The 56149-nt window shown below is 68.6% G+C and carries 54 protein-coding genes (2 of these 54 cut by a window edge); 22 read left to right on the top strand and 32 right to left on the bottom strand.

The features are described 5' to 3' along the window. Window positions 1-521 carry the 3' portion of a thiamine phosphate synthase gene (thiE, locus tag QGN30_RS04960; RefSeq protein ID WP_233042267.1) on the top strand. It extends 151 nt beyond the left edge of the window, so the window shows 521 of its 672 coding nt (coding positions 152-672); its start codon lies off the left edge, out of view; its stop codon occupies window positions 519-521. Here the strand turns inward: thiE and QGN30_RS04955 are convergent. Continuing rightward, entirely contained in the window at window positions 493-1125 is a 633-nt protein-coding gene (locus QGN30_RS04955; RefSeq protein WP_009952604.1) for an NUDIX hydrolase, read from the bottom strand. The two genes, thiE and QGN30_RS04955, sit on opposite strands and share 29 nt — an antisense overlap. A 153-nt stretch (window positions 1126-1278) precedes the next feature. Here QGN30_RS04955 and glnX point away from each other — a divergent pair, with 153 nt between their 5' ends. From glnX to QGN30_RS04935, 4 genes are all read left to right on the top strand, one after another. Then, window positions 1279-2598, top strand: coding sequence for a protein kinase G-activating protein GlnX (gene glnX, locus QGN30_RS04950; RefSeq protein ID WP_008261439.1), 1320 nt, complete (start codon window positions 1279-1281; stop codon window positions 2596-2598). Beyond that, the gene (locus QGN30_RS04945; protein ID WP_009952605.1) at window positions 2598-3575 is read left to right on the top strand and encodes a glutamate ABC transporter substrate-binding protein; all 978 of its coding nucleotides are present in this window, start codon (window positions 2598-2600) and stop codon (window positions 3573-3575) included. The genes glnX and QGN30_RS04945 overlap by 1 nt, the downstream gene beginning before the upstream one ends. Further along, window positions 3575-5863, top strand: coding sequence for a serine/threonine-protein kinase PknG (locus tag QGN30_RS04940; protein WP_014943023.1), 2289 nt, complete (start codon window positions 3575-3577; stop codon window positions 5861-5863). Before QGN30_RS04945 ends, QGN30_RS04940 begins: the two co-directional genes overlap by 1 nt. Before the next feature lie 359 nt (window positions 5864-6222). Continuing rightward, window positions 6223-7086, top strand: a complete 864-nt coding sequence (locus QGN30_RS04935) for an endonuclease domain-containing protein (protein WP_038537820.1) — start codon at window positions 6223-6225, stop codon at window positions 7084-7086. Between the two features lie 75 nt (window positions 7087-7161). On the opposite strand, the gene QGN30_RS04930 is transcribed toward QGN30_RS04935, so the two are convergent. From QGN30_RS04930 to fgd, 3 genes are read right to left on the bottom strand one after another with little or no spacing between them, the layout of a single operon-like run. Further along, a complete protein-coding gene (locus tag QGN30_RS04930; protein ID WP_014383396.1) occupies window positions 7162-8325 on the bottom strand; it encodes an acetate kinase in 1164 nt (387 codons plus the stop codon). Beyond that, complete coding sequence (gene pta / locus QGN30_RS04925; RefSeq protein ID WP_014943024.1) at window positions 8315-10474, bottom strand: phosphate acetyltransferase; 2160 nt, start codon at window positions 10472-10474, stop codon at window positions 8315-8317. Before pta ends, QGN30_RS04930 begins: the two co-directional genes overlap by 11 nt. A gap of 11 nt (window positions 10475-10485) precedes the next feature. Next, window positions 10486-11496, bottom strand: coding sequence for a glucose-6-phosphate dehydrogenase (coenzyme-F420) (gene fgd, locus QGN30_RS04920; RefSeq protein ID WP_008261452.1), 1011 nt, complete (start codon window positions 11494-11496; stop codon window positions 10486-10488). 191 nt (window positions 11497-11687) lie between these two features. On the opposite strand from fgd, the gene QGN30_RS04915 reads away from it, so the two are divergent. Next, window positions 11688-12437: an MBL fold metallo-hydrolase gene (locus QGN30_RS04915; RefSeq protein WP_014381291.1), complete on the top strand. Its 750-nt coding sequence runs from the start codon at window positions 11688-11690 to the stop codon at window positions 12435-12437. Window positions 12438-12556: 119 nt separating this feature from the next. Here the strand turns inward: QGN30_RS04915 and QGN30_RS04910 are convergent, their stop codons facing one another. From QGN30_RS04910 to QGN30_RS04900, 3 genes are read right to left on the bottom strand one after another with little or no spacing between them, the layout of a single operon-like run. Continuing rightward, a complete protein-coding gene (locus QGN30_RS04910) occupies window positions 12557-13060 on the bottom strand; it encodes a GNAT family N-acetyltransferase (protein ID WP_029384028.1) in 504 nt (167 codons plus the stop codon). A gap of 7 nt (window positions 13061-13067) precedes the next feature. Further along, window positions 13068-13949 (bottom strand): SAM-dependent methyltransferase, encoded by an 882-nt coding sequence (locus QGN30_RS04905; protein ID WP_009952479.1) that lies wholly within the window; start codon window positions 13947-13949, stop codon window positions 13068-13070. A gap of 7 nt (window positions 13950-13956) precedes the next feature. After that, on the bottom strand, window positions 13957-14328 hold the full coding sequence (locus QGN30_RS04900) for a DUF3054 domain-containing protein (RefSeq protein WP_008261460.1): 372 nt from the start codon (window positions 14326-14328) through the stop codon (window positions 13957-13959). A gap of 70 nt (window positions 14329-14398) precedes the next feature. Between QGN30_RS04900 and QGN30_RS04895 the strand changes: the two genes are divergently transcribed. The 6 genes from QGN30_RS04895 to QGN30_RS04870 all read left to right on the top strand — a co-directional run bounded on the left by QGN30_RS04895 (window position 14399) and on the right by QGN30_RS04870 (window position 21008). Further along, window positions 14399-15145 carry an SDR family NAD(P)-dependent oxidoreductase gene (locus QGN30_RS04895; RefSeq protein WP_014381293.1) on the top strand — a complete coding sequence of 249 codons (747 nt, stop codon included), beginning with the start codon at window positions 14399-14401 and terminating at the stop codon, window positions 15143-15145. Between the two features lie 16 nt (window positions 15146-15161). Next, window positions 15162-16346 (top strand): acyl-CoA dehydrogenase, encoded by a 1185-nt coding sequence (locus QGN30_RS04890; RefSeq protein ID WP_009952483.1) that lies wholly within the window; start codon window positions 15162-15164, stop codon window positions 16344-16346. Further along, window positions 16346-17491, top strand: a complete 1146-nt coding sequence (locus QGN30_RS04885) for an acyl-CoA dehydrogenase family protein (RefSeq protein ID WP_009952484.1) — start codon at window positions 16346-16348, stop codon at window positions 17489-17491. The genes QGN30_RS04890 and QGN30_RS04885 overlap by 1 nt, the downstream gene beginning before the upstream one ends. A gap of 9 nt (window positions 17492-17500) precedes the next feature. Further along, on the top strand, window positions 17501-18172 hold the full coding sequence (locus QGN30_RS04880) for a TetR/AcrR family transcriptional regulator (RefSeq protein WP_009952485.1): 672 nt from the start codon (window positions 17501-17503) through the stop codon (window positions 18170-18172). Between the two features lie 5 nt (window positions 18173-18177). Continuing rightward, complete coding sequence (locus QGN30_RS04875) at window positions 18178-18804, top strand: hypothetical protein (RefSeq protein WP_014381294.1); 627 nt, start codon at window positions 18178-18180, stop codon at window positions 18802-18804. Between the two features lie 809 nt (window positions 18805-19613). Beyond that, window positions 19614-21008 carry an NAD(P)/FAD-dependent oxidoreductase gene (locus QGN30_RS04870; RefSeq protein ID WP_009952488.1) on the top strand — a complete coding sequence of 465 codons (1395 nt, stop codon included), beginning with the start codon at window positions 19614-19616 and terminating at the stop codon, window positions 21006-21008. Here the strand turns inward: QGN30_RS04870 and QGN30_RS04865 are convergent. From QGN30_RS04865 to QGN30_RS04840, 6 genes are all read right to left on the bottom strand, one after another. Next, window positions 21005-22231 carry an O-succinylhomoserine sulfhydrylase gene (locus QGN30_RS04865; protein WP_009952489.1) on the bottom strand — a complete coding sequence of 409 codons (1227 nt, stop codon included), beginning with the start codon at window positions 22229-22231 and terminating at the stop codon, window positions 21005-21007. The genes QGN30_RS04870 and QGN30_RS04865 overlap by 4 nt on opposite strands. Before the next feature lie 7 nt (window positions 22232-22238). Next, window positions 22239-22679, bottom strand: a complete 441-nt coding sequence (locus QGN30_RS04860; protein WP_136245697.1) for a rhodanese-like domain-containing protein — start codon at window positions 22677-22679, stop codon at window positions 22239-22241. Between the two features lie 116 nt (window positions 22680-22795). Next, the gene (purT, locus tag QGN30_RS04855; RefSeq protein WP_020188417.1) at window positions 22796-23992 is read right to left on the bottom strand and encodes a formate-dependent phosphoribosylglycinamide formyltransferase; all 1197 of its coding nucleotides are present in this window, start codon (window positions 23990-23992) and stop codon (window positions 22796-22798) included. Window positions 23993-24021: 29 nt separating this feature from the next. Continuing rightward, entirely contained in the window at window positions 24022-24669 is a 648-nt protein-coding gene (locus tag QGN30_RS04850; protein WP_095580664.1) for a PaaI family thioesterase, read from the bottom strand. Then, window positions 24666-25964 (bottom strand): adenylosuccinate synthase, encoded by a 1299-nt coding sequence (locus tag QGN30_RS04845; protein WP_009956036.1) that lies wholly within the window; start codon window positions 25962-25964, stop codon window positions 24666-24668. The genes QGN30_RS04850 and QGN30_RS04845 overlap by 4 nt, the downstream gene beginning before the upstream one ends. 208 nt (window positions 25965-26172) lie before the next feature. After that, complete coding sequence (locus QGN30_RS04840; RefSeq protein ID WP_026071157.1) at window positions 26173-27087, bottom strand: histidine phosphatase family protein; 915 nt, start codon at window positions 27085-27087, stop codon at window positions 26173-26175. Window positions 27088-27372: 285 nt separating this feature from the next. Here QGN30_RS04840 and QGN30_RS04835 point away from each other — a divergent pair, with 285 nt between their 5' ends. From QGN30_RS04835 to QGN30_RS04825, 3 genes are read left to right on the top strand one after another with little or no spacing between them, the layout of a single operon-like run. Continuing rightward, window positions 27373-28020 carry a hypothetical protein gene (locus QGN30_RS04835; protein ID WP_014383409.1) on the top strand — a complete coding sequence of 216 codons (648 nt, stop codon included), beginning with the start codon at window positions 27373-27375 and terminating at the stop codon, window positions 28018-28020. A gap of 9 nt (window positions 28021-28029) precedes the next feature. Next, window positions 28030-28812, top strand: a complete 783-nt coding sequence (locus tag QGN30_RS04830) for a site-2 protease family protein (RefSeq protein ID WP_009957199.1) — start codon at window positions 28030-28032, stop codon at window positions 28810-28812. 40 nt (window positions 28813-28852) lie between these two features. Next, window positions 28853-29749, top strand: a complete 897-nt coding sequence (locus QGN30_RS04825) for a cation diffusion facilitator family transporter (protein ID WP_248923256.1) — start codon at window positions 28853-28855, stop codon at window positions 29747-29749. A 4-nt stretch (window positions 29750-29753) separates the two neighbouring features. Here QGN30_RS04825 and QGN30_RS04820 read toward each other — a convergent pair whose 3' ends face one another. Beyond that, a complete protein-coding gene (locus tag QGN30_RS04820; RefSeq protein WP_014381301.1) occupies window positions 29754-30167 on the bottom strand; it encodes a DUF3151 domain-containing protein in 414 nt (137 codons plus the stop codon). A 123-nt stretch (window positions 30168-30290) separates the two neighbouring features. On the opposite strand from QGN30_RS04820, the gene QGN30_RS04815 reads away from it, so the two are divergent. Beyond that, entirely contained in the window at window positions 30291-31172 is an 882-nt protein-coding gene (locus QGN30_RS04815) for an Rv0361 family membrane protein (protein WP_009957195.1), read from the top strand. A gap of 85 nt (window positions 31173-31257) precedes the next feature. On the opposite strand, the gene fbaA is transcribed toward QGN30_RS04815, so the two are convergent. After that, complete coding sequence (gene fbaA / locus QGN30_RS04810; protein WP_248923257.1) at window positions 31258-32289, bottom strand: class II fructose-bisphosphate aldolase; 1032 nt, start codon at window positions 32287-32289, stop codon at window positions 31258-31260. 92 nt (window positions 32290-32381) lie between these two features. Between fbaA and QGN30_RS04805 the strand changes: the two genes are divergently transcribed. After that, complete coding sequence (locus tag QGN30_RS04805) at window positions 32382-33074, top strand: DedA family protein (protein WP_009957193.1); 693 nt, start codon at window positions 32382-32384, stop codon at window positions 33072-33074. Between the two features lie 15 nt (window positions 33075-33089). Here the strand turns inward: QGN30_RS04805 and QGN30_RS04800 are convergent, their stop codons facing one another. The 9 genes from QGN30_RS04800 to clpB form a co-directional block, all read right to left on the bottom strand. Further along, complete coding sequence (locus tag QGN30_RS04800; RefSeq protein WP_009957192.1) at window positions 33090-34439, bottom strand: 3-oxoacid CoA-transferase; 1350 nt, start codon at window positions 34437-34439, stop codon at window positions 33090-33092. Next, entirely contained in the window at window positions 34436-35575 is a 1140-nt protein-coding gene (locus QGN30_RS04795; RefSeq protein ID WP_009957191.1) for a glycoside hydrolase family 76 protein, read from the bottom strand. Before QGN30_RS04795 ends, QGN30_RS04800 begins: the two co-directional genes overlap by 4 nt. 152 nt (window positions 35576-35727) lie before the next feature. Beyond that, complete coding sequence (locus QGN30_RS04790; protein ID WP_014381302.1) at window positions 35728-36375, bottom strand: TrmH family RNA methyltransferase; 648 nt, start codon at window positions 36373-36375, stop codon at window positions 35728-35730. Next, complete coding sequence (locus tag QGN30_RS04785; RefSeq protein ID WP_014383411.1) at window positions 36372-37274, bottom strand: hypothetical protein; 903 nt, start codon at window positions 37272-37274, stop codon at window positions 36372-36374. Before QGN30_RS04785 ends, QGN30_RS04790 begins: the two co-directional genes overlap by 4 nt. A gap of 226 nt (window positions 37275-37500) precedes the next feature. Next, a complete protein-coding gene (pyrE, locus tag QGN30_RS04780) occupies window positions 37501-38040 on the bottom strand; it encodes an orotate phosphoribosyltransferase (RefSeq protein WP_008261506.1) in 540 nt (179 codons plus the stop codon). Beyond that, window positions 38027-38800, bottom strand: a complete 774-nt coding sequence (locus QGN30_RS04775) for an SDR family NAD(P)-dependent oxidoreductase (RefSeq protein WP_026071156.1) — start codon at window positions 38798-38800, stop codon at window positions 38027-38029. The genes pyrE and QGN30_RS04775 overlap by 14 nt, the downstream gene beginning before the upstream one ends. 50 nt (window positions 38801-38850) lie before the next feature. Next, a complete protein-coding gene (gene ttfA / locus QGN30_RS04770; protein WP_014385929.1) occupies window positions 38851-39729 on the bottom strand; it encodes a trehalose monomycolate transport factor TtfA in 879 nt (292 codons plus the stop codon). A gap of 89 nt (window positions 39730-39818) precedes the next feature. Further along, entirely contained in the window at window positions 39819-41102 is a 1284-nt protein-coding gene (locus tag QGN30_RS04765) for an acyl-CoA dehydrogenase family protein (RefSeq protein WP_009954035.1), read from the bottom strand. A gap of 117 nt (window positions 41103-41219) precedes the next feature. Continuing rightward, window positions 41220-43766, bottom strand: coding sequence for an ATP-dependent chaperone ClpB (clpB, locus tag QGN30_RS04760; RefSeq protein ID WP_008261516.1), 2547 nt, complete (start codon window positions 43764-43766; stop codon window positions 41220-41222). Window positions 43767-43899: 133 nt separating this feature from the next. Here clpB and QGN30_RS04755 point away from each other — a divergent pair, with 133 nt between their 5' ends. Genes QGN30_RS04755 through QGN30_RS04745 form a run of 3 tightly spaced genes read left to right on the top strand, consistent with a single transcriptional unit; the run spans window position 43900 to window position 46471 of the window. Continuing rightward, window positions 43900-44334, top strand: a complete 435-nt coding sequence (locus tag QGN30_RS04755) for a DUF3060 domain-containing protein (RefSeq protein WP_372456531.1) — start codon at window positions 43900-43902, stop codon at window positions 44332-44334. 32 nt (window positions 44335-44366) lie between these two features. Then, window positions 44367-45557, top strand: a complete 1191-nt coding sequence (locus QGN30_RS04750) for an FAD-binding oxidoreductase (RefSeq protein ID WP_008261520.1) — start codon at window positions 44367-44369, stop codon at window positions 45555-45557. Between the two features lie 2 nt (window positions 45558-45559). Then, window positions 45560-46471, top strand: a complete 912-nt coding sequence (locus tag QGN30_RS04745; protein WP_009954034.1) for an aldose 1-epimerase — start codon at window positions 45560-45562, stop codon at window positions 46469-46471. 219 nt (window positions 46472-46690) lie between these two features. Here QGN30_RS04745 and QGN30_RS04740 read toward each other — a convergent pair whose 3' ends face one another. The 8 genes from QGN30_RS04740 to QGN30_RS04705 form a co-directional block, all read right to left on the bottom strand. Beyond that, window positions 46691-48238 carry an IS1182 family transposase gene (locus tag QGN30_RS04740; protein WP_248923482.1) on the bottom strand — a complete coding sequence of 516 codons (1548 nt, stop codon included), beginning with the start codon at window positions 48236-48238 and terminating at the stop codon, window positions 46691-46693. A gap of 136 nt (window positions 48239-48374) precedes the next feature. After that, complete coding sequence (locus QGN30_RS04735) at window positions 48375-48770, bottom strand: heat shock protein transcriptional repressor HspR (protein ID WP_008261523.1); 396 nt, start codon at window positions 48768-48770, stop codon at window positions 48375-48377. Then, window positions 48770-49948, bottom strand: coding sequence for a molecular chaperone DnaJ (dnaJ, locus tag QGN30_RS04730; RefSeq protein WP_008261532.1), 1179 nt, complete (start codon window positions 49946-49948; stop codon window positions 48770-48772). The genes QGN30_RS04735 and dnaJ overlap by 1 nt, the downstream gene beginning before the upstream one ends. 49 nt (window positions 49949-49997) lie before the next feature. Next, entirely contained in the window at window positions 49998-50639 is a 642-nt protein-coding gene (gene grpE / locus QGN30_RS04725; protein ID WP_014943046.1) for a nucleotide exchange factor GrpE, read from the bottom strand. Beyond that, window positions 50636-52495, bottom strand: coding sequence for a molecular chaperone DnaK (dnaK, locus tag QGN30_RS04720; RefSeq protein WP_014385934.1), 1860 nt, complete (start codon window positions 52493-52495; stop codon window positions 50636-50638). The genes grpE and dnaK overlap by 4 nt, the downstream gene beginning before the upstream one ends. 281 nt (window positions 52496-52776) lie before the next feature. Further along, window positions 52777-53436, bottom strand: a complete 660-nt coding sequence (locus QGN30_RS04715) for a hypothetical protein (protein WP_201368065.1) — start codon at window positions 53434-53436, stop codon at window positions 52777-52779. Between the two features lie 2 nt (window positions 53437-53438). Then, window positions 53439-54092: a transcriptional regulator gene (locus tag QGN30_RS04710; RefSeq protein ID WP_201368064.1), complete on the bottom strand. Its 654-nt coding sequence runs from the start codon at window positions 54090-54092 to the stop codon at window positions 53439-53441. 1 nt (window position 54093) lies between these two features. Next, window positions 54094-54897: a TIGR04255 family protein gene (locus tag QGN30_RS04705; protein ID WP_201368063.1), complete on the bottom strand. Its 804-nt coding sequence runs from the start codon at window positions 54895-54897 to the stop codon at window positions 54094-54096. 283 nt (window positions 54898-55180) lie between these two features. Between QGN30_RS04705 and QGN30_RS04700 the strand changes: the two genes are divergently transcribed. Next, the gene (locus QGN30_RS04700; RefSeq protein WP_201368062.1) at window positions 55181-55774 is read left to right on the top strand and encodes a hypothetical protein; all 594 of its coding nucleotides are present in this window, start codon (window positions 55181-55183) and stop codon (window positions 55772-55774) included. Between the two features lie 114 nt (window positions 55775-55888). Continuing rightward, window positions 55889-56149, top strand: partial view of a putative alpha/beta hydrolase gene (locus tag QGN30_RS04695; RefSeq protein ID WP_201368061.1) — the 5' end (the start) only. It continues 945 nt past the right edge of the window; 261 of the gene's 1206 nt are visible here — the first part of the coding sequence; the start codon lies at window positions 55889-55891; its stop codon lies off the right edge, out of view.

The raw sequence follows: 56149 nt of genomic DNA, 5'->3' as shown, positions 1-56149 counted from the left end.
AGCAGCGGTTCGGGCCGCTGGAGGCGCGCGAGGAACTGGCCGCCTGCGCGATCCTGGCCGACGCCGCCCGCCGGCACGGCGCCCTGTTCGCGGTCAACGACCGCGCCGACATCGCCCGCGCGGCGGGCGCCGACGTGCTGCACCTCGGGCAGGGGGACCTGCCGCTGGACGTCGCGCGCGACATCGTCGGTCCGGACGTGCTGCTCGGGCTCTCCAGCCACAGCGCCGACCAGGCCGGCGCCGCGGCCGTCAGCGAAGCCGACTACTTCTGCGTCGGCCCCTGCTGGCCGACGCCCACCAAACCGGACCGCGCGGCGCCGGGCCTGGGACTCGTCCGCGCCGCCGCCGGGCTCGGGACCGACAAACCGTGGTTCGCGATCGGCGGCATCGACGCGCAGCGACTGCCCGAGGTGATTGACTCCGGCGCCCGCCGCGTGGTGGTGGTGCGAGCGATCACCGCCGCGTCCGACCCGCGGGCGGCCGCCCGGCGGCTCAGTTCGGCGCTGGCAGCAGCGAGCTGATCCGTCGGCTCAGCTGCGACGGAACCTCATCGGCGTCACCCGGCATGCACCACACGAAGACGCCGGCCTCGACCTCGATCGTGCGGGGCAGATACTGCCGGCGTTCGTCGCCGTGGCCCAGCGGCAACAGCGCCGGCGCGGTGCGCAGCCGTTGCCAGCTGGCCGCGAAGCCCGGATGCAGCGGCAGGTCGGCCACCTCGTCCTCGGCCACCCATCGCATTTCCGCGCTCTCCCGGTTCGGGACGGTGTGCAACAACTCGTCGGCGTCGGCGACGACGGTCGTGTAGCTCCACCGCGTGCCGCCGATCCCGGCGACCTCGGCGGTGACCAGCGTCGCGCGCACGGCGAGCCGGTCGACGAGCAGCCCGGCCTCCTCGTTCGCCTCGCGGACCGCCGTCTGCTCGGGCGTCTCGTGGCTGTCCCGGGCCCCGCCCGGCAGCCCCCAGGTCCCGCCCTGATGGCTCCACACCGCCCGATGTTGCAGCAGCACCGCAGGCGTGCCGTCGGCCTGCGGGGCGCGCAGCAAAAGACCGGCGGCGCCGTACCGACCCCAGTAATGGGCGCCGCGCTCCGAGATCACCCAACCGTCGCCGTCGCCCTGCACGGATCAAGGATAGGCAGACTTGGTTCTTGGCGGTCTTCGGCGCGTCGGCAATTGCGTCGGCCTCCACCCATCCACCCGAACATGCTCTTAGACTTCGCTTATAGAGGTCCGTGCAGCGAAATCCAGTGGCCAAGAGATGAGGGCTGATCAGACGTGACGGTTGAGCTGGCGCACCCGTCGACCGAGCCGCAGGGATCGCGGTCACCGGCCGAACCAGCCCATCCCCGCTGGTGGTTCATCTCCACGACGCCGGGCCGCATCCTGACCATCGGCATCGTGCTGGCGGCCCTCGGCGGGATCAGCGCCTTCGCCACCTCGACCACCATCAACCACCGGCAACAGGTGCTCACCACGGTGCTCAACCACACCGAGCCGCTGTCGTTCGCGGCCGGGCGGCTCTACACCACGCTGTCGGTGGCCGACGCCGCCGCGGCCACGGCGTTCATCGCCGAAGCCGAACCGCCGCCCGTGCGGCAGCGCTACGAACAGGCCATCACCGACGCGGCCGTGGCCGTGACCAGGGCCTCCAGCGGGCTCACCGACGAACCGCAGGTGCAGCTGCTGGGCCGGATCAATGCCCAGCTGGCCGTCTATACCGGCCTGATCGAGATCGCCCGAACCAACAACCGGGCGGGCAACCCGGTCGGTTCGTCGTACCTGTCAGAGGCATCGGGGCTGATGCAGTCGACGATCCTGCCCGACGCGGCGCGGCTGTACCGGGCCACCTCGGAGCGGGTGGACGTGGAAACCACGGCGTCGACCCAGATTCCGGCGCCGGTCATCATGGTCGTCGGCACCACCGTCGTCTTCGGCGCCTTCTCGCATCGCTGGCTGGCCCGGCGCACCCGGCGCCGGATCAACCCGGGCCTGGTCGTGGGCGCTCTCGCTATCCTCGTCATGGTGGTGTGGGTCGGGACTGCGCTAACCATCTCTACGACGGCAAGTCGTAGCGCGAAGGACACCGCCGCGGAGTCCCTCAAGACCGTCACCAACGTCGCGATCACCGCCCAGCAGGCGCGCGCCGACGAGACGCTGTCGCTGATCCGCCGCGGGGACGAGGAGAAGCGCAAGCAGTCGTTCTATCAGCGGATCGACTCGATGCACCGCCAGCTCGACCAGTACATGTCCCGCAGCGACGCCGTGGACAAACCGGACCTCGAGGGCGCCGACCAGCTGCTGCTGCGCTGGCGTCAGGCCAATGACCGGATCAGCTCGTACATCTCGGTGGGGAACTACCGCGCCGCCACCCAGGTCGCGCTGGGCAGCAGCGAGGAGGATTCCACGCCGGCGTTCGACAAGCTGGAAGACGAGCTGGTCAAGGCCATGGACCAGGGCCGCATCCACCTGCGCAACGACGTCATCAACGCGCGCAGCGGGCTCTCCGGCGCCCAGGTGGGCGGCGTGGTGCTCAGCCTCGGGGCGGCCATCGCGGTGGCTCTGGGCCTGTGGCCGCGGCTGAAAGAGTATCGATAATGATCCGCCTGCCCCTGCTGCGCCGGGCGTGCACCGTGGCCGCCACGGTTTGCGTGCTGGCGGGTTGCGGGCATACGGAATCGCTGCATGTGGCCAGCGTCCCGACGTTGCCGCCGCCCACCCCGGTCGGCATGGAACAGCTGCCGCCGCAGCCGCCGCTACCGCCCGACGGCCCCAATCAGGACTGCGACCTGACGGCCAGCCTGCGCCCCTTCCCCACCAAGGCCGAGGCCGACGCCGCGGTCGCCGACATCCGCGCGCGCGGCAGGCTGATCGTCGGGCTCGACATCGGCAGCAACCTGTTCAGCTTCCGCGACCCGATCACCGGCGAGATCACCGGATTCGACGTCGACCTGGCCGGCGAGATCGCCCGCGACATCTTCGGCGCGCCGTCCCACGTCGAGTACCGGATCCTGTCGTCGGACGAGCGGGTCACCGCGCTGCAACGCGGCGAGGTCGACATCGTGGTCAAGACCATGACCATCACCTGCGACCGGCGCAAGCTGGTGAACTTCTCCACCGTCTACCTCGACGCCAACCAGCGCATCCTCGCCCCGCGCGACTCGTCGATCGTCAAGGTGAGCGACCTGTCGGGCAAACGCGTCTGCGTGGCCAAGGGCACCACCTCGCTGCACCGCATCCGGCAGATCGACCCGCCCCCGGTCATCGTGTCGGTGGTCAACTGGGCCGACTGCCTGGTCGCGATGCAGCAGCGCGAGATCGACGCCGTGAGCACCGACGACTCGATCCTTGCCGGGCTGGTCGAAGAGGACCCCTACCTGCACATCGTCGGCCCCAACATGGCCACCCAGCCCTACGGCATCGGCATCAACCTGAACAACACTCCCCTGGTGCGGTTCGTCAACGGGACCCTGGAAAGGATCCGCCGCGACGGCACGTGGAACACGTTGTACCGCAAGTGGTTGACCGTGCTGGGCCCCGCGCCGGCCCCGCCCACACCGAGGTATCTGGACTGATGGCCGAGCCGGACAAGCAATCCGAGAAGCCGGAATCGGGCCCGGAAGCGGTGGAAGACGTGAATCCCGGCACCCAGCCGGCGGAGGTCCAGACCGGCGCCTCGACGGGGCGGCTGCAGGCCACGCAGGCGCTGTTTCGGCCCGACTTCGACGATGACGACGACGACTTTCCGCACATCGCGCTGGGCGCCCTGGACACCGACACCGGCGACCGCATGACGGTGGCGACGCGGGCGCTGCCCGCGGTCCGACAGCTCGGCGGTGGACTCGTCGAGATCCCGCGGGGACGCGACATCGACCCCCGCGAAGCGCTGATGACCAACCCGGTGGTCCCCGAGTCCAAGCGCTTCTGCTGGAACTGCGGGAAGCCGGTGGGCCGGTCCAGCAAGAAGAGCAAGGGCACGTCGGAGGGTTGGTGCCCGGCCTGCGGCAGCCCGTATTCGTTTCTGCCGCAACTCAATCCCGGCGACATCGTCGCCGGCCAGTACGAGGTCAAGGGGTGCATCGCGCACGGCGGGCTGGGCTGGGTGTATCTGGCCGTCGACAAAAACGTCAACGACCGGCCGGTCGTGCTCAAAGGTCTCGTCCACTCCGGCGACGCGGAGGCGCAGGCGATCGCGATGGCCGAACGGCAGTTCCTGGCCGAGGTGGTCCACCCGCAGATCGTGCAGATCTTCAACTTCGTCGAACACAAGGACCAGCACGGCAATCCGGTCGGCTACATCGTCATGGAGTACGTCGGCGGGCAGTCGCTCAAGCACGGGAAGGGCGAGAAACTTCCGGTCGCCGAGGCCATCGCCTACCTGCTGGAAATCCTGCCCGCGCTGAGCTATCTGCACTCCATCGGCCTGGTCTACAACGACCTGAAGCCGGAGAACATCATGCTCACCGAGGAGCAGCTCAAGCTCATCGACCTGGGCGCGGTGTCGCGGATCAATTCGTTCGGATACCTTTACGGCACACCGGGTTTCCAGGCGCCCGAGATCGTGCGCACCGGCCCGACGGTCGCCACCGACATCTACACGGTGGGCCGCACGCTGGCGGCGCTCACGCTCAACCTGCGCACCCGCAACGGCCGCTACGTCGACGGCCTGCCCGAGCACGACCCGGTGCTGGCCACCTACGACTCGTTCCACCGGTTGCTGCGTCGCGCCACCGATCCCGACCCACGTCGCCGGTTCGCCAGCACCGAGGAGATGTCGGCGCAGTTGATCGGCGTGCTGCGTGAGGTCGTCGCCCACGACACCGGGGTGCCGCGGCCCGGCCTGTCGACGATCTTCTCCCCCAGCCGCTCCACGTTCGGGGTGGATCTGCTGGTCGCGCACACCGACGTGTACCTGGACGGGCAGGTCCATTCGGAGAAGCTGACCGCCCGCGAAATCGTCACCGCACTGCAAGTGCCGCTGGTCAATCCGGCCGACGTCGCCGCGTCGGTGCTGCAGGCGACGGTGTTGTCGCAGCCGGTGCAGACCCTGGACTCGTTGCGCGCGGCCCGGCACGGGACGCTGGACGCCGACGGCGCCGAGCTGTCCGAGTCGGTCGAGCTACCGCTGATGGAGGTGCGCGCGCTGCTGGATCTCGGCGACGTCGCCAAGGCCACCCGCAAGCTCGAGGACCTGGCCGAGCGGGTGGGTTGGCAGTGGCGGCTGGTCTGGTACAAGGCGGTGGCCGACCTTCTCACCGGTGATTACGATTCGGCCACAACACATTTCACCGAGGTGCTGGACACGTTCCCGGGTGAGCTCGCACCGAAGCTGGCGCTGGCCGCCACCGCCGAGCTGGCCGGCGACGTCGACGAGCACAAGCATTACGAGACGGTGTGGAAGACCAACGACGGCGTGATCTCGGCGGCCTTCGGGTTGGCCAGATCGCTGTCCGCGGAAGGTGATCGGGCCGCCGCGGTGCGCACGCTGGACGAGGTGCCGGCCACCTCGCGGCACTTCACCACCGCGCGCCTGACGAGTGCGGTGACGCTGCTGTCCGGCCGGTCCAAGAGCGAGATCACCGAGGAGGACATCCGGGACGCGGCGCGGCGGGTGGAGGCGCTGCCGCCCACCGAACCACGCGTGTTGCAGATCCGTGCGCTGGTGCTGGGCTGCGCGATGGACTGGTTGGAGGACAACAAGGCCAGCACTAATCACATCCTGGGCTTCCCGTTCACCGAGCACGGGCTGCGGCTGGGCGTCGAGGCGGCGCTGCGCAATCTGGCCCGCGTCGCCCCCACGCAGCGGCATCGCTACGAGCTGGTGGACATGGCCAACCGGGTGCGGCCCACGAGCACGTTCTGAGGTATTTGCGGGTTTGCCGGTTTGCGCCGCCTGGCGGCTTTCCCGCGTCGGCAGGCCCTTCGCGCGCCGGCCTTTCCCGCGTCGGTCTTTCCCGCGTCGGCCTTTCCCGCGTCGGCCCTTCGCCGTCGAGTGTGAATCCTGGGCGTTCAGTGTGAACCCTGGGCGGCGACACGCCGACAAACCCCGACGTGGGTTCACACTGAAAGCCGTGAGTTCACACTCAAAGTCGGTGATTCACAGTCGATTTAGCCGGGGCCTCGCGGACCCGGCGTCAGCCCGTCCGGCGGCTTGCCGTCGCGTGGCCCGCCCTGTGCACAGACGCACTCGCCGACCGTGGTTGACGTGCAATCGTTCGCGGCATGAGACGAGTGCCGTTCATCGGTAGCGAGGAGTTGGCGTCGGGAAGTCTCAGCCGCCACCAGCTGCGGATGTCCTACCGAGCGGTGTTTCCGAACGTCTACGTGCCGACGCATGCCGAGGTGCCGCTCGAATTGCGCATTCGGGCGGCCTGGCTGTGGTCGGGGCGGAGGGCGGTCATCGGCGGAGCCGCCGCGGCCGCGCTGCATGGCGCCCAGTGGATCCCCGACAACGTCCCGGTCGAGCTGATACACACCAACACTCATCCTCCCCGCGGCGTGCTGACACGCCGGGAAACGCTGTGCGCCGGCGAGGCCCAGATCCGCGACGGGCTCGCCGTCACCACTCCGGAGCGGACCGCTTTCGACATCGGACGGCGCGGCGCGGTGCGCTCGGCCGTGGTGAGGCTGGACGCGCTCGCCCGGGCAACGGGTTTCAAGGTCGACGACGTGCTGGATGTTGCGGCGGCGCATCCTCGCGCACCCGGCGTGCGGCGATTGGAGGTCGCGCTCGACCTGGTCGACCCCGGCGCTCAGTCCCCCAGGGAGAGCTATCTGCGACTGCTCCTCATCGACGCCGGCCTGGCCCGGCCGCAGACGCAGATCCCGGTGCTGGGCGCCGACGGCCTACCGTTCGCCTACCTGGATCTGGGCTGGGAGGAATCGCTGGTGGCTGTCGAGTACGACGGCGATCACCACCGCACCGACCGGCGCCAATTCGTCAAAGACCTCCGGCGCATGGAGATGCTCGAGGAGATGGGCTGGACCATAGTCCGGGTGGTCGCCGAGGATCGCCCGGCCAGCATCCTGCGCCGGGTGCGCGAGGCGCTCGCGAAATCGAGTGTGAACCTGGGGCTTTCGGTGTGAACCTACGGCGTCGATTATCGGCGTGTCGCCGCCGACGGTTCACGATCAAAGCCCAGGATGCACACTCGACGCCCGCTAGGAGCCCGCCAGCACGTTTACGCAGTCGCGGGCGATGGCGAGCTCTTCGTTGGTCGGGATCACCAGGACGGCGATCGGCGAATCGTCGGCGGAGATCTGCCGCGCACCCTTGCCGCCACCGAGGTTGCGGCGCTCGTCGAGCACGATGCCCAGCTCCTCCATGCCCGCGACCGCGTCGCGGCGCACCGCCGCGTCGTTCTCGCCGATCCCCGCGGTAAAGCTGATGACGTCGGTGTGCCCCAGCACCGCCAGGTAGGCGCCGACGTACTTGCGCAGCCGATGCGTGAACACGCTATAGGCCAATTGCGCTGACTCGTCACCGGATTCGATCATCCTTCGCAGCCGGCGGAAGTCGCGCTCACCGGACAGGCCCAGCACCCCGGATCGCTTGTTGAGCATGGTCTCGACGTCGTCGACGCCCATCCCGGCGGTGTGGGACAGGTAGCTGACGACGCTGGGATCGATGTCCCCGCTGCGGGTGCCCATCACCAGCCCCTCCAGCGGTGTGAGGCCCATCGAGGTGTCGATCGGCCGGGTGCCGGCGATCGCCGAGGCCGAGCAGCCGTTACCCAGGTGCAGCACAATCTGTTTCAGGTCGCCGGGCGGCCTGTCCAGGAAGGCGGCGGCCTGCTCGCTGACGTAGCGGTGCGAGGTGCCGTGAAACCCGTACCGGCGGATCTGATGCCGCTGCGCCAGGTCGCGGTCGATGGCGTAGGTCGCGGCAGCGGGCGGCAGGTCGTGGAAGAACCCGGTGTCGAAGACCGCGATGTGCGGAATGTCGGGCAGCAGCCGCCGGGCGACCTCGATTCCCTTGAGCGAGGGAGGGTTGTGCAGCGGCGCCAGGTCCGACAGTTCGCCGAGCCGGGCGATCACCGCGTCGTCCAGCGGGGTGGGCTCGTAGAAGGCGTTGCCGCCGTGCACCACTCGATGGCCGACCGCGACGACGCCGCATGTCTTGAGGTCGATGCCGTCGTCGGCCAGCGTGTCGAACGCGCGGCGCAGCGCGGCGTCATGGTCGGGGACGGGAGACCCCTCCTCGCCGATGCGTTCCACGAGGCCGGTCGAGAGCGCCGTGCCCGAATCGGGATCGACCAGCTGAAACTTCACCGACGACGAGCCGGAGTTGATCACCAGCACCAGGCGCGCGCTGCTACTTCCCATCGGGGCCGCCTTGTGCCTGAATCGCGGTGATGGCAACGGTGTTCACGATGTCCTCGACCAGCGCGCCCCGCGACAGGTCGTTCACCGGCTTGCGCAGACCCTGCAGCACGGGTCCGATGGCGAGGGCTCCGGCGCTGCGCTGGACCGCCTTGTAGGTGTTGTTGCCGGTGTTGAGGTCGGGGAAGATCAGCACCGTGGCGCGCCCGGCCACCGGCGAGTCGCGCAGCTTGGTGGCCGCGACCGACGGTTCGATCGCCGCGTCGTACTGGATGGGGCCCTCCACCGGCAGGTCGGGGTTGCGCTCACGCACCAATTGCGTTGCCGTTCTGACCTTGTCGACGTCGGCACCGGAGCCGGAGTCGCCGGTCGAGTAGGACAGCATCGCGACCCGCGGTTCGATGCCGAATTGTGCGGCGGTGCGCGCCGAGGAGATTGCGATGTCGGCCAGCTGCTCCGGTGTCGGATTGGGGATGATCGCGCAATCGCCGTAGGCCAGGACACGATCGGGTAGGCACATCAGGAAGATGCTGGACACGGTGGACACGTCCGGGACGGTCTTGATGATCTCGAACGCGGGCCGCACGGTGTGCGCGGTGGTGTGGGCGGCGCCGGACACCATGCCGTCGACCATCCCGTTGTGCACCATCATGGTGCCGAAGTACGTTGTGTCGCGCATGATCTCGCGGGCCTGCTCGACGGTGACCCCCTTCGCCTTGCGCAACTGCGCATACTGGTCGGCGAACTCGTCGCGCAACCGGCTGGCGCGCGGATCGATCACCGTTACGTCGGCCAGGTCCACCCCGAGTTCGCCCGCGCGCTGGCGGATTTGGGCCTCGTCGCCCAGGATGGTCAGGTCGGCGACACGGCGTTGCAGCACCCGCCCGGCCGAGCGCAGGATGCGGTCGTCGTCGCCCTCGGGCAGCACGATGTGCCTGCGATCCGAACGCGCCTGCAGCGTCAGCTGATGGATGAACATCTGCGGCGTGGTCACGGTGGGGATCGGAATGGCAAGCTGCGCCAGCAGATCGGTGATGTCGACGTGGCCGTCCATCAGCTCGACCGCGGTGTCGATCTTGCGTTGCGACGCCGCCGTGACCCTGCCCCGGGCGGTGGCCGCCGCGCTGGCGGTGTCGTAGGTGCCCAGCGCGGTGGCGACGATCGGCAGCCGCAGCCGCAGCCCGGCGACCAGGGCCGCGATGGACGGGTGCAGCTCGAAGCCGCCGTTGAGGACGATGCACGACAGGGACGGAAACCCTTCCGCGGCATGGGCGCTCGCGACGGCGAGCACCACGTCCGAGCGGTCGCCGGGTGTGATGACCGCCATTCCGTCGCGCAGCCGTTCCAGGACGTGGTCGGCGGTCATCCCCGCCACCATCACACCGGTGACCTCGCGTTCGCGCAGCGACTCTTCGCCGCTGACCGGCGTCCCGCGCACCGCGCTCTGAAGCTCGGCCACCGTCGGCGCCGACAACAGCGGTTCGTCGGGCAGGACGTAGCTGCGCAGGGACGACGGCCGCAGCGCCTCGTCCAACTTCTTCCGGATGGCGTCCAGCTCGGCCGGTTCGCAGCGGTTGGCCACCACCGCCGCGGTGTGGGCATGCTGGGCGTCCAGCTCGGCCAGGCACACCTTGACGACGTCGGCCACCTCACCGGCGGTGCGGCCCTTGCCGCTGACCGTCAGCAGCAGCGGCGCGCCGAGGTTGACCGCGATGCGCGCGTTGGTGGAAAGCTCCGCGGGTCGAATCGCCTGTCCGAGTTCGGAATAGTCGCTGCCGACGATCACCACGACGTCGCACTTCTCGGCGACGGCGTGGTAGGCGTCGACGATGGCGGCGATCGCCGCGTCGCCGTCCGCGTGCAGCTGCTGGTAGGTGACGCCGACGCATTGCTCGTACGACAGGCCCGCCGTGGTGCGCGACAGCAGCAGTTCCAGGATGTAGTCGCGATTTTCCGGGTCCTGCGGCGACCCGCTGCGCCCGGCTTCGCCGCGTTGGCGATCGCCGCCATCTGAACGCGTAATGGGCCGGAACACACCGACTTTCGCCACCGTCGCGGTCAGCCGGTGCAGGAGGCCCAGCGCGATCGTCGACTTTCCGGTCTCCGGCTCGGGCGCGGCGATGTAGATTGCCGTTGCGGCGCCCGAGACCACTCGTCCGCCCCTCAGGCCAGCCGCCGCAGCCGCGGCGCCAGGTCCTTCTCGAAGAGGTCCAGGAACCGGCGCTGGTCGTGACCGGGCGCGTGGAACACCAGGTGGTTGAGGCCCCACTTCACGTACTGGCCGACCTTTTCGACCGCCTCGTCGGGATCGGATGCCACGATCCAGCGCTTGGCGACCTGCTCGATCGGCAGCGCGTCGGCGGCCTTCTCCATCTCGATCGGGTCGTCGATGCTGTGCTTCTGTTCGGCGGTCAGCGACAGGGGCGCCCAGAACCGGGTGTTCTCCAGCGCCAGTTTGGGATCGGGGTCATAGGAGATCTTGATCTCGATCATCTTGTCGATGTCGTCGACGTTGCGGTCGTTGATCGCGGCGCCCTCCTTGACGGCGGGGATCAGCTTGTCCTTGTAGAGCTCCTCGCCCTTGCCGGAGGTGCAGATGAAGCCGTCGCCGGCGCGCCCCGCGTACTTGGCGACCGCGGGGCCCCCGGCCGCGACGTAGATCGGGACCCCGCCCTCGGGCACGTCGTAGATCGAGGCGCCCTTGAGCCGGTAGTACTCGCCGTCGAAGTCGACGCGGTCGCCGCGCCACAGCTCGCGCATCAACCGCACCGACTCGCGCAGCCTGGCGAACCGCTCCTTGAACTCTGGCCAGTCGCCCTCGTATCCCGTGGCGATCTCGTTCAGCGCCTCGCCGGTGCCGACCCCGAGGAAGATGCGGTCCGGGTACAGGCAGGCCATGGTGGCGAAGGCCTGCGCGATGACGGCGGGGTTGTAGCGGAAGGTCGGGGTGAGCACGGAGGTGCCCAGCGTGATCCGCTTCGTGCGTTCGCCGACCGCGGTCATCCAGGCCAGCGAGAACGGCGCGTGCCCGCCCTCGTGCCGCCACGGCTGGAAATGGTCACTGACCGTTGCGCTGTCCATGCCGTGACCTTCGGCGGCGACGGCAAGCTCGACGAGCTCGCGCGGTGCAAATTGTTCGGCGGACGCTTTGTATCCGAGTTTCAGTTCAGCCACGAGTTCTTTCTACTCCTGTGCTGATGGTCGCGACCCGCCGCGCCCGGCGAAACGCCGCGCTTGCGATCGCTCCTGTGCTGATGGTCGCGACCCGCCGCGCCCGGCTACGCCGCGCTTGCGATCGCTCCTGTGCTGACGGTCGCGACCCGCCGCGCCCGGCTACGCCGCGCGTCAGACCTACACTCGCGGGCATGGGACCGGCGCCAACTCTTGTTCAAGTCACCGACACGGTGCACCTCGCCCGGGGCGACGCCGTCAACTGGACGATCGTTGCCGACGACACCGGCGTGATGCTGATCGACGCTGGGTATCCGGGGGACCGCCCCGACGTGCTGGCGTCGCTGCGCGAGCTGGGCTTCGACGCCGGAGACGTGCGTGCCATCCTGCTTACCCACGCCCACATCGACCACCTGGGCTCGGCGATCTGGTTCGCCAACGAATACGGCACCGACGTGTATTGCCACGCCGACGAGGTGGGGCACGCCAAGCGCGAATACCTGGAGCAGGCCTCGGTTTTCGATGTCGCCGTTCGCATTTGGCGGCCGCGCTGGGCGGCGTGGGGGTTGCACGTGGTGCGCAGCGGCGGCCTGATCCGCGACGGCATCCCGTCGACGCGACCGCTGACCGCTGACGTGGCCGCCGGCCTGCCCGGGCATCCGATGGCCGTTTTCACCCCGGGGCACACCAGCGGGCACTGCTCGTACGTGGTCGACGGGGTCCTGGTCAGCGGCGACGCCCTGATCACCGGCCACCCCCTGCTCAAGCACGACGGGCCGCAGCTGCTGCCGGAGGTGTTCAGCCGAAGCCAGCAGAATTCGCTGCGCAGCCTGGACGCGTTGGCCCTGCTCGACACCGAGGTGTTGCTGCCGGGGCACGGCGCCGTGTGGCGCGGCCCGATCCGCGAGGCGACGGCCCGGGCCATCTCGCTGGCCGGCGGTTGATGGCCTCGGGCCAGATCATCGCCACGGAAACCACACCGGCCCCGTGAAGATCCTGATTGCCCTGAGATCCGTTGTGACGGTTGTCAACTCGATCGCCCCGGTCTGGGCGTCGGCGCCGGCTATGCCAGCCACTTCTCGAAGGCGATCGGGATGAACGGCCCCCAGGACGGCAGCGGGTCCGGCGCCACCCGGGCATAGCCCGTCGCGTCGTAGAGCGCCTCGGCCTCGGGCTGCCGATTGCCGGTGATCAAGTAGAGCCGCCGGTACCCGCGCGCCAGGGTCTCGGCCTCCAGCGCGGCCAGCAACGCCCGCGCATAGCCGCGGCGCCGATGGGCGGCGTCGGTCCAGATCCGCTTGAGTTCGGCGGTGTGGGCGTCGTAGCGGCGAAACGCGCCGCCGGTCACCGGCACGCCGCGCAGGACGCCGATCAACAACCCGCCGTCCGGCGGCGCCAGCTCGGCCTCCGGCACGGGCAGCCAGGACAGATGCGTGCTCGGCGTGCCGCCGTAGCGCTCCGCATACTCGACGGCCAACTCGGCCAACAGCGGTTGGGCCAGCGGATCGTCGTGGGTCGCCGAGACGAACCGCAACCGGCCATCTGGCGGAATGGATTCCGGCATCATCGAAAACTCAAACGCGTGTCGCGGTGACATATTCCGGGATGAACTCCGCGTCGCCGCGCCCGGTGCGCCGCCGCTTGCCCAGCCCCATGGTGCGCAGCAAGTCGGCGATGTCACGCCCGCGCGTTTCCCAGCCGTGGTCCGCCAAATACTCAGGGACATAGTGGTATTCGCCCGGATAGGTCAGGCTGGCCAGATCGACGTCGAGCCCGCGCCGCCGCCAGCCGTCGACGAAGGCGCGTTCGGCCCCCAGCTGCAACGGATTCCAGGTGGGCATGTGATCGGCGGCCAACCGGCTGCCGAGGGCGCTCGCCGCGGTGACGCCGCGCAGCAACCGGCTCTGCTCCTGGGGCGGCAGATACCCGACGAGCAACTGCTCGGCGACCCACACCGTGGGCTGGGCGGCGTCAAAACCCACCCGCCGCAACGCCGCCGGCCAATCGTCGCGCAGGTCGATGCCGACCGCGCATCGGTTGGTGGCCAAAGTGGCGTCCAGCCCCCGAAGCACGTCGGACTTGAAGTCGAGCACCTGCGGCCGATCGATCTCGTAGACCGTCGTCCCCCGCGGCCACCACAGCCGGTAGGCCCGGCTGTCCAGGCCCGACGCCAGGATCACCACCTGGCGAATGCCCGCCCGGCCCGCGTCGGCCAAAAATTCGTCGACGAAGCGGGTGTGCGCCGCCAGCGCGTCCATCAGCGCCGTCATCGCCGCGTCGTCGCCGTCGTCGGCCGCGAACGCGTGGTCCTTGATCGCCCGGGTGAGGTAGTCGATCCCGACCGCGCACAACAACGGCTCGGCGAACGGGTCGTTCAGCAGGCCCTTGTCGGTGGCCACGGCCCGCGCGGCGGCCCCGAACGTCGCGGTCACCTCCACATCGGCCGTCGGTGCCATCGCGCGCTCAGACGTCGGAGCGGCGCCGCAGGGTAAGCCCCACGGCCACTCGCCAGCCCAGCAACAACAACGCGGTGACCGCCGTCGCCACCACGACGAAACTGGCGGCCACGCCCGCAGACGTCGCCTTGCGCAGCACCATGCCGACGACGACGGTGGACAACCAGACGACGACCCCGGTGGGCGCCACCGCGGTGGGCCGCCGCCAGCCGCGTGCGGCCAGCCAACCGACCGCGGTGCCGGTGAGAAACGGCCACGCCGTCGTGGCGATGCCGGTGAGGTTGAGCCCTTCGTCGTGACTGCGGCGCCCCAGGGCGCAGAACACCAGCACGCCGACGACGTCCACGGCCAGCCAGCCCAGCCACCGGAGCCTAAGCATGCAGCGAGACTACCGGGGCAGAGCCTCGATCCTTGACCCGGCGGCCGCGGTGAACCTAGATTCGTCAGCGATGAATACCCATTCACCTGATGGCCTCGCGGTGGTGACCGGCGCCGGTTCCGGCATCGGCAGGGCGATCGCGCTCGGATTCGCCGCCCGCGGCGACCGCGTGGTGGCCGCGGACCTCGACGAGGCGGCGGCCTCGGCCACCGCCGGGGAACACCCCGACAAGATCACCGCGCTGCCGGTGGACGTGGCCGACCCGGATCAAGTCAACGCGCTGCGGGATCGCATCAACGCCGACCTCGGGGTGCCCAACATCGTCGTCAACGCCGCCGGATGGGACCGCACTGACCAATTCCTCAATGCCACGGCGGAATTCGCGCAGAAGGTGGTCGCGATCAACTACCTGGGGCCGGTGCATGTCTGCTCGGCGTTCCTGCCGGGGATGATCGAGACGCACGGCGGCGGGCGCGTGGTCAACCTGGCCAGTGACGCCGGCCGGGTGGGCAGCGCGGGCGAGAGCATCTACGCCGGCGCCAAGGGCGGGGTGATCGCCCTGACCAAGTCGCTGGCCCGCGAGATGGCGCGTCACCAGATCACGGTGAACTGCGTGTGCCCCGGACCGACCGACACGCCGCTGTTTCACGCGCAGCCCGAGAAGCTGAAGGAGGCGCTGGTCAAGGCGATCCCGTTCCGCCGCCTGGCCCGGCCCGACGAGGTCGCCGCGCCGGTGTTGTTCTTCGCGTCGGAAGCCGCCTCGTTCATCACCGGACAGGTGATCAGCGTCAGCGGCGGCCTGACGATGGCCGGCTAGTGGCAGGCTGACTCCTATGAGCACCAAGACGCCGCCCGCCTTCGACCGCTACGACCCGCTCGGCCTGGACGCCTCCCTGTCCGACGACGAACGCGCCGTGCGCGAGACCGTCCGGGAATTCTGCGCCGAGCACGTCCTGCCCCACGTCGCGGAGTGGTTCGAGATCGGCGACCTCCCGGTCCGCGAACTCGCCAAGGGGTTCGGCCAGCTGGGGCTGCTGGGCATGCACCTGGACGGGTACGGCTGCGGCGGGGCCTCCGCCGTGCACTACGGGCTGGCCTGCGTCGAGCTCGAGGCCGCCGACTCCGGCATTCGGTCGATGGTCTCGGTGCAGGGCTCGCTGGCGATGTTCGCGATTTGGAATTTCGGGTCCGAGGAGCAGAAGCAGGAATGGTTGCCGGGCATGGCCACCGGCGAGCTGCTCGGCTGCTTCGGGCTGACCGAGCCCGACGTCGGATCCGACCCCGCCGCGATGAAAACCCGTGCGCGACGGGATGGTTCGGACTGGGTGCTCACCGGCCGCAAGTTGTGGATCACCAACGGCTCGGTGGCCGACGTCGCGGTCGTGTGGGCCAACACCGACAACGGGGTCCGCGGTTTCATCGTGCCCACCAAGACGGCGGGCTTCAGCGCCAACACCATTCACCACAAGCTGTCGTTGCGGGCCTCGATCACCAGCGAGCTGGTGCTCGACGACGTGCGGCTGCCCGCCGAGGCGATGCTGCCCGAGGCCAAGGGGCTGCGCGGGCCGCTGTCGTGCCTGTCCGAGGCCCGGTACGGAATCATCTGGGGCTCCATGGGAGCCGCGCGCTCGGCCTGGCAGGCGGCCCTCGACTACGCCACGCAGCGCACCCAGTTCGGCCGCCCGATCGCCGGATTCCAGTTGACCCAGGCCAAACTCGTCGACATGGCCGTCGAACTGCACAAGGGCCAGCTGCTGTCGCTGCACCTCGGCCGCCTCAAGGACAGCGTGGGCCTGCGTCCCGAGCAGGTGAGCTTCGGCAAGCTGAACAACACCCGGGAGGCGATCGAGATCTGCCGGACCGCCCGAACGATACTGGGCGGCAACGGGATATCGCTGGAGTATCCCGTGATCCGGCACATGGTCAACCTGGAATCGGTGCTGACCTACGAGGGCACACCGGAGATGCATCAGCTGGTCCTCGGCCAGGCGTTCACCGGCAGCGACGCCTTCCGCTGATGAGCCGGTTGACCTACACGCACGAGCATCACCAGTTCCGGGAACTGGTACGGGATTTCGTGCGACAGACGGTCGCGCCCAACCACGAGAGCTGGGAACGCGACGGCCAGTGGGACCGCTCGCTGTTCATCGAGGCGGGCAAGCTTGGGCTGCTGGGCTTTTCGGTGCCCGAGCATCTCGGCGGCCCGGGGGTGGACGACTTCCGCTACAACGCGATCGTGATCGACGAGTTGCAGCGGGCCGGGGCGGCCGCGGAGGCCATCGCCTTCACGCTGCAAAACGACGTGGTGCTGCCCTATCTCACCGACTTGACGACCCCGGAGCAACAACAGCGCTGGCTGCCCGGCGTGGTCACCGGCGAGACCGTGCTCGGCATCGGGATGACCGAGCCCGGCACCGGCAGCGATCTGGCCGGGATCCGCACGACCGCGGTGCGAGACGGCGACGACTACGTCGTCAACGGCGCCAAGACGTTCATCTCCAACGGTCAGGTCGGGGACCTGTTCGTCATCGCCGTGCGCACCTCGCCGGATCGCCATCAGGGACTGTCGCTTCTGGTGGTCGACGCCGACACCCCGGGCTTTTCCCGCGGCCGCAACCTGGAGAAGATCGGCCTGCACGCCCAGGACACCAGCGAGCTCACCTTCACCGATATGCGGGTGCCGAAGGACAACCTGCTCGAATCAGAGGGCCGCGGCTTCTATCAGTTGATGAAGAACCTGCCCCAGGAGCGGCTCGCGCTCGGTGTCGGGGCGGTGGCCGCCGCGGAAACGATCCTGGCCGCAACCCTCGACTACGTCCGCGATCGCACGGCCTTTGGATCACCGATCGCCAGCTTCCAGCACAGCCAATTCGTGCTCGCCGAGTTGGCCACCGAAATCGACGTCGCGCGAACGTATCTCGACGACTGCCTCGCCGAGCACCTCGAGGGCGAGCTGACGGCCGCCCGGGCCGCCCGGCTGAAATGGTGGACCACCGACCTGCAGGTGCGCACCGCCGACCGCTGCCTGCAGTTGCACGGCGGGTACGGCTACATGCGCGAGTACAGCGTGGCGCGCGCGTTCGTCGACGCCCGCATCCAAACCATCTACGGCGGCACCAACGAGATCATGAAGACGATCATCGCCAAGGACCTGGGCCTGTAGGGACAGCCGATGGCCACCGACGTCGCCGACTACAGCGCCCTTCCCGCCGAGGAGGCGGTGCGCGCCGCCCGCGTCAGCTCGCGGCGCCGCCAGGTGCTCGATGCCGCGGTCAAAGTCATGGGCAGGACCGGGTTTCACCAGATGTCCATGCAGGACCTGGCCACCGAGGCTGAGGTCAGCGTCGGCCTGCTCTACAAATACTTCGGCGGCAAGGAAGACCTGCTGCTCGCCACGATCGTGCGCATCCTCGACGCGTTCCGCGATCAGCTGGCGCCGGTCATCGCCGCCGCCGGCGACGACGTCGTGGACCAGCTGACCGTGGGGGTCCGACGCTACATCCAGATCGTCGACGAGAACCTCGACGGCGTGGTCCTGACCTACCGGGAGAGCCGAACCCTCGGGGCGCCCGGCCGCACCCAGATCAAGGACCTCGAAATCGCCACGGCCGCACCGCTGCGCGCGGTGATCGAGGCCGGCGTCGCCCAGGGCGTCTTCCGCGGGGTCGACGTCGACCTCACCGTGTTCGACATCATGCTGCTCGCCCATGGCTGGGCGCTCAAGCACTGGCACTTCGGGCCGACCTACACCCTCGACGAATACATCGCGTTGCAGATCGGCCACGTGCTGGGCGGATTGATCGCCGACGACCGCCGCGTCGACTACGCGCACGTGCTGGAATGAGGGGCATGGGAGTCACCGCACGCCGCGTCCGCGGCACGATCGCCTTGTTGGCCCTGGGAGCCGCCGCCGGCGTGCCCGCGGCGGGCGCCGATCCGGCCGCGGCGCTGCCCCCGATGGCGTCCAGCGGCAGCGGGCCGATCATCGGCGCGGGCTCCGCGGCGGCGCAGGGAATCGCCCAGCAGCTCTTCAGCTTTGGCAATCCTAACGTCGTGCAGGAGGTCGACGGCTCGGACGCGGCGCAGTTCATCACGTCCGCGGCGGGAGCCGCTAACCCGCAACTCGCGGGGCCCTTCTCGCTGCTGCGCCGGGCGTTGGCGTGCCAGACCGACAATTCGGGATTCGGGGCGCGCGCCTATCGGCGCAGCGACGGGCAGTGGGGCGGAGCGATGCTGGTTGCGGCCAAGAGCGCGACGCCGAGCCTCGACGGCCTGGTGGGCTGCGTGAAGACCAATTGGCGAAGGACCGCCGCGGGCGGCGAAACCGCCATGTGCAACAACGGCTGGACCACGCCGACGTCCTACGACAGCCGCCGCGGCGAGACCTATTACATCCTGCTCGCCGGCACCGCCGCCGACTTCTGCAGCGACCTCAACGCCAAGTACAAGAGCGACGCCAGCGCGTGGCCGTTCTGAGCGGCCGCGATGCCCTCCCACCCGTCGCTGAAACAAATTGCCATCCCGACGGTTTCGCCGCGCGTCGGGCGGCGCGAGCTCGGGACCTATTTGAATTCATATCCAATTTGCGCAGCCACGCCGGCGAGCGGCGGGTAAATAGCGATCCAATATAGCCGCGACATAGGCCCCGCGCAGGATAATTCCCATTCACCGGGCCACCGGATTTTGCTGAATTCCGTTCGCGGCCAGGCGGATGGATCCGAGCTGGGTTCGTCGGTCATCCGTTTGACGAATTCGTCGGAAATATTCGCGAAATCGCTTATCTGCGAGCGATTGACAACGTAAGCTCGCCGACATCGGGCCTTAGAATGTCGTCTCCCAGACGTAGGGGGTTCTAATGTCACGTCGTACTAGCAAAATCGTCGTCGCCGTGGTGCTGGCTTTCGCAGCGCCAATGACCTCGGCATGCACGATTCCGCTCGTTATCGACTGTGGACCCGGTTTGACCTGCACCGGATAGCGGTAACCGAACGGACCCCGAGCTCAATTGGGGCCCGTTCACTCACATCACGCTTCGCGTAGCGAAGAGCACAAGGTGATCGGCCGGGGCCACAGCATGCCCTGATGCGCGCCGCGGCCCCGGCCGGGATCCGTTACCACACACGCTATTTCGGGTTATGGCGTCCGTAGAGGCGTCGAGATCGGCTTGGCCGCACGCATTTTCGGCCTCTTCGACTTCTGCTGTTGGCCCGGTGGCTCCGACGCGCCGCGCATCCGCGCGCACGTCGGCCTCGCCTTTCGTGGGTGCGGCGTCGTACGGTGGAGGCATGTCGCGCCATCGTGTGGTCATCATCGGAAGCGGTTTCGGCGGGTTGACCGCGGCAAAGGCGCTCAAACGCGCCCCCAAGGGCACCGAAGTCGAGGTCACCGTGATCTCGAAGACGACAACGCACCTCTTCCAGCCGCTGCTGTATCAGGTGGCCACAGGCATCCTGTCCGAAGGCGACATCGCGCCGACCACCAGACTGATCCTGCGCCGGCAGCGCAACGTCCGGGTGCTGTGGGGCGAAGTCTCCGCCATCGACCTCACCGCCAAGACGGTCACATCGCACCTGATGGGCATGGAGACGGTGACGCCCTACGACAGCCTGATCGTGGCCGCCGGCGCACAGCAGTCCTACTTCGGCCACGACGAGTACGCCGCCTTCGCGCCCGGGATGAAGAGCATCGACGACGCCCTCGAGCTGCGCGGCCGCATCCTCGGCGCCTTCGAGGCCGCCGAGGTCGCCACCGACCCGGCCGAGCGCAAACGCCGCCTGACCTTCGTGGTGGTCGGCGCCGGGCCCACCGGCGTCGAGCTGGCCGGCGAGATCGTCCAGCTGGCCGAGCGCACCCTGGCCGGCGCGTTCCGGACGATCACCCCCAGCGAATGCCGCGTCATCCTGCTCGACGCGGCGCCCGCGGTGTTGCCGCCGATGGGCACCAAGCTGGGCCTCAAGGCCCAGCGGCGGCTGGAGAAGATGGACGTCGAGGTCCAGCTCAACGCGATGGTGACCGCGGTCGACTACATGGGCATCACGATCAAGGAGAAGGACGGCGGCGAGCGCCGCATCGAATGCGCGTGCAAGGTGTGGGCGGCCGGCGTGCAGGCCAGCTCGCTGGGCGCGATGCTCGCCGAACAGTCCGACGGAACCGAAACCGACCGCGCCGGAAGGGTGATCGTCGAACCCGACCTCACCGTCAAGGGGCACCCGTACGTGTTCGTCGTCGGCGACCTGATGTCGGTGCCCGGCGTGCCCGGGATGGCGCAGGGCGCGATCCAGGGCGCGAAATACGCCGCCACCGTCATCAAGCACGCGCTCAAGGGTGAGGACAATCCCGCCGACCGCAAGCCCTTCCGGTACGTGAACAAGGGCAGCATGGCGCTCATCTCCCGCTACAGTGCCGTCGCGCAGGTCGGCAAGGTGGAATTCGCCGGGTTCTTCGCCTGGCTGGCGTGGCTGGTGCTGCACCTGTACTACCTCATCGGCCACCGGAACCGACTGGCCGCCATGTTCGCCTGGGGGATCTCGTTCCTGGGCCGCACCCGCGGCCAGATGGCCATCACCAGCCAGATGATCTACGCCCGGCCGCTGGTGAACTGGGTGGAGCAGCAGGCCGCCGAAGGCACGCTCGCGGCCGCCGAGCGCGCCGAGACGGCCGAGCAGAAGGCGGCCGGCTAGCTCAGGGCCCGATCGATGTCGGCGATCAGGTCGTCGGTGCCTTCCAGGCCGACGGAGATGCGGACCACGCCGTCGCCGAGCCCGATCGCCGCGCGGCCCTCCGGGCCCATCGCCCGGTGAGTGGTGGTCGCGGGATGTGTGACAAGGGATTTGGCGTCGCCGAGGTTGTTGGAGATGTCGATCAGCGTCAACTTGTCCAGCACCTCGAAAGCCCGCTGTTTGGCCCTGCTGTCCGGGCAGTCGAGCGCGAAGGTGATCACCGTTCCGCCGCCCGACATCTGGCGCTTGGCCAGGTCGTATTGCGGGTGTGAGGACAGATAGGGGTAGCGCACCCAGCTCACCGCCGGATGGGTCTCGAGGAATTCGGCGATCCGGTACGCCGAGGAATTGCTGTGCTCGACCCGGATGGCCATCGTCTCAAGACCTTTCAGCAACACCCAGGCGTTGAACGCGCTCATCGCCGGGCCGGTGTGCCGCATCAGTTTCTGCACCGGGCCGTCGATGTACTCCTTGTCGCCGAGGATGGCCCCGCCCAGCACCCGGCCCTGGCCGTCGATGTGCTTGGTGCCCGAGTACACCACCACGTCGACGCCGAGCGGAACGCCCTGCTGCAGCAGCGGTGTGGCGAAAACGTTGTCCAGCACCACCTTTGCGCCCGCGGCGTGGGCCAGCTCGGTCACCGCGGCGATGTCCACCAGCGACTGCATCGGATTCGACGGCGTTTCGAAGAACACCGCCGTGGTGGGCACCGACAACGCCTGTTCCCACTGGGACAGGTCGTCGCCGTCGACGAAGACGGTTTCGACACCCCAGCGCGGCAGGATCTCGTTGCACACCACGAAACACGAGCCGAACAGGCTGCGCGACGCGACCAACCGGTCCCCCGCGCCCAGCAGCGCGCCCAGTGACGTGAACACCGCCGCCATGCCGCTCGCGGTGGCAAACGCCGCCGGTGCCCCTTCGAGCAAGCGCAGCCGCTCCTCGAACATCGTCACGGTCGGGTTGCCGTACCGCGAGTAGACGAAGCGGTCGACCTCGCCGGTGAACGACTGCTCGGCGACCGCCGCGGTTTCGTAGACGTAGCCCGACGTCAGGTACAGCGCCTCGGCGGTCTCGTCGAACCCCGAGCGCAGCAGCCCACCGCGCACGCCGATGGTCGCCTGGCTGACGCCTTCGGGCAACGGTGCGGGAGTGCGAACCGAGTCGTGATCGGCGGGCGTCATGCCCGGATCAACCTTGCTTCCAAGGCAATCCGATCGCCCGCCAGCCCGACTCGCCGCGATGACCGTTGGCGTCCAGCTGGCCCTCGAAGCCGTCCAGGATGTTGTAGGCCGGCGTGATGCCCAGCTGGGTCGCCACCTCGGCGGCGCCGATGGAGCGGTTTCCGGAGCGACACAAAAACAGCACCGGGCGATCCGCGTCGCTTTCGGCCGGCGCCACCTGCTCGCGCAGCTGGTCGGCGAAGTTCGCGTTGGGCCTGCCGTCGGAGGAATTCCACTCGAGGAACAGCACCTCGCGGCCGAGGCTGGACAGATCGGGCACCCCGACGAATCGCCATTCGGCGTCGGTGCGCACGTCGACCAGCACGGCGTTCGGATTGTCGCTGAGCAGTTTCCATGCCTCCAGGGGCGAGATGTCGCCCGCGTAGGAGTGTCCGCGCTCTGTGCTCATGCTCGTATTCCCTCGTCCTTCGTACGCATCGTCAGCCACCCCGGCGAGATTGCCCCCCGCGCGGCGCTACCTGACCTGCGATCGTATCGAGACCGGCGCCGCGCGCATCTCGGGGCTCAGCCGCGGGGCGCCGGGGCGGCCAGCCGTTCGGCGGCCTGGCCGGCGCGCTCGCGGGCCGCCGTCACCTCCGGCGCGGTCGCCAACGCCCGGAACCCGCTCCCGGAGACGCGCAGGTCGCTCTCCGGCACGCTCAGCGCGCCGATCAACGCGGCGGGGTCATGGGGATCGGCCGGGCCCGCCACCCGGGCGGCGGCCGGCGACACCATCATGGTGTCCACCGGCAGGCCCAGGATGGTGCGGGCCTGCAGCTCGAACGCCGAAAGTCGCTGGCTGCGCAGGGTCACCCAGGCGCTGTCGGCCGGGCGCGACGTGACGTCGGCGAAGTACACCTCGTCGCCGTTGACCATCAATTCGACCCCGAACACGCCGCGCCCGCCCAGCGCCTTGACGATCCGCGCGGCGATCGACCTCGCGGCGTCCGTCGCGGCCGCGCTCATCTTCTGGGGCTGCCAGGATTCCAGCACCTGCCCGTCGGACCCGCGGTGGCCGATGGGTGAGCAGAATTCGATGGCCGGCCCCGACGGGCCCTCGCTGCGGACCGCCAGCAGGGTCACGTAGAACTCGACCTCGACCACGGTTTCGGCCAGCACCCGGGCGGAGGACTGGTCGCCCACCGCGCGGCGCCAGGCCGGTTCGATGTCCTCGCGGCGCGCCACCACCGACTGCCGCTGCCCGGTCGGCCCGGCCACCGGCTTGACCAGCAGCGGGTACCCGGCGTGCGCGCCGACCGCCTCGAGTTCGCCCAGCGACCCGACGAACCAGAACGGCGCGGTGGGCAGCCCCAGCTCGTCGGCGGCCAGCCGGCGCAGCCCTTCGCGGTCGGCGGCGAGCCGCACGGCGCGGGCGCTGGGCACCAGCTCGCCGTCGAGGGCGTCGAGGGCCCCGGTGGCGACCGCGTCGGTGGTGGTGACGACGAGGGTGGGTTGCAGCCGCCCGATCGCCTGCGCCAGCTCGTCGGCGTCGGTCATGTCGAGCACCAGCGCCTGGTCGGCGACCCCGTGCGCGGGCGCGTGGGGGTGCCGGTCGGCGGCGATCACCCGGGCCCCGAGGCGTCCCAGGGCGATCGCCAGCTCCCGGCTGATCTCGCCGGAACCCAGCAGCAGCACCGTCGGGCGCGCCTCGGCGGGGGCCGGTGGGGGCACGACGAGCGCCGTCGTCTCGTCGTCGCGTCCGTCCGTCACGCCGTCAGTCACGGCTCAAGGATAGGTCGGTTCGGCGAGTGCTAGGGCTGACCGGGAAGCAGCCGCACCATCAGGCCGTTGCCCTCGGCCAGCACGGTCTGCTCCTCGTCGACCAATTCGGCGGAGACGAACGCCTTGCGGCCCTCGGTGCCGGTGACCCGGCCCCGCACCAGCAGCGGCACGTCGATCGGGGTCACCTTGCGGTAGTCGACGTGCAGGAAGGCCGTGCGGCTGATGGGCCGGTTGGCGGCGTGGGAGATCATGCCGAACATGTGGTCGAACAGCAGCGGCAGCACGCCGCCGTGCACCGCGTGGTTGCCGCCGACGTGGAAGCGGCTGAAGTGGCCGGTCATTTCGACGCCCTCGGGGTCGTACCGCGTCAGCACCCACGGCGGCAGCAGCAGGCTGCCCATGCCCGGCAGGTCGGGGGTGCGGCCCGCGGGCGCCTGGCCCTCGGCCTCGGCCTGAAACGGCCCCAGCAGGTCGGTCAGCGCCGCGACCCGGTCGGCGGCGTCGTCCCAGACGTCGTCACCCGGGTCGGCCGACACGGCGAGGTCCTGCAGCCGGCGCATCGAGGCGACGAACCGGGCGAAGCCGGGGCCGGGGCTGGCGGGCCCGTACTCCGGGAAGCCGCCGTGGTGTTCGTATTCGGGATCGAGGTCGATCGGGTTCGGTTCCGGGTCCGTCACGCGCGGGCCGCCAGGACGTCGCGGCGCACGATGGTCTGTTCGCGCCCGGGTCCCACACCGATGCACGAAACATGTGCTCCCGCAAGCTCTTCGAGCCGAAGCACGTAGTCACGCGCCTTGGCGGGCAGGTCGTCGAACTCGCGGGCGTGCGAAATGTCCTCCCACCAGCCGGGCAGCTCCTCGTAGATCGGCTCGGCGCGGTGCAAATCGCTTTGGGTCATCGGCATCTCGTGGATGCGTGCCCCGTCGATCTGGTAGCCGACGCACACGGGAACGGTTTCCAGGCTGGACAGCACGTCGAGCTTGGTCAGGAAGTAGTCGGTGATGCCGTTGACCCGGGTGGCGTAGCGGGCGATGACGGCGTCGAACCAGCCGCACCGCCGGCGCCGCCCGGTGGTGACGCCGAATTCGCCCCCGGTCTTGGACAGGTATTCGCCGTTCTCGTCGAACAACTCGGTGGGGAACGGGCCGGAGCCCACGCGGGTGGTGTAGGCCTTGAGGATGCCCAGCACCGCGGTGATCCGCGTCGGCCCGATCCCCGAACCCACCGCCGCCCCGCCCGCCGTCGGATTCGACGACGTCACATAGGGATACGTGCCGTGGTCGACGTCGAGCAGGGTGCCCTGCGAACCCTCCAGCAACACGGTTTCGCCGGACTCCAGCGCGGTGTTGAGCAACAGCCGGGTATCGGCGATGCGGTGCGCGAAACCCTGCGCCTGCTCGAGCAGGGCCTCGACCACCTGGTGCGGGTCGAGCGCCTTGCGGTTGTAGATCTTGACCAATATCTGGTTCTTCAGCTCTAGCGCGGCCTCGACCTTGTGGGTCAACACCTCCCGGTCGAGCACGTCGGCGACGCGGATTCCGATCCGGGCGATCTTGTCCTGGTAGCAGGGCCCGATGCCGCGGCCGGTGGTGCCGATCTTCTTGTTGCCCATGTAGCGCTCGGTGACCTTGTCGATGGCCACGTGGTAGGGCAACAGCAGGTGCGCGTCGGCGGAGATCAGCAGCCTCGAGGTGTCGACACCGCGGTCTTCGAGGCCTTTGAGCTCGTCGAGCAGCACGCCGGGGTCGATCACCACACCGTTGCCGATGACGTTGGTGACGCCGGGCGTGAGCACGCCCGACGGGATCAGGTGCAGGGCGAAGTTCTCCCCCGTCGGCAAGACGACCGTGTGCCCGGCGTTGTTGCCACCCTGGTAGCGCACCACCCACTGCACCCGCCCACCCAGCAGGTCGGTGGCCTTACCTTTGCCCTCGTCGCCCCACTGGGCGCCGATCAGGACGATTGCCGGCATGAGTTTGCTCCCGCCTGCCTACTGTGGTTCTGCTGGCAGAACGCCAGATCTTGCACCGCTGCAACGGTTTTCGACATCGCCCGATGGCTCGCACTGCCGTCGGGTGACGGCGCCTCGGTTGGCCGCGTCGTGACCGTGCGCGTAGCTGCACGCGTCTTTGCTTGCCGCGCTCACGTGGCGATCCTAGACGTCGGGCCTCGCATGGTGCTCAGGGGCTTGCCGCCACCGGCGGCTTCGCCGCGCACACGCCGTTGCGCGACGGCGCGTCCAGCATCAGGCACAGGCCGTTGGCGTCACGGTCGTATCGCTTGGCCGCCCAACCGGGCCACGCCGGTTTCCCGTTCCAGCTGACCAGCGTCCAGCCATCGTGGGGATTGCCCTGGATCTCGACGATGCCGGTGTTGGGCAGCGGGTCGAAAAGCAGGAGCAACTGTTCGGGGTTTCTGACGGTCGTCATCGTCCCGATGCCGATGTCGAATTCGCTGGAGAACGCGACCTCTCTGATCCTGCCGTCGGACGCGCGGACCGGGTTGGCCAACGCGCTGCCGTACATCCTTGCGAGCATGTCGTTGAAGCCGCTCGCGGTCGTCGCCGCGTTGCCGGACATCGTCTGGAGCGCGCCGCTGAAACGCCTGTGGAACTCGTACCCGTTGGGGTCGGCCGAGCCCGGCGCGAGCATCGGCACGACGCGCAGCCCGAGCAACCACGCGACCGGTGCCAGCAGGTACGCCAGCCCCGCCAGGCTGAACTGCGGCATCCCGTTGAAGATGCCCGCGTCGATCTCGTTGAGCCCGGGCAGCACCTGCACATTCATCCCCAACGCCGCCGCCAACGGCGCCGCGGTCTGCTGCGTCCTGATCAACTGCGACGCGAAGATCGCGGCGACCGGGCCCTTCGCCGCGAGCACATTGGCGACGTCCTGCGCCTGTTGTTGGCCAAGCGCGGTGAGCGCGGCCCCGGGCACCGCCGTATCGATCACCCTCGCGGCGTTGGCCACCGACTGCCCGTGGCGCACCAAATCGATCACGATCGACTCGTCGGCCGACGCCCGCGCCGATGCGAGGCACAGCAGGACGGCCGAAAGCAGCACGGCGCCAAGGCGACCGAGGTGCGTCGTCAGCAACGGAGGCGGGCGGGGCCGGCGCCGTACCCGAGCGGCGCGGGCCGCACGGCGGAGAAAATGGGGGTGAGGCGGCGAATGGTCGTTCTCCGTTCTCTCAGCCACTCGTTGGCGGGATTCCGCACAACGTAGGCCCTGTGGCAGGAGTAAAGTATCCGGGTGTTTCCAGGCGGCGCCGCAACAACTTTCGCAGTCCGACACCATGTTGTGACTGTGTCGTTATGGCCCATTGATCGAGCCAGAGTCGTTGGAAGTCAAACAGATTGGACCAGCTTGATTGGATAGCTTGTGACACAAGACGATCCGGCCGCCGCGGTCCTGGTGTTCACGCACGGGCGGACCTACGGCCCGTTGCGGGGGTTGCGCGCCCACCGCATCGCCGGCGAACCCGACCTCGACGCCGCGATAGGCCCCTTCCCGCGCCTGGTCGTGGTGGGCGCCGACGCCGACCTGGCGGCGGTGCTGACCCGGCTGCTGCGCGCGGAGCGGCTCGACGTCGAGGTGGCCTACGTGCCGCGGCGGCGCACCCGGGCGACCCGGATCTATCGCCTGCCCGCTGCGCGCCGGGCGGCGCGCCGGGCCGTCCGCGGTTCCGCGCAACGGGTGACGCTGATCCGCGACGAGACCGGCTCGGTGGTCGTCGGGCGCGCCGCCTGGGTGCCGCCGGACGGCGAGCGGGTGATCCACGGCGAGGCGGTCGTCGACGACACCACGTTGTTCGACGGCGACGCCGCCGGCGTGCTCGTCGAGCCGACGCTGGCCATGCCCGGCCTGCGGGCCTCGCTCCAGGGGCGCTGGCGCCGGTGGGTCACCGGCCGCGCGGCCCAGCTCGGCAGCACGGGCGTCGTCGTGCTGCGCGACGGCGTCCCCGCCCCCCGGCCCGGCCGCCGCTCGGCGTTCTACCGCAACATCGAGGGCTGGCTGCTGGTCCGATAGTTTCGTGCGGTGAGCTTCCCCTCGCCCCAACGCGAATCGGTCCGGCCCAGCCCGATCTTTTTGGCCCTGCTCGGGTTGACGGCGGTCGGTGGTGGACTGGCCTGGCAGGCCGGCTACAGCGCGCGGCCGCTCGCCTATGTCGGGGTGTTCATCTTCGTGATCGCCGGCTGGCTGGTGTCGCTGTGCCTGCACGAGTTCGGGCACGCGGTCACCGCCTGGCGGTTCGGCGACCACGACGCGGCCGTGCGCGGGTACCTGACGCTGGATCCCCGCCGCTACGCCCATCCGGCGCTGTCGCTCGTGCTGCCGTTGGTGATCGTCGCGCTGGGCGGGATCGGCCTGCCCGGGGCGGCGGTCTACGTGCGGACGTGGTTCATGACGCCGGCCCGTCGCACGCTGGTCAGCCTGGCCGGGCCGGCGGCCAACCTGGTGCTGGCGGCGCTGTTGCTGGCGCTGATCCGGTTGTTCTTCGACCCGACGCACGTGGTGCTGTGGGCCGCGGTGGCGTTCCTGGGATTCCTTCAGCTCACCGCCGTCGTGCTGAACCTGCTGCCCATCCCCGGGCTGGACGGCTACGACGCCCTGGAACCGCACCTGAACCCCGAGACGCAGCGCGCACTGGCCCCGGCCAAGCAATGGGGCTTCGTCATCCTGCTGTTCCTGCTCCTGGCGCCGGTGCTCAACCACTGGTTCTTCGGGATCGTGTTGTCGCTGTTCGACCTGTCCGGCGTGCCGGACGTGCTGGTGAGCTGGGGCAACGGGCTGACCCGCTTCTGGAGCCGCTGGTTCTGACCCTTGCCATATATGCGTCGTCACGCATATATTTCCGGACATGGGCGCCGGCCACAATCACACCCCGGCCGAGACGGACGACGCTCGGCTGATCCCGCGCATGGTCACCGCCGCGGCGATCCTGGCGGCGTTCTTCGTCGTGGAACTGGCGACCTCGCTGCTGATCAACTCGATCGCGCTGCTGGCCGACGCCGGCCACATGCTGACCGACGTGGTCGCCGTGTTCATGGGGCTGGCCGCCGTCACGCTGGCCCGCCGCGGCAGCTCGTCGCCGGCCCGCACGTATGGCTGGCATCGCGCCGAGGTATTCACCGCCGTCGCGAACGCGGGCCTGCTGATCGGGGTGGCGGCGTTCATCCTCTACGAGGCCGTCCGGCGGCTCAGCGAGGCGCCCGCCGTCCCGGGCGTGCCGATGATCGTCGTCGCGCTGGCCGGGCTGGCCGCCAACTTCGCCGTCGCGCTGCTGCTGCGGTCCCACTCGTCGGGGAGCCTGGCCGTCAAGGGCGCCTACATGGAGGTCGTCGCCGACACCGTCGGCAGCCTGGGCGTGCTGATCGCAGGCATGGTCACCGTGACGACGCACTGGCCCTACGCCGACGTGGTGGTTGCCGTGCTCGTCGCGCTCTGGGTGCTGCCCCGGGCGATCGCGCTCGCACGCGACGCGCTGCGGATCCTTTCCGAATCGTCACCGACCCACATCGACGTCGAGGAGCTGCGCAGCGCCCTCGGCGCCGTCGACGGCGTGACCGGGATGCACGACCTGCACGTGTGGACGCTGTCGCCGGGCAAAGACATGTGCACGGCGCACCTGACCAGCACCGGGGACCCCGCCCGGGTCCTGCATGACGCGCGGGCGGTGCTATCGGCCCGCGGGCTGGAACACGCCACCGTTCAGATCGACTGCCCCGACGACACCGATTGCTCGGAAAGCTTTTAAGGCGTTACAGCCCAAGCGCTTTGCGCGCCTCGGGGTCGCAGTCGTCGAGCAGGTCCAGGCACCGTGCGTACTCGTCGGTTTCGCCGATCGTGTCGGCGGCGCGCGCCAGCGCGGCCACACAGCGCAGGAAGCCGCGGTTGGGCTCGTGCGAATACGGGACGGGGCCAAAACCCTTCCAGCCGTTCCGGCGCAGCTGGTCCAGGCCGCGGTGATAGCCGGTGCGGGCGTACGCGTACGCGGTAATGGCCTGGTCGTCGGCCAGCGCCTGCTCGGCCAGCGCCGCCCAGGCCAGCGACGCCGTCGGATGCGCGGCGGCGACGATGCCCGGCTTCTCGCCGGCCAGCAGTTCCGCCTCGGTGTCGGGGTCCCCGGGCAGCAGGATCGGGTCGGGCCCTAGCAGATCCTTCATCGGCGTCATGGCTCTATTCTGCAGCTCGCCCGTTTTGCCCGCAGGACGCACCTCGGCCATCGCCCCGGGCCGGGGTCTCGGTCGCTAAGCTCTGCAACTACCCCACTCGACAGCGGGAGGACAGTAGTACTCATGCCCAACCCATCCGAGCCCGACCGCGGCGGCCCGCCGAACCGGCCCGGGTTCGATCCACGCGAGTCTCGCAACGATCCGAGCGACGAGTGGGGGGCCGAATCCGGCCCCGAAGCCGGCTTCGAGACCGGTGACGACGCCACCGAGAGCGTGCCCATGGTCCCCAACGACGCCGAGACCGAGACCGTGGTGATCAACAAACCCGATCCGCGCAGCGGTCCCCAGGAAGTGCCGGAGGCACCGCAGCGCGAGCGTCGCTTCACCGCCCCGGGGTTTGACGCGAAAGAGACCACGATCATCTCCACCACCCCGGAGCCCGCCACCGAGGTCTTCGCCACGCCGGGACAGGACGGGACCGCGCAGTTCGGGGCCCCGCCCAAAGCCGCTGTCCCGCAATCGATCCCACCCCGGCTCGGCGGGAAGCTGCGCACGTCCAGGCAATTCAACTGGGGGTGGATACTGGCGATCGTCGTGATCGTGCTGGCGCTGGCGGCGATCGCGATCCTGGGCACGGTGCTGCTTACCCGGGGCAAACACACCGGCGTCTCGCAGGAAGACCAGGTCCGGCACACCATCGGCAACTTCGACGTCGCGATTCAGCGGGGCGACCTGACCACGCTGCGCACCATCACCTGCGGCACCACCCGCGACGGCTACGCCGATTACGACGAACGTTCCTGGGACGAAACGTACCGCCGGGTCTCGGCGGCCAAGCAGTATCCGGTGATCGCCAGCATCGACCAGGTCGTCGTCAACGGCCAGCACGCCGAGGCCAACGTCACCACGTTCATGGCCTACGACCCGCAGGTGCGCTCCACCCGCAGCCTGGACCTGCAGTACCGCGACGACCAGTGGAAGATCTGCCAGTCCGCCAGCGGCTGACCCGCTAGGCCCCCCTGCCCGCCGAACGTGGGGTTGTTGCGCGAAATGGGGCGGATTCAGCCCCAGAAGTCGACGCTCGACGGGGTCAGGCGATCGACTTTCCGGCGCAGTGCAGGTCCGTGCACGCCTGGACCACCCGCTCGGACATCGACGCCTCGGCCTTCTTGAGGTAGCTGCGGGGGTCGTAGGCCTTCTTGGCCCCGACGTCGCCGTCGACCTTCAGCACGCCGTCGTAGTTGGTGAACATGTGGCCGGCGATCGGGCGGGTGAACGCGTACTGCGTGTCGGTGTCGACGTTCATCTTCACCACGCCGTAACGCAGGGCCTCCTCGATCTCCGACTTCTCGGATCCGGAGCCGCCGTGGAAGACGAAGTCGAACGGTTTCGTGTCGTCGGGTAACCCGAGCTTGGCCGCCGCCACCTTCTGGCCCTGGGCCAGGATGTCGGGGCGCAGCTTGACGTTGCCGGGCTTGTACACGCCGTGCACGTTGCCGAACGTGGCGGCCAGCAGATACTTGCCGTGCTCGCCGTGGCCCAGCGCGTCGATGGTCTTCTCGAAGTCCTCCGGCGTGGTGTAGAGCTTGTCGTTGATCTCGTTGGCGACGCCGTCCTCTTCCCCGCCCACCACGCCGATCTCGATCTCGAGGATGATCTTGGCGGCCGACGCCTCGGTGAGCAGTTCCCGGGCGATCGCCAGGTTCTCGTCGATCGGCACCGCCGACCCGTCCCACATGTGTGATCCGAACAACGGCTCGCCGCCCCCGCCGACCCGCTCGGCCGAGATCGACAGCAGCGGGCGGACGTAGGTGTCCAGCTTGTCCTTGGGGCAATGGTCGGTGTGGAGCGCGACGTTGATCGGGTACCTGGCCGCGATGGATCGGGTGAACTCGGCCAGCGCCACCGCCCCGGCGACCATGTCCTTGACTCCGAGGCCGGACGCGAATTCGGCTCCGCCGGTGGAGAATTGGATGATTCCGTCGCTGCCGGCATCGGCGAAGCCCTTGAGGGCGGCGTTCACCGTCTCCGACGAGGTGCAGTTGATCGCGGGGAAGGCGTACGAGTGCTCCTTGGCGCGGCGCAGCATCTCGGCGTAGACCTCGGGCGTGGCGATGGGCATGGCAACTCCCTTCTGCCCCTTCTGCGGCCGGGTCCACCCAGTATCGTCCAGGTCGGCGGGCCGCTCGCCGCGGGCCGGTATGTTGATGGATCATGAGTACCGCCGTGACGGCCCTGCCCGCCATCCTCGACCCGATGTATTGGCTGGGCGCCGACGGCGTCTTCGGGTCGGCGGTGCTGCCCGGGATCCTGGTCATCGTCTTCATCGAGACCGGGCTGCTGTTTCCGTTGCTGCCGGGCGAGTCGCTGCTGTTCACCGGCGGCCTGCTGGCCGCGCATCCGCACCCACCGGTCAGCATCTGGGTGCTGGCGCCGTGCGTCGCCACGGTCGCGGTCCTGGGCGATCAGACCGGATATTTCATCGGGCGGCGGATCGGGCCCGCGCTGTTCAAGAAGGAAGACTCGCGGTTCTTCAAGAAGCACTACGTGACCGAGTCACACGCGTTCTTCGAGAAGTACGGGCCCTGGGCGATCATCCTGGCCCGGTTCGCGCCGTTCGTGCGGACGTTCGTCCCGGTGATCGCCGGGGTGTCCTACATGCGCTATCCGCTGTTCTTGGGGTTCGACATCGTCGGCGGCATCGCCTGGGGCGGCGGCGCGACCCTCGCGGGCTACTTCTTGGGCAACGTGCCGTTCGTGCACCACAACCTGGAAAAGATCATCCTCGCCATCCTGTTCGTGTCGATGATCCCGGCGTTCATCGCTGCCTGGCGCGGCTATCGGGGCCGCCGCCGCGTGACGGAGACCGCCGACAGGGAACCCGAGAAGCTGCCGGCCTCCGAGTAGCGGCCCGCGCGCGGCTCAGACCGCGACGGTGAAATCGCAGCCGGTCTTGGCGCGGACGTCCTCGACCGTCACCCCGGGATGCAGTTCCGTGAGCACCAGCCCCTGCCCCGGCTCGACGTCGAAGACGCACAGGTTGGTGATGATCATGTCGACGACGCCCTTGCCGGTCAGCGGCAACGTGCATTGCTTGAGGATTTTCGGGCTGCCGTCTTTCGCGGTGTGGTCCATGACGACGATCACCCGCTTGACACCCGACACGAGATCCATTGCGCCGCCGGGCCCTTTGACCATCTTGCCGGGCACCATCCAGTTGGCCAGGTCGCCGTTCTCGGCCACCTCGAGCGCGCCCAGGATCGACAGGTCGATGTGGCCGCCGCGGATCATCGCGAAGGAGTCGGCGCTGCTGAAAAAGCTGGAGCCGGGCAGGCTCGTGATGGTCTGCTTGCCGGCGTTGATGAGATCGGGGTCCACGCTGTCCTCGCTCGGGTAGGCCCCGATGCCGAGCAAGCCGTTCTCCGACTGCAGCGTGACGTTGATGTCGTCGGGAATGAAGTTGGCCACCAACGTCGGGATGCCGATGCCCAGGTTCACGTAGTAGCCGTCGCGCAATTCGCGGGCCGCGCGCTGGGCCATGAGCTCGCGAATAGGGCTGTCGTTCTTCAGCGCTGCGCCGCCGCTGGTGGTGCGGAACTCGATGCGCTTCTCGTAGCCGGTGCCCTCGATGATGCGGTCCACGTAGATGCCGGGGGTGTGGATCAGGTCCGGATCCAGCTCGCCGACCTCGACCAGCTCCTCGACCTCGGCCACCGTGACCGCCGCGCAGGTGGCGATCATGGGGTTGAAGTTGCGCGCCGTCTTGCGGTAGACGAGGTTGCCCGCCGTGTCGCCCTTCCACGCCTTGACGAGCGCCACGTCCGCCCGGATGCCTTCTTCCAGAACGTATTCCGTACCGTCGAAGACCCGGGTGTCCTTGCCCTCGGCGAGATTGGTGCCGTAGGCCGTGCGCGTGTAGAACCCGGGTATGCCGGCGCCGCCGGCCCGCAGCTTCTCCGCCAGCGTGCCCTGGGGCGTGAGCGCGAGGTCGAGCTCGCCGGCCAGCACCTGCCGCTCGAACTCCTTGTTCTCCCCCACATAGGAGGCGATCACCTTCTTCACCTGCCTGCCCTTGAGCAGCAGGCCCATGCCGAAATCGTCTACGCCGGCGTTGTTTCCGACGATGGTGAGATCCTTGATGCCGCTGTCCACCAGGGCCCGGATCAGCTTCTCCGGGATGCCGCACAGGCCGAAGCCGCCGGCGGCGATGGTGATGCCGTCCTTCAGCAGGCCGTGCAGCGCCGACTCCGCGTCGGGGTGGACTTTCTTCACAGGGCGCTCCTGTCCTCGTGCGACGATTCGGCGGAGACGTTACAGGCGGCCTCCATGAGCATCCACCCCGACAGCTGCACCGACAGGTCCCGCTCGGCGACCTCGGAGGCCATCACCGCGCCCTCGACGAACTCCGCCTCTTTGCCGTCCGCGGTGGGCACCTGGGCGTCGCGATCCCAGAACGGGCCGAACACCGGCAGCCCGTCCACCGTCTGGCGGTAGTCCCACGCCGACTTCCCGCTGGCCAGCACGATCTGGCGGGCGGTGTCGCGGGCCATCGCGTCCTCCGGCGAATCCCCCGGCAGCGTGGTCGCCACCAGCGCCAGGTAGCGGGCGGTCACACCGGCGAACAGGCCGCCGTCGCCGCCGCCGGTGCCGACCAGCACGCCCGCCGGGGCCATGTGCTCGCGCACCGCCGCGACCAGCCGATGCACCCGCGCGGCGTGCCGGGCCCTCACCTCCACCCCGGCGCGGGCGGCCAGCTCGGTCTCGAGCCCCAGCACCACGCCCTGGCAGTACGTGTACTGCGCGCGCACCAGCGACCCCGCCTTGATGCCGTCGAACACCAGGTGCGTCTCGGGGTCGATGAGCGTCGCCTCGATCCAATTCGCCATCTGCTCGGCACGTTTCAGGTGATCGCCGTACCGGGCGAGGAAGATCCCCGCGGGGCCGTTGGCGGGGGCGTTGAAGAACTTGTCCTGCTTGCGCCAGGGGATGCCGCCGCCGTCCTCGGGCGACCACGCCGTCAGGAATTGGTTCGCCAGCTTGGGCAACGCTTTTCGGCGCTCGACGCCGGCGATGCGCGCGGCACGTTCGAGCGCCAGCGCCAGCCAGGCCATGTCGTCGTAGTAGTTGTTGATCCACGAGAAGTTGTTGCGCAGCCGGTGCGAACGGACCTGCCGGTTGATCTCGGTGTGCCGGTGGGGCTGGGGATCACGCTGCTGGGCGTCGATGAGGCAGTCCAGCAGATGCGCCTGCCACCAGTAGTGCCAGGTCCCGAACAGCCGGTCTTTGCGCTGCGCCGGCCAGGCCACCACCCCGAGCTGTGTGGCGGGTAGACCCCACAGCCGCTTCAGGTGCCGTTGTGTGACAGCGGCTTCGCAGCTGGCCGCCCGGTTGGCCCATAGCTGATCCATACCTGCCGATCCTGCCCCATGCGTGTGAGCGCGCGGCGTCGAGTGTGAACGCAGGGCTTTCGGTGTGCATGTGCGGCGGCGACACGCCGAGCTGGCCCGCCGTCAGCGCACAATCAACGCCGCCGGTTCACACTCAACGCGCCCGGCGGGTGTCACCAGGCGCGGGACAGGTCGGCGTGCTGCTCCACCCAGGTGTGCATGGCGATCCCCGCGGCGACGCCGGCGTTGATGCTGCGCGTCGAGCCGAACTGGGCGATCGACACCGTCAGGGTCGCGCCGCTGCGGGTGTCGTCGGTGATGCCGGGCCCCTCCTGACCGAACACCAGCAGGCACTCGCGCGGCAGCGCGGTCTCCTCGAGCCGCGCCGCGCCCGGGACGTTGTCGACGGCGACGACGGTCAGGCCGGCGTCCGCCGCGAAGTCGAACAGCTCGGCGGTGCTGTCGTGGTGGCACAGCCGCTGATAGCGGTCGGTCACCATGGCGCCGCGGCGATTCCACCGCCGCCGCCCCACGATGTGCACGGTGTGCACGGCGAAGGCGTTGGCGGTGCGCACCACCGAACCGATGTTGGCGTCGTGACCGAAGTTCTCGATCGCCACGTGCAGCGGATGCCGTCGCCGGTCGATGTCGGCGACGATGGCTTCCCGGGTCCAGTACCGGTAGGCGTCGACGACGTTGCGGGTGTCGCCCTCGCGCAACAGGATCGGGTCATACCGCGGGTCGTCGGGTGGTTCGCCCGGCCAGGGCCCGACGCCGGCGGGCGGGGTCGCGGACCATTCGGTGGGCCCGGGTCCGCTCATCGCTGGGTCCACACCCCGGCGTGCGTGCCGTCGATGGCCAGGGTCGCGTAGAGCAGCGCGTCGTTGATCTCTCCTTGGGTGCACAGCGAGGCGTTGACGTGCACAGCGTCCAGCGACGCGTCGGGCAGGATCAGCACCGACGAGCCGTAGGTCGCGCAGGCGGGGTTGAGTCCCGGGGCGGGCAGCGTCGGCGAGGCCAGCAACATCATCGGGCCGCCGCGCTTGGCGGACTCGTCGCGGTAGCGGGCCGCGATGGCGGTGGCCTCCAACCCGAGCAGCATGTAGCCGTTGCCGGTGAACGCCCCCGGATCACCCAGCTGCGCCTTGGTCACCGGTTTGCCGTCGGCCCGCCACGCCGTCAGGCTGGCGGTCTTGACCGCCAGCCCGCCGCTGTCGTTGGGGTTGGTCGGCAGGAGGCCGACCGGGAAGGCGACCGGATAGGCCGACGAGCTGTTCGGGATGCGGTCGCGCGGCGAGTAGCCGTAGATGCCGCGGACCTGACTCCGATCCTTCAGCGGCCCAAGGCAAACCGTGCCGGTGAGCCGGTCGGGCGGCGCGGACAGCGGCGCGCGAATGTCGTGCACGCCGGTCTTCGCGTTCTCGCAGCTGCCCAGGCCGTCGGCCTCCATGGGGTGGGCCAGCGCGCCGTACAGGCCGAAGCGGATGTCCTCGGGTTTGGCGTGCGGGTCCTTGGTCGAGGCGGGACTCGCGTCGACGTCCACCAGCACATAGTCGCCATCCCAGCGCAGGTTCGACACGGACATGTTCCAGCCCAGCAGCGCCAGCGATTCGCCGAGCCGCGCGCCCTGGGCCCCGTAGGGCGCGGTGGCGGGGTTGGTCGATGAGCAACCGGCCAGGCAGAGCGCCAGGCACGCGGCGATCGCAAGGATGGTCCGCATTGAATTAGCGCCCCGGGGTCGGACCAGAACGCATCGGCCACGCGGGCCACATGCGGCACAGCAGTCCCCGCCGGAAGGGAGTTGCGAATTGCCCACCTCCGAGCGACAAGTCGGGCGCCTGCGCGCCTCGACGCCGTTGTCGCTGGGAGGCGGGCACCACGCACATCGCCCCGGCCAGGGACCGCTGCGGCGGGTGTGGCAATCGGTGCATCGAAAAAGCCGGCACCTAGCCCAGCCCCAGCTCGGCCAGTCCCAGCACGCTGCGGTACGGCAGCCCCTCGGCCTCGATGGCCTCGGCGGCGCCGGTGGCGCGGTCCACCACGGTGGCCACTCCCAGCACCTCGCCGCCCGCGTCCTGCACGGCGCGCACCGCGGTGAGCGCCGAGTTGCCGGTGGTGCTGGTGTCCTCGACCACCAGCACCCGCTGCCCGGAGACCTCGGAGCCTTCGATAAGTCGTTGCAGCCCATGGGCTTTGGCGGACTTGCGCACAACGAAAGCGTCGATGGGCCGGCCCGGCGCGTGCATGATGGCGGTGGCCACCGGGTCGGCGCCCAGGGTCAGCCCGCCCACCACCGCGTAGTCCCAGTCGCTGGTCAGCTCGCGCATCAGCTTGCCGATCAGCGCCGACGCACGATGGTGCAGGGTCGCCCGGCGCAGGTCGACGTAGTAGTCGGCCTCCTTGCCGGACGACAGCGTGACCCGGCCGTGCACCACCGCCAGGCGGCGCACCAGTTCGGCCAGCTCCTCGCGCTCAGGTTCGGCCACGGCCACCACCGACTCGTTTGGTGACCGCCCGCATCAGGGTCCGCGGGATCATCCGCTCGGCGGCGATGATCGCCTTGTACTGCAGACCCGGGATGCTGATCACCTTGCCGCGGGCGATGTCGGCGAGGCTCTGGCTGACCACATCGTCGACCTCGAGCCACATGAACGACGGCGACTTGGACATGTCGATGCCGGCGCGGGCGTGAAATTCGGTGCGCACGTAGCCCGGGCACACGGCGTGCACCGAAACCCCGGTGCCCTGCAGCCCGACGGACAAGCCCTCGCTGAACGAGATCACCCACGCCTTGGACGCCGAATACGTCGAGCCCCGCCCGGGCACCAGCCCGGCGACGCTGGCGATGTTGATGACCGTGCCGGCGCCCGCGTCCAGCATGCCCGGCAGCGCCGCCCGGGTCAGGTGCATGACCGCGGTGACGTTGACGTCGAGCTGGGATTGCAGCACGGCGGGGTCGGTGGACCAGAAGTCGCCGGACGTCGCGAAGCCGGCGTTGTTCACCAGGACGCGCACTCCGGCGGCGAGGCGATCGGACACCCGTTGCCGGTCGGCCGCATCGCCCAAGTCGGCGGGGAGAACCTCGACGTCGCCTGCGGTGCTCTTCAATTCGTCCGCCAGCCGGTTCAACCGATCGGCGTCGCGGGCGACCAGCACCAGGTCGTAGCCGTCGCGGGCGAAGCGTCGCGCGTACCCGGCGCCGATCCCGGAGGTGGGCCCGGTGATCAGGGCGACGGGGCGGGGCATGAGCGCCATCCTAGTGACGGCGGCCCCACCGGCCTCCCGGCTACCCGCCGTCAGCGCTGATAGTTGGTGGCCTGGTGGCCGTTGCGCCCGGTCGGGGGCGGGCGGCGCAGCGTATCGGGGCGCGGCTCCGGTCGCGGCTGGTCGCGGCGCACCGGCTCGGCCGCGCGGCGGCCCGGCGCGGCGTCGGGCCCGAGCAGGCCGGCCACATCCTGCTGCGCGCGCCGGGGCGGCAACTCGGCGCGGCCCGCCGGCGCCAACGGGCGGCTCGGCGACGCGTTGCGCGGTCCCGCCGGTGCCCCGGACTCCTGCGGGGTCTCCTCCGGCAGCGGCGGCAGCACTCGCAACAGGTCGTTGAACTGCCGCACGGTGCGCAGACCCTCGTCCCACTCGGTGCGGGTGCTGGTGATCGGCATGGCGACCAGCGTCCAGTTCTGCTCGTTCCACATGATCTCGGCGGAATCCGGCGCGGTGTGGGCGAAGGTGACCATGCGGCGGTCGCAGGCCCGGCGGGCGGCGTCCAGGTTGGTGGAGTACACCATCCGCGGCCCGATCGCGCCCAGCAGCCAAATGTCGCTCTCCCGTGGCTCTTTGAGCCCCTTGAGCCGCAGGTCCACCACGACGTTGGTGCCAACCTTGCGGTGCAGCGCGATCACCGTGGCGACCTCTTCGAGGTCGAAAATGTAGACCGCCTCGCCTCGGATCTGGCCCAGCACCACGTTCTGCGCGGTCACGTCACCCACCGTCGACATCACGCCGCGCTTCCAGCGCTTGAGGATGTCGGCCGATTCCCGCTCGTAGTCGAATCCGTGCGACCGCGCCCACGACTTACGGCGCCTGCTGCGTCCGCGCCGACGGTCGACATCGACGTACAGCAGCACCCCCGCGCCGACAAAGCACAGCGCGGAGAGCGTGAACCAGAGGGGGACCATCCAAAACAGCGTATCTGCTATTGGCCCGGAACACAGAAGGCGACCAGGTCACAACCCAATCACAGGATGCAGTGCGGCCCGGGCGGGCGTCAGCGCCGGCGGGCGAAGTACTTCTTGGAGTCCTCGGCCGCGGCCCGCAGTTCGGGCTCTGCCTGGAACTTCGGCTCGAATTTCGCCCACGCCGCCTCCCGCTTGGCCGGGAAGTACTCCGTCGGCCAGTACGGATGCTGCTGCGGGCTGTAGTCGCGCAGCAGGCGCCGGGCGACGGTGGCCTTGTGGACCTCGTCGGCGCCGTCGGCCAGCCCCATCGTCGGCGCGCTCGCATACATCGCCTGCAGCGGCGTCAGATCGGTGGTGCCGAGCGACCCGAGGATGTGCAGGGCGTTGTACGACACGTCGCGCAGCACCTTGGCCATCGTGAACTTGACCGTCGCGATGTCGGTGCGGGCCTCCTTGGTGCTGGAATTGTCGATCTTCCACGCCGTTTCGAGCACCAGCAGCCGCAGCATGCGGATCGCGGCGTAGGAGTCGGCGATCTTCTCCTGCACCATCTGATGCTCCGCGATGACCTTGCCGTGCGACTCCCGCGACAGCGCCCGCTCGCACATCATGTCGAACGCGAGCCGGCACTGGGCGATGGTGCGCATCGCGTGGTGGATGCGGCCGCCGCCGAGCCGACGCTGGGCCAGCGTCTTGGCGCCGTCCTCGGGGCCGAGCAGGTGGTCGAGCGGAACCCGGACGTCGTTGTAGATGATGTGGTTGTGGTTGCGCGGCTCCGGCTGGATCTCGACGCCCGGGGTGCGGCGCGGCACGACGAACATGCCGTTGGTGCACATCACGAAGAGGATGTCGGCCACCCGTCCCGCCGAGGTGAACCACTTCTCGCCGTTGATGACCCACTCGTCGCCGTCGCGCACGGCGTGGGTCTTGAACAGGCTGGGGTCGGATCCGCCCTGTGGCTCGGTCATCGAATACGCCGAGAACATGTCCTGGTTGAGCAGCGGCTCAAGCCACCGCTTCTTCTGCTCCTCGGTGCCGAACGCGGCGAGCATCTCCATGTTGCCGGTGTCGGGTGCGGCGGCGCCGAACATCTGCGGGGCCTGCGAGTAGCGGCCGATGACCTCGTTCAGTAGCGCCAGCTTGAGCTGACCGAAACCGGGGCCACCCAACTCCTCGTCGAGGAAGATCGCCCACAGCCCCTGGTCCTTGATCTGCTGCTGCAGACCGCGCACGTAGGCCTTCACCCGGGGATCGGGCGAGCGCACCGCGTAGGGGAACACGAAGTCCAGCGGCTCGATCTCCTCGCGGCAAAAATCCTCGACCCAGTCGAGCTTCGCCTGGAAATCCGGCTCGGTGCTGAAGTCCCACGCCATGTTGGCCTCCGATCTGCCGTCGGTGGGACGCTACCAATGCGCGTCCAAACGCCGAACGCCGACTTGTTGGGCGGTTTCCGGGGAAAGAACCACAACAAGTCGACGTTCGAACGCGGCTCAGCCCAGGATCAGGGAGTCGCCGTCGGGGCTGACGTTCACCGGCACGGTGTCGCCGTCGTGCACGTCGCCGGCCAGCAACAGCTTGGCCAGCTGGTCGCCGATGGCCTGTTGCACCAGCCGGCGCAGCGGCCGCGCGCCGTAGACCGGGTCGAATCCCCGATGCGCCAGCCACTGCTTGGCCGGCAGCGACACCTCGAGGGTGAGGCGGCGCTGCGCCAGCCGCTTCTGCAGCTGTGCCAGCTGGATGTCGACGATGGCCACCAGCTCACCGGGCTCCAGGCCGGCGAAGACGATGACGTCATCGAGCCGGTTGATGAACTCCGGCTTGAACGCCGAGCGCACCGCGGCCATCACCTGCTCCTCGGTGCCACCCGAGCCCAGGTTGGACGTCAGGATCAGGATGGTGTTGCGGAAGTCGACCGTGCGGCCCTGCCCGTCGGTGAGCCGGCCCTCGTCGAGCACCTGCAACAGCACGTCGAACACGTCCGGGTGCGCCTTCTCGATCTCGTCGAACAGGATCACCGTGTACGGACGCCGCCGCACCGCCTCGGTCAGCTGACCGCCCTGGTCGTAGCCGATGTAGCCGGGAGGGGCGCCGACCAGCCGGGCCACCGAGTGCTTCTCGCCGTACTCGCTCATGTCGATGCGGACCATCGCGCGCTCGTCGTCGAACAGGAACTCCGCCAGCGCCTTGGCCAGCTCGGTCTTACCGACACCGGTCGGGCCCAGGAACATGAACGAACCGGTCGGCCGGTTGGGGTCGGCGACGCCTGCGCGGGCGCGCCGCACTGCGTCGGACACCGCCGTCACCGCCTTGCGCTGCCCGATGACGCGCTTGCCCAGCTCGTCTTCCATGCGCAGCAGTTTGGCGGTCTCGCCCTCGAGCATCCGTCCGGCCGGGATGCCGGTCCACGCCGACACCACGTCGGCGATGTCGTCGGGGCCGACCTCCTCCTTGAGCATCACGTTCTCGCGGGCCTCGGCCTGCGGAAGCGCGGCGTCGAGTTTCTTCTCGACCTCGGGGATGCGGCCGTAGCGCAGCTCGGCGGCCTTGGCCAGGTCGCCGTCGCGCTCGGCGCGCTCGGACTCCCCGCGCAGCGCCTCGAGCTGTTCCTTGAGCTCGCGCACCACGTCGATCGCGTTCTTCTCGTTCTGCCAGCGCGTGGTGAGCTCGGCGAGCTTCTCCTTCTGGTCGGCCAGCTCGGAGCGCAGCTTCTCCAGCCGCTCCTTGGACGCCTCGTCCTCTTCTTTGGCCAGCGCCATCTCCTCGATCTCGAGGCGGCGCACCAGGCGCTCGACCTCGTCGATCTCGACGGGCCGCGAGTCGATCTCCATCTTCAGCCGGCTGGCGGCCTCGTCGACCAGGTCGATGGCCTTGTCCGGCAGGAAGCGCGCGGTGATGTAGCGGTCGGACAGCGTCGCCGCGGCCACCAGGGCCGAGTCGGTGATGCGCACGCCGTGGTGCACCTCGTAGCGGTCCTTGAGTCCGCGCAGGATGCCGACGGTGTCCTCCACCGACGGCTCCCCGACCAGCACCTGCTGGAAGCGGCGCTCCAGCGCGGCGTCCTTCTCGATGTACTTGCGGTACTCGTCGAGCGTGGTGGCGCCGACCAGGCGCAGCTCGCCGCGGGCCAGCATCGGCTTGATCATGTTGCCGGCGTCCATCGCACCCTCGCCGGTCGCGCCGGCGCCGACGATGGTGTGCAGCTCGTCGATGAAGGTGATGATCTGCCCGGCGGAGTTCTTGATGTCGTCCAGGACGGCCTTGAGGCGTTCCTCGAACTCGCCGCGATACTTCGCGCCGGCGACCATCGAGCCGAGGTCCAGGCTGATGACGGTCTTGTCGCGCAGGCTCTCCGGCACGTCGCCGGCGACGATGCGCTGGGCCAGGCCCTCCACGATCGCGGTCTTGCCGACGCCGGGCTCGCCGATCAGCACCGGGTTGTTCTTGGTGCGCCGGCTCAACACCTGTACGACGCGGCGAATCTCGTTGTCACGCCCGATAACCGGGTCGAGCTTGCCTTCGCGGGCGCGCGCGGTCAGGTCGGTCGAGTACTTCTCCAGCGCCTGATAGGTGGCCTCGGGGTCGGCGCTGGTGACCCGGGCGCTGCCGCGGACCTTGACGAACGCCTCCCGCAACGCCTGCGGCGACGCGCCGTGCCCGGTGAGCAGCTTGGCGACGTCGGAGTCGCCGGTGGCAAGGCCGACCATCAGGTGTTCGGTGGAGACGTATTCGTCGTCCATCTCGGTGGCCAGTTGCTGGGCGGTGGTGATGGCGGCCAGCGACTCGCGCGAGAGCTGCGGCTGCGAGCTGGCGCCGCTGGCCTGCGGCAGCCGCTCGAGCAGGCGCTCGGCTTCGGCGCGGATGGTGGCGGGCGCGACCCCCACGGCCTCCAGCAGCGGCGCGGCGATGCCGTCCGCCTGGGTCAGCAACGCCATCAGCAGGTGGGCGGGCCGGATCTCCGGGTTACCGGCGGCCGAGGCCGCCTGCAGCGCCGAGGTCAGCGCCGCCTGGGTCTTGGTGGTCGGGTTGAAAGAGTCCACGACGCCTCCATTCGGGTCGAAAGGGAGCTGGCAAAAATGCTTGTCTGCTTGTTCAACGTCGTCAATGTTGAGTCTGTTCCACTCAACTCTACCGAGTTTTGGGCACTACGCCGTACGGGGTACCCCCGTAGCGATGACGCAGACGATGCAACACCCCGACCAGGCCGCCGACCCCACCCGAACCCCGCGCCGGGGCAGGGGCTTATGGCTGGCCGCCCTCGCCGGAGTGGCGCTCGCGGGCCTTGTCTCGGTCGGCCTGCATACCGACCTCGCCCACGGCAGCCAGTCCAGTGAGGTGCCCGACGCCGGGACGCTGCAGGTGAGCGGCGCCGGTACGACGAAGACGCTGCCCTGCCACGCCGGCTACCTGTCGGTGAGCGGAAAGAACAACACGATCACCCTCACCGGCCACTGCACCAGCGTCACCGTCTCCGGCAACGACAATCGCGTCGCGGTCGACAGCACGGACGCGCTGAGCGCATCCGGAGCCGGCAACGTCGTTGTCTACCACTGGGGTTCACCCAAGATCGTCAGCGCCGGGACAGCCAACGTCGTCCGGCAGGGCTGAATCCACGGAATCCGAGCCTAGAATCGGGGCCCGTGAGCCTCGAGGACGTCCAAGCGCTGGCCGTGCTGCGCGACGCCTTCGAACCGGACGGCGCGGGCCGCTCGGGCTCCCAGGGTGATTCCGGCGAGCTGGTGCACCGCTTCTACACCCATTGGTTCGCCCTCGACGCCTCGGTGCGCGATCTCTTCCCACCCGAAATGAGCGCCCAGCGCGCCGCTTTCGGCCACGCGATGCACTGGGTGTACGGCGAACTGGTCGCGCGGCGCGCGCGGGAGCCGGTGGCGTTTTTAGCCCAGCTCGGGCGGGACCACCGCAAATACGGTGTGCTGCCGCACCATTACGACACCCTGGGCCGCGCATTGCTGGCGACGCTCCGCTCGCATCTGGGTGCGGCCTGGACCGGCGCGGTCGACGACGCGGCCAGGCAGTCGCTGAACCTGATCACCGGGGTGATGAGCGGCGCCGCGGACGCCGAGGAGGGACCCGCCTGGTGGGACGGCACCGTCATCGAACACCTGCGGGTGTCGCGGGACCTGGCGGTCGTTCGGCTTCAGCTCGACCAGCCGATGCACTACCACCCTGGGCAATACGTCAACGCCCATGTGCCGCAATGCCCGCGCCGCTGGCGATATCTGAGCCCCGCCATTCCCGCCGATCCCGGCGGCGGGATCGAGTTCCACGTGCGCCTGGTGCCCGGCGGCCTGGTCAGCACCGCGATCGTCAACGAAACCCGCATCGGCGACCGGTGGCGGCTGTCCAGCCCACACGGCGGCCTGGGCGTCGACCGAGACGGCGGCGACGTGCTGATGGTCGCCGGCAGCACGGGCCTGGCGCCGCTGCGGGCGCTCATCATGGACCTGTCCCGCTACGCGGTCAACCCGCGGATACATCTGTTCTTCGGCGCGCGCTACCGCTGCGAACTCTACGACCTGCCCACCCTGTGGCAGGTCGCGTCGCACAACCCGTGGCTGTCGGTGTCGCCGGTCTCGGAGTACAGCGCCGACCCGGCGTGGGCCGCCGACTATCCCGACGTCACGCCGCCGCGGGGCCTGCACGTGCACCAGATCGGCCGGCTGCCCGACGTGGTGACCAAGTACGGCGGCTGGGGCGACCGTCAGATCCTGATCTGCGGCGGGCCGGCGATGGTCAGCGCCACCAAGTCCGCGCTGCTCGCCAAAGGCGCTCCGCCCGAACGCATTCAGCACGATCCGCTCTGGAGGTAGCCATGCACGTCGTCACCCTGCGCGATCCTTCGTCGCCACTGGTTGCCCAGTTCGTTCCGGACGCGGGGATGATCGGCACGTCGCTGCGCGACGCCGGCGCGGAGTTGCTCGGCCAACGTCGCGGTCTGGACGCCTATGTCAGCGACGGCAAGACGATGGGCATCCCGATCCTGTATCCGTGGGCAAACCGGTTGGGCGCGAACACCTATACCGCGCAGGGCGCGACGGTGGACCTGACGCCGGGTGAGAACGGGGTGCGCGCCGACCCCAACGGGTTGCCGATCCACGGCGTCCTGGCCGCCTATCCCGGTTGGCGGGTGACGGACGAGTCCCCGAACGAGCTGACCGCTCTGGTGGATTTCGGTGCCGATCCACGACTGCTGGCCAGCTTCCCGTACCCGCATTTGCTGACAGTGACCGCGCGACTGGCCGATCGCACCCTGACGGTGCGGAGCACCGTCGCCGCCACCGGCGACTCGGCGGTGCCGCTGTGCTTCGGGTTTCATCCCTACCTGCAAGTGCCGGGCGTGGCCCGCGGTGACTGGGTCGTCGAGACGCCGGCGCTGCGGCACCTCGGTCTCGACGACAAGGGGCTGCCCACCGGCGAGTCCGAGCCGCAGCCGGCAGGCGGAGAGGCGTTGCGCGACAAGGCCTTTGACGATGCCTACGACGACGTCACCGAGGGCGCGGTGTTCGCGGTGTCCGGGGGCGGACGACGCATCGAGGTGCATTTCGAGCGGGGCTATCCGGCGGCGCAGATCTTCGCGCCGCCGGTCGACGATCCGTCCAAGGCCATCATCTGTTTCGAGCCGATGGCCGCACCGACCGACGCGCTGCGCCGCGGCGGCTATCGCTGCGCTGCGCCGGGTGAGCCGGTGGTGACGCAGTTTTCGATCCGGGTGCGATCACAGTGACCACCTGGGTCACTGCAGTCGCTGTCTGCTGATCACCAGGAGCATGCGAAAAGCGCTAGCACATGCGCTAGGAGGCTGCTGAATTAGTGGTCTTTGGGGGCGGGGTGCCTCGCGGCGCTTTTTGGCGCTGATGTGACCCTGAGGTCGACACAAGAGATCACCCCGCCGCGGTAAGGGTTGCAGGGCAGTGGCGTGTCGCGCAAGTCTCTGAGTTTAGGTTTAGGCGATGGCCCAGTTGGTTCCAGTGTGGTTGAGGCCCAACGTGATTAACCTGCGCAGGTTGATTGCGGCGACTCGGTGGTGCAGCCAGTGGTCGTTTTTGATGGTTCCGCGGTAGCGCAATCTGCGGTTGCCGCGGGTGAGCCAAGCGATGCTGCGTTCGACCATAGGCCGGTGCTGGTGGTATTCACTGAGCCAGTCGGGGTCGCGGGCGGCTTGGCGGGCAGCGCGCAGCGCGGCGTCGTAGCGGCCGACGAGCAGATTTTTGCCGGCGCGGCTACGGGTGCACCGCGCCCGCAACGGGCAGTCGGTGCAGGCCTTGCCGAAGAAAGCGCGACCGGAACGGCTGATCGGTCGGGTGAGCCCGTTGGGGCAGGTTGCGGTGCGGGCGTCGTGGTCGACAGTGAAATCATCGACGGTGAACCCCCCGGCCAACGCGCGGCGCGCCAGTGGGGGTTTGACCCGGTCGGTGTGGCCGCGTTGGGCCAGTTGGGCGCGGAATTCACCGGAGCCATAAGCCGCATCAGCCAGCACAGTCATCGGCCCAGATTCGTTGGCCAGCAGGGCCAGCCCGACGGCCACTTCGTGGTTGCCCACCCCGGCGGCCTTGGTCAGCGCACAGCCGGTGATGATGCCGGTATCGGGCTCCACCACCACATGCGCCTTGAATCCATCCTGCTGGCGGTGCGGTGATTTGTGCACGTGGCGCGATTCCGGGTCGACCGTGGAGACCACCCGGTCCGGCGCCACGCTCTGGGCGATGCGCCACTGCCCGTCAGTGCCATCCGAGCCCTCGGCCGGTTCGACGTCTTGGCCGGCGATCAGAGCCAGCAGCGCCACCGCGTCGGCGGCGCGTGGCTCCAACGGCTGTCCCGACAACTGGGTGAGCAGCCGCCGCGCGTCGGCGACCAGGGCATCGACCAATGCCTCTCGGGCTGCGGCGTCGTCCCAGATGATGGCCGGTTTACCCGGGTCGCTGTAGTCATGGGCCAAACAGTGGGCTGCGATGACCTCGGTGGCGCTTGGCACCTCACGGCCCACACGACGGATCGCACCGATGAGCTGAGTCACCGTGTCCTGGGTGGCCACCGCGTCATCGAGGACCGTGGAGTCCAAGGCCCGGCGCGTCTTTCCCGACAACGCCCCCGATTGAGCGACCACCGCCTTAACCACCTCGAATATCCGGTTCGGGCGATCTGATTCGGCCAGCCGGCGCCGCCAATAAGTCAGTGTCGTGGAATGAAACGCCGCAGCGGTAACCGGCAGACCGCACGCGGCTTTCCAGCGCAGATCAAACGTGACCGCATCGACGGTCTCGTTATCGGAAAGACCGTGCAGAGCCTGCAACGTGATCACACTGGCCATCACCTCAGCGGGCACACTCGGGCGGCCCCGCCGCGACGGGAAAAGATCGGCGAACAATTCCTCAGGGAACAACTGGCGGCGATGAGCCGCCAGGAAACCAAACACGCTGCCGCCCTTCAGAAGATGACCGGCAACCGACTCCGCATCCAACAACTCACGTTGATCATCAGACCGACCCTGCACCCACCAATCATCCCCAAATACCCCACCACAACCACGCCCGCCACGCGGATTAATTCAGCAGCCTCCTAGCGCTTTTGCGAATGTTGTGTGCTCCGGAGACAGGAACCCTTGGGGCGCAAGACAAACTTCCCGACGATTAACGCCCCCGGCGCGGCTGCCACACCACCAGCGCGGTGCTCTTGGGCACCACCGCCACGTCGCGGCGCTGGCTGGCGCGCAGCTGCGCCAATTCCTCGTTCAACTCTTTGATCCGCGCCTGCAGGGCCTCGACCTGGTTGGTCAGCTCGATGATCCGCTTGATGCCGGCGAGGTTGACCCCCTCGTCCTGCGAGAGCCGCTGCACCTCACGCAGCAGGTCGACGTCGTGCTCCGAATAGCGGCGTCCCCCACCGGAAGTGCGGCGCGGGCTGACCAGGCCGAGGCGGTCGTAGGTGCGCAGGGTTTGGGCGTGCATGCCGGCCAGCTCGGCGGCGACCGAGATCAGGAACGTTCGGGCATCCTCATTTCGTGAATTACTCGAGCCCTTGGCCATCAGCGATTACCCGCCCATCCTGCCCGGGGGTCAAACCCGCTGGAGCGCTCGGCGGCGGCGTATGCCTCCAGCGCCTCCTGGGCCGCGCCCTCCAGATTCGGTGGCACGGCGACCTTTACGGTGACCAGCAGGTCCCCGTTGCCGCCGCTGCGCTTGGGCACACCGCGTCCGCGCACCCGCAGGATGCGGCCGTCGGACGTGCCCTTGGGCACCCGGACACCGACTTTGCCGTCCAGCGTGGGCACCGAAATGGTTGAGCCCAAGGCCAATTCGGTGAAGCTGACGGGAACGGTGACGGTCAGGTCGTCGCCGTCGCGGCCGAACACCTTGTCCGGGCGCACGTGCACCGTCACATACAGGTCGCCCGAAGGCGCGCCGCGCAGACCGGCCTCACCCTGGCCGGGCAGCCGGATGCGCTGTCCGTCCTCGACGCCGGGCGGGATGCGCACGTTGATGGTGCGGGTCCGGGTGGTGACCCCGGTGCCCTTGCACTCCTCGCAGGGGTGCTCGATGATCGAGCCGCTGCCCCGGCAATCGGTGCAGGGCTCGGAGAAACCGAACGCGCCCTGGTTGCGGTTGATCACGCCGGAGCCGTTGCAGGTGGGACACACCTTCGGGCTGGTGCCCGGCCGCGCCCCGCTGCCATGGCAGTTGGTGCACGGCGCCGGGCTGGTCAGCCGCAGCGGCATCGCCACACCCTTGGCGGCCTCGACGAATTCCAGCTGGGTTTCGGTCTCGAGGTCGTTGCCGCGGCGCGGCCGGCTGGGCCGGCCGCCGGCGCCGCGCCCGAACAATCCGCCGAACAGGTCGCCGATGTTGGTGCCGCCGCTGCGGCCGGCGGCGTCGAACAGATCGTTGAGGTTGAACTCCGCCCCGTCGCCGCCGACGTTGAAGCCACCGAAGCCGCCGGTATCGAACCGGCGCCCGCCAAAACCGCCGCCGGCGAACAGCCTTCGGGTTTCGTCGTATTCCTTGCGCTTGGCCGGATCGGACAACACGTTGTGCGCCTCCGACACGGCTTTGAATCGTTCACCGGCGGCGGGATTGTCCGGGTTGGCATCCGGGTGCAGATCGCGCGCCAGTTTGCGGTAGGCGCGTTTGATCTCTTCGGGACTGGCGTCAGAGGAGACGCCCAGCTCCTTGTAGAAGTCTTTTTCGACCCATTCACGCTGGGCCATGTCGCGTCACCCCCTCACCTTCGGCGTTGCGTTGTGCTGATTGTGTGGTCTAGTCACCGGACGTGCCGGCGTTATCGTCCGATTCGACCGGCGCGGTTTCCTCAGCCTCACCGGCCGAGGCCGATTCGTCGCCTTCGTCGTCGACCGTGTCGACGACGCCGACCATGGCGTGGCGCAGGATTTGATCGCCGAGCTTGTAGCCCTGCCGCATGACGGTGCCGATCACCGGGCGAGATCCGTCGCCCTCGTGCTGGACGGCTTCGTGCAGCACCGGGTCGAAGTCCTCGCCCTCCTCGCCGAACGCCGTCAGGCCGAGCCCGGTCAGCGCGCCCTCCAGCTTGTCGGCCACCGCCTTCAGCGGGCCCGACTCGAGGTCGCCGTGCTTGCGCGCCCGGTCGAGATCGTCGAGCACGCCCAGCAATTGGTTGACGACGGCGGCCTTGGCCCGGTCCGCCGCGGCCTGCTGGTCGCGCAGCGCCCGCTTGCGGTAGTTCGCGAAGTCGGCCTGCACGCGTTGCAGATCGGCGGTCAGCTCGGCGAGCTTGCCCTCGCCCTGAACCGCCGGCTCATCGGCCGGGGCCGGCCCTCCCGGCGTATCGCCGGGAGGGGCCTGCCGTACTTCACCGGTCTCAGGATCGATTCGCCGCTTGTCGGTGACGGTCACCTGTTCCTGTGGGTTTCCTTCTGTCACTTGGACTCCCGGTCGTCGTCGACCACCTCCGCGTCCACGACGTCGTCAGCGGAGCCAGCCTGCCCACCACCGGTCGCGTCGGCCTGTTCGCCCGCGGCCTGGGTGGCCTCGTAGATGGCCTGCCCGAGCGCCTGCGACTCCTGGCCCAGCTTCTCCATCGCCGACTTGATCGCGGTGATGTCGGTGCCGCCCAGGGCCGTCTTGGCCTCGGCGATCGCGGCGTCGACCTTGGACAGCGTGTCCTCGGGAACCTTCGACCCGCCCTCGGCTTCGCGCTGGTCCTTGACGAACTTCTCCGTCTGGTAGACCAGCGATTCGGCCTGGTTGCGGACGTCGGCCTCCTCGCGGCGCTGGCGGTCCTCCTCGGCGTGCGCCTCGGCGTCCTTGATCATCCGGTCGATCTCCTCCTTGGACAGGCCGGAGCCCTCCTGGATTTTGATCGTGTTCTCCTTGCCGGTGCCCTTGTCCTTGGCCGTGACGTGCACGATGCCGTTGGCGTCGATGTCGAAGGTGACCTCGATCTGCGGGACGCCGCGGGGCGCCGGCGGGATGCCGGTCAGCTCGAAGGAGCCGAGCAGCTTGTTGTGCGAAGCGATTTCGCGCTCACCCTGGTACACCTGGATCTGCACGGACGGCTGGTTGTCATCGGCCGTGGTGAAGGTCTCCGACCGCTTGGTCGGGATCGTGGTGTTGCGCTCGATGAGCTTGGTCATCACGCCACCCTTGGTCTCGATACCCAAGCTCAGCGGCGTAACGTCAAGCAGCAGAACGTCTTTCACCTCGCCCTTCAACACGCCAGCCTGCAGCGCGGCACCCACGGCCACCACTTCGTCGGGGTTGACGCCCTTGTTGGGCTCCTTGCCGCCGGTGAGCTCCTTGACCAGTTCGGTCACCGCGGGCATCCGGGTGGAACCACCCACCAGGACCACGTGGTCGATCTCGGAGACCGAGATGCCGGCGTCCTTGATCACGGACTGGAAGGGCTGACGGGTGCGGTCCAGCAGATCCTGTGTGATGCGCTGGAATTCGGCGCGCGTGAGCTGCTCGTCGAGGAACAGCGGGTTCTTGTCCGCGTCGACGGTGATGTAAGGCAGGTTGATCGAGGTGCTCTGCGAACTCGAGAGTTCGATCTTGGCCTTCTCCGCGGCCTCACGCAGCCGCTGCATCGCCATCTTGTCCTTGGTCAGGTCAATTCCGCTGGTGCCCTTGAACTTGTCGACGAGCCAGTCGACGACGCGGTCGTCCCAGTCGTCCCCACCGAGGTGGTTGTCACCGCTGGTGGCGCGGACCTCGACCACGCCCTCGCCGATCTCGAGCAACGACACGTCGAACGTGCCGCCACCGAGGTCGAAGACCAGGATGGTCTGCTCCTTCTCGCCCTTGTCCAGGCCGTAGGCCAGCGCGGCGGCGGTCGGCTCGTTGACGATGCGCAGGACGTTCAGGCCGGCGATCTGGCCGGCTTCCTTGGTCGCCTGACGCTGGGCGTCGTTGAAGTACGCCGGCACGGTGACCACCGCGTCGGTGACGTCCTCACCCAGGTATGCCTCGGCGTCGCGCTTCAGCTTCATCAGCACGCGGGCGCTGATCTCCTGGGCGGTGTATTTCTTGTCATCGATCTCGATGGACCAGTCGGTGCCCATGTGCCGCTTGACCGAACGGATGGTCCGGTCGACGTTGGTGACCGCCTGGTTCTTGGCGGGCTGGCCGACGAGCACCTCGCCGTTGCGCGCGAACGCGACGATGGACGGGGTGGTCCGCGAGCCCTCGGAGTTGGCGACGACGACGGGGTCACCGCCCTCGAGGACTGCGACGACGGAGTTGGTGGTCCCGAGGTCGATACCGACCGCACGAGCCATAGTGATTCCTCCTGATTGTGTAGAGCTTGTCTGGTGCCACTATGCTGAGTGAACCCCGCTCAAGCCTGCCCCTGAGGGCGATAGGCTGTCAACCTAGTCTTGAGCCTGGTTCACTCAACTTGTCGATCATGTTAACGGCCCGCGGTCCCGCGTTGTTCCCAGGGGCAGTGGTGGGAAGCCGCTCACCCTGTCGGATCATCGTTAAGCCGTCCGAGGCGTGTCGAAAGCTCCCGACAGCGTCGAGGCGCCCGACATCGCCGCAGCTGGGTCATTCTGTTTGCTCAGTCGGCGAGCTTGACCGATTTTCGGTACGAACGCGCCTCTCGCCGAATGGAGCTTGCACGCTGACGGTCACTAAGCAGCCCCCGTCGCGTGCGATCGCTAACTTTTTCATCCAGCCAGGAGGCACACTCGCGCTCGGCCGCCTTCGGATCAGCCCCATTTTCGACGCGATCCGTCACCCACTCCTCGATCAGGTCTGCCTCGTCGAACGGACCGATAGTGCTGTCGGAGTAGGTGTGTGTAGGTACGGCGAGCCGGGTGCTGTGATACACCCACCGCTGCATAAGCAGGTTGACACCTGACTGACTCAGCACTGCGATCCGCTCGCGGGTCGGAAGCGTTGGTGAATCTACGAGTTCAAGATTAATGAAGTCCGCCGAGTGATCCTTACCGTCGATGAGCTTGGGCAGCGGCATCGTTCCGAACGGAGCCTTGGCCCAATTAGATCGAAGGGAGTCCAGGCTAACCGGAGCGACGAGCAAACGCGGATGGAGGTCAACGCCGCGCCGCAGCGCGCATGGATGCTGGAGAATCATCACCATGTGACTGTCGCCGAGTCGATAAATGTCGCCTGTGAACGTCGGTCTGTGTTCTCCCACATCCGCCAGGCGGGCAAGGTATATCGACTCCGGATCATCAGGCGTCTCCAACTCGGTCACAGTTACCTCTTGGGTCTTATCGAGATCACGCCGTCCTCAGCGACATAGGACTCGAAAGCGTTGTCTACAAAGGTCTCTCGCCAGTTCTGGTCAGTCTCGTTCAGCACATACTCGACCGCGCCGTCCCCGGTGTGAGTACTAGCCAGCGCTAACACGAGGTCGTACCGACCTCCTTCCAGGAGATCCATTCGAGTGATTCCCACTCCAGCTTTGATCGGCATCTCGAGCCACGACGCGGGTTCGTCAATGAAACGGTCCGCGAGCATGTCGATAAGAGCGAGCAGGCGGGCGATCTTTAGCCGGTTCTCTCCGGTAACTCCAGCACCCTTGCGCCACTTGGTAATCGCGGGCACGGTCACTCCCACAACCCGACCGATGTCTCGCCAGGCAAAGCCGTAATCCGCGAGTTGCTCAAGAATCTGCATCGGCGCGCACCGCGCCCGCTCGACGGTCCTGGACTCAAGCTCGACGAGGTGCGCCTTCCGCCGCGTGTCACGGACTTGCCCGTGGAGCTCGGTGGATCGGCGGTAATTGACGTCGGCACGGTCGAACACCGAGGTCGATGGAGTGGTTTCGGGGAGTTTGCCGAGGCGGTAATCGCCGTCGCCGGATGTAGTGTCGTCCCTAAGATTTGAGCCTGAGAAGGAAATGGTCATGTCACTCCAGTCCGGGTTGTTGGAGCACTTGCGTGCGAAGGTTTGATGTGATCAACGACTCGAATAGTGGACCAATAGGTTCATGGAGCCTTTCGGCGACTTCGTCCACCAGGTCGGCGTCGAGCGCGGGGATGCCCCTGCGTGGGTCGCTCCACGCGCTATCGATGTCGATGAGAAAGAAATCCGAATCGGGCGGAGGCTCCTTCAAGCGCTGGAGTATTGGAGTTGACTGGACCACCGCACCACGCGCAGCGGCGTACCTCAGTGTCAGGGTGTCGCCAGCCTCAGGACCGTCGCACTGAATGACGTGCTGCTGCGCAGTGGTCGTGAGCTTGAGATCAGCAAGTTCAGTCCCCGGTCCGAGGAGACTTTCGGCTACCCAATATGCCCACCCGGACGGCTGCTCTAGCGATGCCCGAATCTCGTTGATGTAGCGCAGACCGATCCGAATGCAGCCATCGACAGGGGCCACGTCCTGGCGGGCCGCGACCATCGCATGAACGATCATCCGAAACTCCTCCCAGCCCGGATAGTCCGTTACTTCGAGGGTCATCGCGTCGGGGCGGAAGGTAATCGCGGTGCGGCGATCACGGGCGACGAGCTTCTTCAGAGAATGGGCGGTGTGCTCACCCGTTTCTAGGTTGACCTGCCGCACCTCCTCCTGTTCGAGGATGGGCGTCCATTTCATCAGCGCCTCTTTCAAGACGGCCAGAGCAGATGGCGCCGGCGGCTCAGTCGGCGGGTGGCGGAGTTCAATCAAGACCAGCGCAATAGGGTCGTTCGGGTACTTAAAATGGGCGGTCACAACACCATGGTAACCAAAACAATAACCAAAAGTGATACCTATGGTCGCGCTGTCGCGCCGGGTCCGCGCGGCACTTTTAGACTTTTCCCGAGCTCCTACCTACCTCCGGGCCTCCGACGGCCCAATGCGGCAGCGGTGGCGGCGCATCGTCGCCCCGCGAGTCGGTCACACGGCGATAAAACTTCACCATCGGCGCCGCATCGATAGGCACTCAAGTGCAGCGACTGGCGCCGGGGGGTGAGTAACCTGAGTGCCGCCATTCGAATCGTCTGGGGAGCGGCGGGTGCGGTTATCGGATAATGCGCGGCGGAGTCTGGCCGGTGGTTCGTTGCTGCTTGTAGCCCTGTTCGCCGGTTCCGGGCTGGTGTTCGGCTGCAGCTCTGTCATCGGCGGCCGGCCGGTGGCGTCGCCCGGGGCGGGCGCAGGCGAACCGTCCTTCCCCACGCCTCGATCCACGCCGTCGCCGCCGTCGGCGACCGCCGCTCCGGCCCCAACGGCTCCGGCCGCGCCGACCGGCCCCACGAATCCGGCCGGGGCCATTCCGCTGCCGCCCGACCAGAACGGCTACGTCTTCATCGAGACCAAATCCGGCGTGACCCGCTGCCAGATCAACAAGGACACCGTCGGCTGCGAGGCGCCCTTCACCAACTCCCCGTTGCAGGACGGTGAGCACGCCAACGGCGTCAGCATCACCACCGGCGGCAAGGTGCAGTGGGTGCTGGGCAACCTGGGGGCCATCCCGACCGTCAGGATCGACTACCAGACCTACGCCGCCCAGGGCTGGACGATCATCGCCAATGCCGACGGCACCCGTTTCACCAACGACCAGACCAAGCACGGCATGTTCGTCAGCATCGAGAAGGTCAACACGTTCTAGGGCAGTACCCTTGTCGACAGCGTGGCGGGGGGATATCGGTCTGCCGCGTTGTGTCACCGCCCAGTCACCGGTGCTCGCTCAGGCCCGGCCTAACCAAGAAGCCCTCACGACCCCATGCAACTCCGCTACATCAGCGTCGCGGCGCTGATCGCCGAAGCCGGCGGTGATCCGTGGGCAGTCAATCAGAGCCTGCAGGCCGGTAGCCCGTTTCAGATATCCCAGCTCGCGGAGGCCTTCCTCAAAGCGGGCCGATGCACCGCCGAGGCCACCAATGCGTTCGACCAAGCCCGTAGCCGCTTCGACGCTGCCTGGAACCACCAAAACGGGGACCATCCGATCACTGGGTCCGACGAAGTGCAGCGAGTCACGAAAGCC

The sequence above is a fragment of the Mycobacterium sp. 3-98 genome (genome assembly GCF_035918355.1).
Taxonomy (GTDB): domain Bacteria; phylum Actinomycetota; class Actinomycetes; order Mycobacteriales; family Mycobacteriaceae; genus Mycobacterium; species Mycobacterium intracellulare.
The sequence above is the reverse complement of the archived record's forward strand: the minus strand, read 5'-3'. Positions and strand labels throughout refer to the sequence as shown.

Excerpts from the sequence above, each read along its gene's own strand:
- QGN30_RS04865 (WP_009952489.1), bottom strand. The coding sequence starts at position 22,231 with ATGACGCCCGCCGATCACGACTCGGTTCGCACTCCCGCACCGTTGCCC.
- QGN30_RS04755 (WP_372456531.1), top strand. The coding sequence starts at position 43,900 with ATGACGCAGACGATGCAACACCCCGACCAGGCCGCCGACCCCACCCGA.
- QGN30_RS04860 (WP_136245697.1), bottom strand. The coding sequence starts at position 22,679 with ATGAGCACAGAGCGCGGACACTCCTACGCGGGCGACATCTCGCCCCTG.
- dnaJ (WP_008261532.1), bottom strand. The coding sequence starts at position 49,948 with ATGGCCCAGCGTGAATGGGTCGAAAAAGACTTCTACAAGGAGCTGGGC.
- QGN30_RS04900 (WP_008261460.1), bottom strand. The coding sequence starts at position 14,328 with ATGCTTAGGCTCCGGTGGCTGGGCTGGCTGGCCGTGGACGTCGTCGGC.
- QGN30_RS04930 (WP_014383396.1), bottom strand. The coding sequence starts at position 8,325 with ATGGGAAGTAGCAGCGCGCGCCTGGTGCTGGTGATCAACTCCGGCTCG.
- QGN30_RS04945 (WP_009952605.1), top strand. The coding sequence starts at position 2,598 with ATGATCCGCCTGCCCCTGCTGCGCCGGGCGTGCACCGTGGCCGCCACG.
- QGN30_RS04880 (WP_009952485.1), top strand. The coding sequence starts at position 17,501 with ATGGCCACCGACGTCGCCGACTACAGCGCCCTTCCCGCCGAGGAGGCG.
- ttfA (WP_014385929.1), bottom strand. The coding sequence starts at position 39,729 with ATGGTCCCCCTCTGGTTCACGCTCTCCGCGCTGTGCTTTGTCGGCGCG.
- QGN30_RS04765 (WP_009954035.1), bottom strand. The coding sequence starts at position 41,102 with ATGGCGTGGGACTTCAGCACCGAGCCGGATTTCCAGGCGAAGCTCGAC.
- QGN30_RS04870 (WP_009952488.1), top strand. The coding sequence starts at position 19,614 with ATGTCGCGCCATCGTGTGGTCATCATCGGAAGCGGTTTCGGCGGGTTG.
- QGN30_RS04735 (WP_008261523.1), bottom strand. The coding sequence starts at position 48,770 with ATGGCCAAGGGCTCGAGTAATTCACGAAATGAGGATGCCCGAACGTTC.
- QGN30_RS04915 (WP_014381291.1), top strand. The coding sequence starts at position 11,688 with ATGGGACCGGCGCCAACTCTTGTTCAAGTCACCGACACGGTGCACCTC.
- QGN30_RS04910 (WP_029384028.1), bottom strand. The coding sequence starts at position 13,060 with ATGATGCCGGAATCCATTCCGCCAGATGGCCGGTTGCGGTTCGTCTCG.
- QGN30_RS04875 (WP_014381294.1), top strand. The coding sequence starts at position 18,178 with ATGGGAGTCACCGCACGCCGCGTCCGCGGCACGATCGCCTTGTTGGCC.
- QGN30_RS04820 (WP_014381301.1), bottom strand. The coding sequence starts at position 30,167 with ATGACGCCGATGAAGGATCTGCTAGGGCCCGACCCGATCCTGCTGCCC.
- fbaA (WP_248923257.1), bottom strand. The coding sequence starts at position 32,289 with ATGCCCATCGCCACGCCCGAGGTCTACGCCGAGATGCTGCGCCGCGCC.
- QGN30_RS04805 (WP_009957193.1), top strand. The coding sequence starts at position 32,382 with ATGAGTACCGCCGTGACGGCCCTGCCCGCCATCCTCGACCCGATGTAT.
- QGN30_RS04845 (WP_009956036.1), bottom strand. The coding sequence starts at position 25,964 with ATGCCGGCAATCGTCCTGATCGGCGCCCAGTGGGGCGACGAGGGCAAA.
- QGN30_RS04895 (WP_014381293.1), top strand. The coding sequence starts at position 14,399 with ATGAATACCCATTCACCTGATGGCCTCGCGGTGGTGACCGGCGCCGGT.
- QGN30_RS04795 (WP_009957191.1), bottom strand. The coding sequence starts at position 35,575 with ATGGATCAGCTATGGGCCAACCGGGCGGCCAGCTGCGAAGCCGCTGTC.
- QGN30_RS04885 (WP_009952484.1), top strand. The coding sequence starts at position 16,346 with ATGAGCCGGTTGACCTACACGCACGAGCATCACCAGTTCCGGGAACTG.
- dnaK (WP_014385934.1), bottom strand. The coding sequence starts at position 52,495 with ATGGCTCGTGCGGTCGGTATCGACCTCGGGACCACCAACTCCGTCGTC.
- QGN30_RS04935 (WP_038537820.1), top strand. The coding sequence starts at position 6,223 with ATGAGACGAGTGCCGTTCATCGGTAGCGAGGAGTTGGCGTCGGGAAGT.
- QGN30_RS04775 (WP_026071156.1), bottom strand. The coding sequence starts at position 38,800 with ATGCCCCGCCCCGTCGCCCTGATCACCGGGCCCACCTCCGGGATCGGC.
- QGN30_RS04905 (WP_009952479.1), bottom strand. The coding sequence starts at position 13,949 with ATGGCACCGACGGCCGATGTGGAGGTGACCGCGACGTTCGGGGCCGCC.
- QGN30_RS04785 (WP_014383411.1), bottom strand. The coding sequence starts at position 37,274 with ATGCGGACCATCCTTGCGATCGCCGCGTGCCTGGCGCTCTGCCTGGCC.
- QGN30_RS04815 (WP_009957195.1), top strand. The coding sequence starts at position 30,291 with ATGCCCAACCCATCCGAGCCCGACCGCGGCGGCCCGCCGAACCGGCCC.
- QGN30_RS04745 (WP_009954034.1), top strand. The coding sequence starts at position 45,560 with ATGCACGTCGTCACCCTGCGCGATCCTTCGTCGCCACTGGTTGCCCAG.
- QGN30_RS04825 (WP_248923256.1), top strand. The coding sequence starts at position 28,853 with ATGGGCGCCGGCCACAATCACACCCCGGCCGAGACGGACGACGCTCGG.
- QGN30_RS04940 (WP_014943023.1), top strand. The coding sequence starts at position 3,575 with ATGGCCGAGCCGGACAAGCAATCCGAGAAGCCGGAATCGGGCCCGGAA.
- QGN30_RS04710 (WP_201368064.1), bottom strand. The coding sequence starts at position 54,092 with ATGACCATTTCCTTCTCAGGCTCAAATCTTAGGGACGACACTACATCC.
- QGN30_RS04790 (WP_014381302.1), bottom strand. The coding sequence starts at position 36,375 with ATGAGCGGACCCGGGCCCACCGAATGGTCCGCGACCCCGCCCGCCGGC.
- QGN30_RS04890 (WP_009952483.1), top strand. The coding sequence starts at position 15,162 with ATGAGCACCAAGACGCCGCCCGCCTTCGACCGCTACGACCCGCTCGGC.